This window comes from Roseateles sp. (assembly GCF_036486225.1).
Lineage (GTDB): Bacteria > Pseudomonadota > Gammaproteobacteria > Burkholderiales > Burkholderiaceae_C > Roseateles.
Genome location: NZ_DASVNZ010000007.1, coordinates 1 through 55398, shown reverse-complemented (window position 1 = coordinate 55398; position 55398 = coordinate 1). Strand labels below are relative to the sequence as shown.

The window sequence follows — 55398 nt, the reverse complement described above, 5'->3', positions numbered from 1 at the left end:
CCTGCTCGCGGGGAGCCAGTTGTCCACAGGAAGCCCCGATTGTAGGCGACGCACTCTAGAAATCGCCCGGATGTAAGCGGCTTTCCCGTCGGTCTTTTGACGCTTAGCGACTGGAAGACCCAGAAGGCGTGATCGATCGGACGCCAATTTCCGTTCGCATCAAAAACAATCCGATTCTCCCGCCTTGCCGACGGTGACCCACCTCAAGGTCTGCCCGGGTTCATTTCTTCCGTTCCCAGACTGCCGCGAAGAAGCCGTCGCTCTGGTGCCGGTGCGGCCACAGGCGCAGGTAGCCGTTCTCGGACAGCTGCGCCGCCTGGGTCTCGTCGACCTGCGCGTGCGCCAGCACGTCCTGCGCAGGCATCAGGACGAAGTCCGGATGCGCCTCGGCGAAGGCCTGGGCGACGGACTCGTTCTCGGCGTCCAGCAGCGAACAGGTCGCGTACACCAGACGACCACCCGGCTTGAGCAGACGTGACGCGCTGTTGAGGATCGCCAGCTGCTTGTCGTGCAATTCCTCGATGCCTTTCGGTGATTGACGCCACTTCAGGTCCGGATTGCGGCGGAGGGTGCCCAGGCCCGAGCACGGCGCGTCGACCAGCACGCGATCGATCTTGCCGGCCAGGCGCTTGACGCGCTCGTCGCGTTCGTTGCTGATCTGCACCGGATAGACGTTGGACAGCCCGCTGCGCGCCAGGCGCGGCTTGAGCTTGTCGAGCCGGTGCCCCGACACGTCGAAGGCGTACAGCCGTCCGGTGTTGCGCATCGCGGCGCCCAGCGCCAGCGTCTTGCCGCCGGCACCGGCGCAGAAGTCGACGACCATCTCGCCGCGCTTGGCTTCGGTGAGCAGGGACAGCAGCTGGCTGCCCTCATCCTGGACTTCGACCTGGCCGCTGGTGAAGACGTCGAGCTTCTGCAGCGCCGGCTTGCCTTCGAGCCGCAGCCCCCAGGGCGAGAACGGCGTCGGCGTGGAGGCGAAGCCCTTTTCCTGCAGCGCGGCCTGAACGTCCTCGCGCTTGGCCTTCAGCAGGTTGACGCGCAGGTCCAGCGGCGCCGGCACATTGACGGCCTCCGCCAGTTGCCAGAACTGCTCGTCGCCCAGACGTTGCTTCAGCGGGTCGACGATCCAGTCGGGCAGGTTGTGGCGCAGCTTTTCCGGCAGCTTGCTGCGGTCGACCTTCGCCACCTGCTTGAGCCAGTGCTGCTCCTGGTCATCGGTCGCGGCGCGAAGGAAGGCCTCGTTGCCGGCCCAGGCGAGGATCGCCAGCCGCCGCGACATCGGACCGCGGCCCGACTGGGCCAGATGCTGCAGCACCGGGCGCAGGCGCAGCACGGCGTAGGCGGTCTCGGCGATGGTGTGGCGTTCGCGCTGACCGAGCGCCTTGTGCGCGCGGAAGAAGTCGGAAACGAGGGCGTCGGCAGGCTTGTCGAACAGCAGCAGGCTGTCCACCAGTTCGGCGCAGAGTTCAAGAAGGGCATTAGGATGCATCGCCCGATTATCCCCGGCTCCGGGCCCGGGCTCGCGCCCTGCCCTGTTTGCGCCGTCACGCCCTTTCCGCCATGAGCGAATCCCACTCGATGCCAAACCCCGCCGCGCACGGCGCCGGCGACCCGCTGCAGCCCTTGCCCGAAGCGCCCGCAGGCCGCTACCGCCATTACAAGGGCGGCGAGTACGAGGTCCGTGGCGTCGTCCGCCACAGCGAGACCCTGGAGCCTCTGGTGCTCTACGCGCCGCTCTACAACGACAGCGGCCTGTGGGTGCGTCCCTACGACATGTTCTTCGGCAGCGTCGAGATCGACGGCGTGACCCGGGCCCGCTTCGCCCGGATTCCGGATTGAGTCCGACCCCCTCCCCGGCTGCACACCCCATGCCCTTGCTGCACCAGATCAAGCGCCGCCCCCGCCTGCTGATCGGCGCGGCGACCGGCGCCCTGCTGGCGGCGGCCTGGCCGGTCGAGCTGGCCTGGCACACCCGCACGCTGCTCGGCTGGAGCGCCGGCGTCTGGACCTACCTCGTGCTGATCGGCTGGATGATGTTCCGCACCGACGCGGACGACGTCGAGGAGCAGGCCCGCGCCGTCGCGGACAGCGCGCCCACGGTGCTGATCCTGGCGATCCTCGGCGGCGCCGCGAGCATGTCGGCGATCGCGCTGGAGCTGGCCCAGGTGAAGGAGTCCGGCCTGCTGCAGGCCTGGCCGCATCTGCTGGTGGCGTCGGCGACGCTGACCGGCTCCTGGCTGCTGCTGCCGGTGGAGTTCGGGCTGGCTTACGCCTCGCTGTTCCACAGCGGGCCGAAGGCGCCTCACGGGCTGGAGTTCCCCGGCGACGAGGAAGCCCCCGACTACCTGGATTTCTTCTATTTCGCGGCGACCGTCGCCGCGACCTCGCAGACCTCGGACGTCGTCGTCAGCGCGAGACCGATCCGGCGGCTGGTGCTGGTGCAGGCGATCCAGGCGTTCGTGTTCAACACGGTCGTGCTGGCGCTGACGATCAACTTCCTGGCCGGCATGCTGGGCTGAACGCCCCAACCTCGGAGCCGAGGCCCCGCCGCGCCAGGACGGTCAGCTGAACATCTGCGGCTCGCCGCCGCGATGGAGCACACGAGCGCCCTGGGTGACGAGCTGCCCTTCCACGAACCAGCGCACCGCGGTCGGATACATGCGGTGCTCCAGCTTGAGGATCCGCGCCGCGAGCGACGCTTCATCATCGGCGTCCAGCACCGGCACGACGGCCTGCGCGACGATCGGACCGTGGTCCAGTTCCGCCGTCACGAAATGCACCGTCGCGCCGGCCACGCGGCAGCCGGCCTCAATGGCGCGCTGATGGGTGTGCAGGCCCGTGAAGGCCGGCAGCAGCGACGGATGGATGTTGAGCATGCGGCCCGCGTAATGGCCGGTGAACCCCGGCGTGAGGATGCGCATGAAGCCGGCCAGCACCACCAGGTCGGGCGCGAAACCATCGATGACGCGCTGCAGCTCCGCGTCGAACGCGACACGCGCCGCGTCGCCCTTGCCGAAGGCCTTGTGGTCGACCACCGCAGTGGCGACGCCATGCGCCCGCGCGAATTCAAGCCCTGCGGCGTCCGGCCGGTTGCTGATCACCGCGGCGATGCGGGCCGGCCATCCGCCGGCGGCGCAGGCCTGGACGATGGCTTCCATGTTGGAGCCCCGCCCGGAGATCAGGATCACGATGTTCTTCATGGGCCGGCAGTGTAGCCAAGGGCATGGGCATGACCGACGCCGACCGGGCCGCGGCTCCCTACAATCGCCCTCCCGCCGTTGCCGTTCCGTCGTCGTCCGACCGGCCTCTTTCCGAGACCGCCCGCGCCGGCATGGCCGCCGCCCCAGCCCTCCGCCAATGACCGACCACCCCACCTTCACCCCACGCCAGCGCGTGCTGTCCGGCATGCGCCCGACCGGCGCGCTGCACCTCGGCCACTACCACGGCGCGCTGAAGAACTGGGTGCGGCTGCAGGACGCCTACGACTGCTTCTTCTTCGTCGCCGACTGGCATGCGTTGACGACGCATTACCAGCATCGCGAGGGCCTCGAGCAGAGCGTCTACGACATGGTCGTCGACTGGCTGGCGGCCGGCGTCGATCCCGAACAGGCAACGCTGTTCATCCAGAGCCGCATGCCGGAGCACGCCGAGCTGTTCACGCTGCTGGCGATGAGCACGCCGTCCAGCTGGCTGGAGCGGATGCCGAGCTACAAGGCCCTCGTGGCCGAGAACCGCGAGCTGGCGACCTACGGCTTCCTCGGCTACCCCCTGCTGCAGGCGGCCGACATCCTGATCTACAAGGCGGCCTTCGTGCCAGTGGGCGAGGACCAGGCGCCGCACGTCGAGGTGACGCGCGAGGTCGCGCGCCGCTTCAACCACCTCTACCGGCAGCCGTCGACGCCGCTGTTCCCGGAGCCGCAGGCGCTGATGACCGAGACCTCGCGCCTGCCCGGACTGGACGGCCGCAAGATGAGCAAGACCTACGGCAACGCGATCGCGATGCGCGACGCGCCGGAGGTCGTCGCCGACAAGGTGCGCAAGATGCAGACGGACCCGCAGCGGGTGCGCCGCGGCGATCCGGGGGAGCCCGAACGCTGCCCGGTCTGGGCGCTGCACAAGGTCTACGCCGACAGCGACACCCGCGCGTGGGTCGAGTCCGGCTGCCGCAGCGCGGGCATCGGCTGCCTGGACTGCAAGGAGCCGCTGATCGAAGCGATCCACGACGAACAGGCGCCATGGCGCGCCCGCGCGGACGAACTGCTCGCCGATCCGAAGAAGGTCCACTGGATCGTCGAGGTCGGCACCGAACGTGCCCGTGCGGTGGCCCGCAAGACGCTGCGCGAGGTGCGCGGCGCGATGGGCATCGATTATTGAGACGACAGAGATGGCCGGCATCCACATCACCGACATCGAATCCGCCATCAACTGGTGGCGCCAGCGCTCGCCGGGGGACGGCGTGACGCTGGGGCCCGAGCTGCGCGCGCTGGCGGAGGTCTATGCGCTGATGGTTTTCCATCACGAGACCGAGTGCGACGAGGACTCGATGCCGCAGCGCGCGCTCGCGGCCTGGATGCGCTGGTACGACACGACGCCAGATGCGCCTTGCATCGCGATCTGTTCGACCAGCCAGGGCGACGAGCTCTGCAAGGGCTGCGGTCGGACCTTCGACGAAGTCCAGAACTGGCCTGTGCTCACGCCCGGCGAGAAGCGCGCGAGCTGGCGGCGGATCACGATCGAAGGCACGGCGTGGCGCTTCAACCGGTATGCGGAGCGCGCCATCGAGCTGCGCGGCGCCAGCGGTTCGGCCGACGCCGGTAATGCCGACGTCTCCGGCAAGGATGCCGCTTGAGCGCAGCGCTCCACGGCCGGCTCGCCAGCCTGCGACAGATCCTGCCGCTCGCGTGGCCCGTGTTCATCGGACAACTGGCGGTCCTGGCCTATTCGACGATCGACACGCTGCTCGTCGCGCGCCACTCCGCGATCGACCTGGCGGCATTGGCGGTGGGCTCGGCCGTCTACACGTCGGTGTTCGTCGGGCTGATGGGCGTGGTGCTGGCGATCTCGCCCGTGGCGGGACAGCTCTTCGGCGCCAGACGCATGACCGAGGCTGGCGACAGCCTGCATCAGGCCGCGTGGCTGGCACTGGCGCTCACGGTCGTCGGCGAATTGATCCTGTGGTTCCCGCAACCTTTCCTGGCGATCTCGCAGGTCGGCCCCGAGATCGCCGCCAAGATCCGCGACTATCTGCGGATGCTGGGCATCGCGCTGCCAGCGGCCCTGCTGTTCACGGCCTACCGCGGCTTCAACACGGCCGTGTCGCGACCCAAGGCCGTGATGGCGCTGCAGATCGGCGGGCTGCTGCTGAAATTCCCGGCCAGCGCGCTGCTGATCGGCGGATTCACGCTCGGCCCGCTGCACGTGCCGCCACTGGGCGCGGTCGGCTGCGCGATCGCCACGGCGATCGTGATGTGGAGTCAACTGCTCATCGCGTTGACCGTGCTGCGCCGCGATCCGTTCTATGCCGATTTCGGCTTTGCCCGCAGCGGGCTGCATCGTCCGCGCAAGGACACGCTGATGCGGCTGCTGAAGCTGGGCGTGCCGATGGGCGCGTCGGTGCTGATCGAGGTCACCGGCTTCACCTTCATGGCGATCTTCATCGCCCGGCTGGGCACGACGCCGGTGGCGGGGCACCAGCTCTGCGCCAACCTCGTCGCGATGATGTTCATGCTGCCGCTGTCGCAGGCGAACGCCTGCAGCACGCTGGTGGCGCAAGCGATGGGTGCGCGCGACTACGCCTCGGCGCGCCGGCTCGGCTGGCACGGACTGGAGATCGCGCTGGCGATCGCGTTCGTGCTCGGTGGTGTGGTCTTCTCGCTGCGCGAGCAGGTGCTGGGCCTGTACACGAACAACGCCGCCGTGATCGCGGCCGCCCTGCCCCTGCTGGGCTGGTTGTGGCTCTTCCACGTGTCCGACGCCGGCCAGACCGTGGCCGCCTTCGTGCTGCGCGCGCATCACATCGCCACCGCGCCGATGCTGATCTACGCGTTCGCGATCTGGGGGCTGGGACTGGGCGGCGGGTACTGGCTGGTCTTCGGCGATCACGCCGTCGCGCTGCCCGCGATCATGCAAGGCGCCATGGGTTTCTGGAGCGCCGCCTCGGTCGGACTGGCGGCGGCCGCGCTCGGGCTCAGCGTCCTGCTGGCCCTCGTGCATCGCCGCGAGATCGGACCCTGAGCGTCCTTGCGGCCGCTCCGGAACGCTCCGGAAACGCGTCAGGCCGTGTTGAGCGGCAGCGTGATGACGAAGCAGCTTCCGCCGCCTTCGCGGGCATCGCAACGCACGGTGCCCTGATGCGCCGTCGCGATCTGCTTCACGAGGCTCAGGCCCAGGCCGACGCCGCCGGACACCTCCGCATGGCCGGGCAGCCGGAAGAAGGCCTCGAAGATCCGCTCGCGCATCGGCTCGGGCACGCCCGGGCCGCGGTCGCAGACCTGCAGCTCGACGCGATCCTGACCGGCCCGGCGCACCTTGAGCTCGACGACCGGTCCGCCGTAGCGGCGGGCATTCTCCAGCAGGTTGCGCAGCGCGCGGCGCAGCAGGCGATCGTCGCCGTTCAGCGGCAGGCGCTCGATGCCGTCCTCGATTTCCAGCTCGGCGTCACCCAGCGCGGCGGACTCGGCGGCGATGGCCAGCAGATCGACCGGCTCCAGCCTCAGTGACTGCGCGCCGCCTTCGAGGCGGCTGGCCAGCAGCACTTCCTCAACCAGCGCGTCGAGCTCGACGATGTTGGTGTTGATCTCCTGCCCCAACCGCGCGCGCTGCGCGGGGGACGCATCGTCCAGCATCGAGAAGGCCATCTTCAGCCGTGCCAGCGGCGAGCGCAGTTCATGGCTCGCGTTGGCGAGCAGGCTCTTCTGCGATCTCAGCAAGGCCTCGATCCGTTCGGCGGCGAGGTTGAAGCTGGTCGCGAGCGCGGCGACCTCGTCCTTGCCGTTGTCCTGCACGCGGAAACTCAGGTCGCCGGCGCCGAACTGCTCGACCCCGGACTTCAGCGATTCGAGGCGGCGCGTCAGCCGGCGCACGACCGGATAGGCGCCGACGGCCACTGCCACGAACAGCATGGCCAGCAGCACCGCCAGGGCCTCGCCGCTCGGGCGCGGGATCCAGCCCGGCAGCCAGGAACCGTTGGCGGCGTCCTCGCGCCGCTGCTGCTCCAGACGGTCCAGCATGCGCTGGCGCATCTGCTCGACTTCCGGCCGCGGTTCACGCCGGATCGGCGTGCGGGCGTCGTTCGGCGGCGGGCCGTCGACGAAAGGATCGCGGCGTTCGCGCTGCATCCGGTGCGGTCCGCTCGCGGCGCGCGCATCGGCTTCCAGCTTGTCCTGACCGGTCGGTCCCGATGCGCCCGGCGGTCGCGCCAGACGCAGGAACAGCAGATGCCGGCCGTCGTCCAACGGCACGCGCTGCACGCGCGAACCGGGCAGATCCTCGCGGCGCTCGAACAGCGGCGAGGCGCCGATCCGGCGCCCGCGCGAATCTTCCAAGGCCAGCGCCATGCGCAGGCGTTGGCCCCAGTCCTCGACGGCGTCGGCCTGCTCGTCCGACGACGCCGTCACCGGCGGCAAGGCGCGCTGCACCAGCACCGCGAGCGCCACCAGGCGCTCCGAGGCGGCCTGCTCGAAGGTGCCGCGCTCCTGCTCGATGCGGCCCTGGAAGAGCCACGCCGAACCGAGCGCAAACGCCAGCAACACCACCACGACGGTGATGTAGATGCGCAGGTACAGCGCCTTCACCGCGTCGCAGCTTTCATTCCAGGCCTTCGGCGTCCTGCTTGCGAGCGAACACGTAGCCGGCGCCGCGCACCGTCAGCACGCGGCGCGGGTTCTTGGCGTCGTCCTCGATGACCGAACGGATGCGCGAGATGTGCACGTCGATCGAGCGGTCGAAGGCTTCCAGCGGATGGCCCTTGAGCGCGTCCATGATCTGGTCGCGCGAGAGCACGCGGCCGGGGCTCTGCGCCAGCACGACCAGCAGGTCGAACTGGTGGCTCGTCAGGTCGCAGGCGTTGCCGTCCAGGCGCACCTGGCGTGCCGCCAGGTCGATCTCCAGGCGGCCGAAGCGCAGCACCTCGTCGCCCATCGCCTGCGGCTCGGTGCGGCGCAGCAGCGCCTTCACGCGGGCCTGCAGCTCCCGGGGTTCGAAGGGCTTGGGCAGGTAGTCGTCCGCGCCCAGCTCCAGACCGAGGATGCGGTCCATCGGCTCACCGCGCGCCGACAGCATCAGCACCGGCAGGCGGCGCCAGCGCTTGTCGCCGCGCAGTTGCCGGCAGAACTCGAGGCCGTCGCCGTCGGGCAGCATCAAGTCCAGGACCAGCAGTTCGAACTGGCCGGACTCGAGCTCGGTGCGACCCTGCGCCAGCGAACCGGCGAAGCTGACATCGAAGCCGGCGCTGCTGAGGTAGTCGCCCAGCATCGCGGTGAGCCGGGCGTCGTCGTCGATCAGAAGCAGTCGTGGGTTCATCGGGCGTTGCGGTGCAGCCACCGACCGGGCCGGATCGGCCAGGCCGCGCGCCGCGGACTCATCGAAAGACTGAAGCATAGCCGGCCTCGTGCGTTCAGCGGTCAGTGAAAGGCTTCGGGACCGGGTTGGCCTCGTTGGCCCCGCGGCGTTCCTTGGCACGCTCGGCGCGGTCCTTCATGCGCTCCTTCATCTTCTCGCGCTGCTGGTTCTTCAGCTGGGCGATCTTGGCACGCTGCTCGGGGGACAGGACACGCGACGCATCGATCATCGCCAGCGTGATGCGCTTGGACTCGACGTCATGCGCGGCGTGCATCTGCTGGCGCACCTGCTCGACGGCATTGGCGTCGACGGTGGGCGCGGTGAACAGCGCCTGCATGCGTTCGTGCAGTTGGCGCTCGGTATCGCGCTGCGACTTCAGGTCCTTGTGCGCGGCTTCGAAGATCTGCTTGATCTGCGCCTGCTGCGCGTCGGTGACGCCGGCGTCCTTCAGCAGCTTGCCGTGCATGGCGCCCATGGGGCCGAAGCCGGGGCCGCCGAAGTCCGGACCGCCGCGGTGCATGCCGTGCGGCGGGGGCGGCGGCGCGTCGCCGGGGGCCGGCTGAGCTTGCGCGGCCAGTGCGGCCACGCTCATCGTCGCGGCCAGGGCCAGCATCTTCAGGGGGCGGGAGAAGCTCTTGACCATCTCGGAATCTCCAAATCGTTCTGGGGTGAGGAAATGGTCGACGGCGCGCGTCAATTGGCCGTGGGCGCCCCGTAAAGATTCGTGAAATGAATCGACCCCAATGAAAAACGCCCGCGGCGCCTCTTGAAATCGAGACATCGCGGGCGCCTGGCAAGGCCTGCCCCAGAGGGGCGGCCTGATGGCTGGGAGCCTGGGAACTCAGGTGATGGGCTTGAAACGCACGCGCTTCGGACGTGCGCCTTCTTCGCCCAAGCGCTTTTTCTTGTCGGCTTCGTATTCGTGGAAGTTGCCGTCGAAGAAGAACCACTGCGAATCGCCTTCGCAGGCCAGGATGTGCGTGCAGATGCGGTCCAGGAACCAGCGATCGTGGGAGATCACCATCGCCGAGCCGGCGAACTCCAGCAGCGCTTCTTCCAGCGCGCGCAGGGTTTCGACGTCCAGGTCGTTCGACGGTTCGTCGAGCATCAGCACGTTGCCGCCCTGGGCCAGGGTCTTGGCCAGGTGCAGACGGCCGCGTTCACCGCCGGAGAGCTGACCGACCATCTTCTGCTGGTCGTTGCCCTTGAAGTTGAAGCGGCCGATGTAGGCGCGCGACGGCATCACGAACTTGCCGACGATGATGTTGTCCAGGCCGCCCGAGACGTCTTCCCACACGGTCTTGTTGGCGTCCAGGCTCTGGCGGCTCTGGTCGACGAAGGCCAGCTTGGCCGTCTTGCCGATCTTCACCGTGCCGCTGTCCGGCGTCTCGACGCCCTGGATCATGCGGAACAGCGTCGACTTGCCGGCGCCGTTCGGGCCGATGATGCCGACGATAGCGCCAGCCGGGACCTTGAACGACAGGTTGTCGATCAGGACGCGGTCGCCGAAGGACTTGGTCACGCCCTCGAACTCGATGACCTCATTGCCCAGGCGCTCGGCCACCGGGATGAAGATCTCGTTGGTCTCGTTGCGCTTCTGGTAGTCGACGTCGCTCAGTTCCTCGAAGCGGGCCAGACGCGCCTTGCTCTTGGCCTGGCGGCCCTTCGCGTTCGAACGCACCCACTTCAGTTCTTCCTTCATCGCCTTGGCGCGGGCGTCCTCGGTCTTCTGTTCCTGCTCCAGGCGGCGTTCCTTCTGGTCCAGCCAGTCGGAGTAGTTGCCCTTCCAGGGGATGCCGTGGCCGCGGTCCAGTTCCAGGATCCACTCGGCGGCGTTGTCCAGGAAGTAGCGATCGTGGGTGATGGCCACCACGGTGCCGGGGAAGCGCTGCAGGAACTGCTCCAGCCACTCGACCGATTCGGCGTCCAAGTGGTTGGTCGGTTCGTCCAGCAGCAGCATGTCGGGCTTGGACAGCAGCAGGCGGCACAGCGCGACGCGGCGCTTCTCGCCGCCGGACAGCACGCCGATGTTGGCGTCCCACGGCGGCAGGTTCAGCGCGTCGGCGGCCAGTTCCAGCTGCAGGTCGGTGTTCTCGGAACCGGCGGCGGCGATGATGGCCTCCAGCTCACCCTGCTCGGCGGCCAGCGCGTCGAAGTCGGCGCCGTCCTCGGCGTAGGCTGCGTAGACCTCGTCCAGGCGCTTCTTGGCGGCCAGCACGCCGCCGATGCCTTCCTCGACCGCTTCACGCACGGTCTGGTCCGGGTTCAGCTGCGGCTCCTGCTCCAGGTAGCCGATCTTGATGCCGGGCATCGGGATCGCCTCGCCCTCGATCTCCTTGTCGACGCCGGCCATGATCTTCAGCAGCGTGGACTTGCCCGAGCCGTTCAGGCCCAGCACGCCGATCTTGGCGCCGGGGAAGAAGGACAGCGAGACGTTCTTGAGGATGTGGCGCTTCGGAGGAACCGTCTTGTTGACGCGGTTCATCGAAAAGACGTATTGAGCCATGGCGATGGTTCTTCAGCGTTTCGTGGGTTGACCTGGGGGCCGTTCGGCGTGCGCCGGGCCCTGCGTGGGCGGCGGGGCGCCCGGGCAATAGTCGTGCATTGTCGCAGCTTCCGCCGGTGCCCATAAACTCGACGGCCCTTCCCCGCCCCTTCCGGTTTCTTCAGAGATGACCACCATGCTGTTCCGTTCCATCTCGCGCACCGTCTCCGTTCGTTCGCGCACCGTCGGCCTCCTGGCCGCGCTCCCGCTCACGATGGCGCTCATCGGGGGCAGCGCGCATGCACAGACACTGCGCTGGGCCAGCCAGGGCGACATGCAGACGGCCGATCCGCATTCGCAGAACGAGATCGTCACCAACGCGATGAACGGCCAGGTCTACGAGCGCCTGGTCTCACGCGACCGCAACCTGAACCTGGTGCCGGGTCTTGCTACCGAGTGGACGCAGCTCAAGCCGACGCTGTGGCGGCTGAAGCTGCGCCAGGGGGTGAAATTCCAGGACGGCACGCCGTTCACGGCGGACGACGTGGTGTTCTCGATTAACCGGGCCAAGGACCCGTACTCGCAGATCAGCGTGTACGCGCAGGCCGTCGGCACGCCGAAGAAGATCGACGACTTCACGGTCGAGTTCCAGCTCGACAAGGTCAATCCGATCTTCCTGCAGCATCTGGACACGCTGTTCATCATGAGCCGCAAGTGGTGCGAGCAGCACAACGTCGCCAAGCCGCAGAACTTCAAGGACAAGCAGGAGACCTACGCCGCGACGCATTCGAACGGCACCGGGCCGTACGCGATGGTGGCGCGCGAGCCCGGCATCCGCACCACCTTCAAGCGCAACCCGACCTGGTGGGGCAAGTTCGACGGCAACGTGCAGGACGCCGTCTACACGCCGATCGCCAACGACGCGACGCGCCTGGCGGCGCTGGTGTCGGGCGAGATCGACTTCGTGCTCGACCCCTCGCCGCGCGACATCCCGAAGCTGAAGCAGACGCCGCAGGTCAAGGTCCAGGAAGGCCCGGAGAACCGCATCGTCTTCATCGGCATGGACCAGTCGCGCGACAAGCTGCTGTACGGCAAGGTGCCCGGCGACAAGAACCCGTTCAAGGACCTGCGCGTGCGCCAGGCGCTGTACCAGGCGATCGACATCAACACGATGCGCACCAAGCTGATGAACGGCCTGAGCCTGCCCACCGGCGGACTGACGCCCTCGACGCTGGGCGCCTTCAACGATCCGCAACTGGAGACGCGCCTGCCCTTCGACCTGGCCGCCGCGCGCAAGCTGATGGCCGACGCCGGCTACGCCAACGGCTTCGAGGTCACGCTGGACTGCACCAACAACCGCTACATCAACGACGAGCGCATCTGCCTGGCGCTGGCATCGATGTGGGCGCAGCTCAAGGTGAAGGTCAGCGTCAACGCGCAGCCGCGCGTGCTGATGTTCCCCAAGCTGGAGAAGCTGGACACCAGCCTCTACCTGTACGGCTGGGGCGGCAGCATCACCGATGCGGAAGTTGCGATGACACCGCTGATGCGCAACCGCGGCGAGAAGTCGGTCGGCCAGTACAACTTCGGCAACTGGCGCGACGACAAGTTCGATCAGCTCGCCGCCGCGTCCAGCGAGGAAGCCGATCCGAAGAAGCGCGAGGAACTGATCAAGGCCGCGCTGCGCGAGTTCCGCGCACAGACGCACCTGATCCCGCTGCACCGCCAGATGATCCCGTGGGCGACCCGCGCCAACGTGACGGTGGTCCACCGTCCCGACAACTGGTTCGAACTGCGCTGGGCTTCAGTCACGTCGAAGTAGCCGCGCTGAACCCCGGAGGGCACCCCTCTCTTTCTCCCTCTCCCGCTTGCGGGAGAGGGAGGGGTGAGGGCCAGCAGCCGTTTCAGTCCCTCAACGCAACGGCGGATCGAACAGATACCCGATCCCGCGCACCGTGCGGATCAACGGCGAGCTGGGATCGTCGTGCAGCTTCTGCCGCAGTCGCGACACCATCAGGTCCACCGACCGCTCCAACGCCGTGACGCCGTCGCCTCGCGCCAGATGCAGCAACTCCTGCCGCTGCAGCACGCTGTGCGGTCGCTCCAGGAACGCCCGCAGCAGCTTGTATTCGCTCTGCGACAGCACCACGCAGAACCCGCCCGGGCCCGACAGCCGGCGCGTCATCGGTTCCAGCTTGAACCGCCCGAACATCAGCACCTCGGCCGCATCGCCCTCACGGGGGCGCAACAGCGCCTTGATGCGCGCCTGCAGCTCCCGCGGCTCCCCGTCCTTCGCCAGCACCGCATCCGCCCCGCGCTCCAGCGCCAGGACCCGCTCCAGCGTGCTGTCGTGCTGCAGCAGCACGATCACCGGCATCCGCGATCGCTGTCTGAGCCGCGTCAACGCGCTCCAGCCGGCCTCGCGGGCATCGCTCGGATCGATCAAGGCGAGGTCCACCGGCAGCAGCGGCACGCGGTCCAGCAGGGCCGCCTCGCTGCTGTCGGTGACGCGGAAGCCCCAGGCCCGCATCAGGCCGGCGAATCGCAGGCGCGCATGCGGGTCGGGGTCCAGCAGCAGCAGATGGGTGCCGGCGGCAGGATCGGGAAACAGGGCGCTCATGACGATGGGACAAGTGGACACATTGGCGCAAGACTATGCCGCTGCAATCCCGTTTGAACCCCGATCAGGACGGGCCTCACCGCCCTTTTTACCCGCGGTTTACCGCACTGAAACACGGCTGCGGGCGCCGACACGCTTGCCTGAGTGAGGGCTGTCACCCAGCTTGCTGAAAGCTGTCCGGATCGCTGCTTTTCCGCACTGGCGGCGCAGTCGATCGCTCGAGCCGAAGTCCGGTCCCACCTCACGGTCGGACAGGCGTTCCGAACCAATCGCTCACAAGGGTCACAGACCCCGTCAGCTACAATGGCCCCATCGCCGCGGCTCAGTCTTGCCGCGGCTTTATCTTTTGAGCTCACGCTCTCCCACGGCAGCCGAAGACTGGCGCCAGCCCCCACGGGGCCGGCGTGCTGCACACAAAGCCCGTTCGGGCACCAACAAAGCAGCTTATGAGTTTTGACGCATTGGGGCTCTCCCAGCCCCTGCTCCGCGCGATCGCCGATGCCGGCTACTCGACCCCCACCCCCATCCAGAGCCAGGCGATCCCCGCCGTGCTCACCGGCGGCGACCTGCTGGCCGGCGCCCAGACCGGCACCGGCAAGACCGCCGGCTTCACCCTCCCCCTGCTGGAACGCCTCTCCACCGGCAAGCCCGTGCGTGACGCCAAGGGCCGCGTCGCGATCCGCGCGCTCGTGCTGACGCCGACCCGCGAACTCGCGGCCCAGGTCGAGGAAAGCGTGCGCACCTACGGCAAGTACCTGCCGCTGACCAGCATGGTCATGTTCGGCGGCGTCGGCATGAATCCGCAGATCAGCCAGCTGCGCAAGGGCGTGGACATCCTGGTGGCGACACCGGGCCGTCTGCTGGACCACGCGCAGCAAGGCACGCTGGACCTGTCCAAGGTCGAGATCCTGGTGCTGGACGAAGCCGACCGCATGCTCGACATGGGCTTCATCCACGACATCAAGAAGGTGCTCGCGCTGCTGCCGGCGAAGAAGCAGAGCCTGCTGTTCTCCGCGACCTTCAGCGACGAGATCAAGGCGCTGGCCGACCGCCTGCTGGACAAGCCGGGCCTGATCGAGGTGGCGCGCCGCAATGCGACGGCCGACACGATCGCGCAGCGCATCCATCCGGTCGACCGCGACAAGAAGAAGGAACTGCTGGCCCATCTGATCACGAAGAACGACTGGCACCAGGTGCTGGTGTTCACGCGGATGAAGCACGGCGCGAACCGCCTGGCCGAGTACCTGGACAAGTCGGGCATCACCGCCATGGCGATCCACGGCAACAAGAGCCAGGGCGCCCGCACGAAGGCGCTGGCCGAGTTCAAGAGCGGCGACCTGAAGGTGCTGGTCGCGACCGACATCGCCGCGCGCGGCATCGACATCGACCAACTGCCTCACGTCATCAACTACGAGCTGCCCAACGTCGCCGAAGACTACGTGCACCGCATCGGCCGCACCGGCCGCGCAGGCGCGCAGGGTGAAGCGCTGTCGCTGGTGTGCGTCGACGAGGAAGGTTTCCTGCGTGAGATCCAGAAGCTGATCAAGCGCGAGATCCCGCGCGAGGTCGTGCCGGGCTTCGAGCCGGACCCGAACGCCAAGGCCGAGCCGATCGTGCTGGGCCGCATGGTGCTGAACGGCGGCCTGGGCAAGTCCTCGGGCTCGCCGCGTCCGGCGGGCGGTGGTGGCGGTGGCGGCCGTCGCGGTGGCGGCGGCGGCGGCGGTGGCCGTTCGCAAGGCCAAGGTGGTCGTCCGCAGGGCGGCGGCCAGGGTCAAGGCCAAGGTCGTCCCGCGCAAGGCGCCCAAGGCGGCGGCCAGAGATCTGGCGGTCCATCGCAAGGCCAAGGCGGTCAGCGCCAAGGTCAGGGCCAGGGCGGACAAGGCCAGGGTCAAGGCCAACGCCAGGCGCAGGGTCAAGGCGGTCAGCGCCAAGGCCAGGGTCAAGGTCAAGGCCAGGGCAGTCGTCACGGCAGCCAGGGCAACCGTCCGGCCGGCGCGGCGCTGACGCGTCCGAAGTCGAATTCCTGATCCCGAACTCCTGATCGCGGTCTTTCCGTGATGCAACGGCGCCTTCCCAGGCGCCGTTGTCGTTTCCGTCCTCCGATGCTGCGGGCGCCCCGCGAGATCACGTTGGGCATACTCCCGGCCATTCCTCCGACCCATGAAGACCGCGCCCATCCTCCCGGCTCGCGTCGATTTCTCCGGCGCCATCCCGAGCGCGCCGGATTTCGGCGACTCGTACCACGCTCCGTCCGGGGCGTTCGCACAGGCGCGGCAGGTGTTCCTCGGCGGCAATGGTCTGCCGGACCGGTGGGCGGGCCGGCGGCGCTTCGTCGTGCTCGAGACGGGCTTCGGACTGGGCAACAACTTCCTCGCCACCTGGGCTGCGTGGCGCGACGACCCGGCACGCTGCGAACGGCTGGTCTTCCTCAGCATCGAGAAGCACCCGCTGATGCGGGCTGACCTCGAACGCGCACACGCGGCGTCGCCGGAGCCCGCACTGGCGCGGCAACTGCTCGACGCCTGGCCGGCGCTCACGCCCAACCTGCACACGCTGGATTTCGAGGACGGCCACGTCCGGCTGATGCTGGCCTTCGGCGACGCACATGAGTGGATGCCTGAACTGGTGGCCACCGTGGATGCGTTCTTCCTCGACGGCTTCGCGCCGGCGAAGAACCCCGAGCTGTGGGACGAGGCCGTGCTCAAGCAGGTGGGCCGCCTGGCCGCGCCGGGCGCCACGGCCGCGACCTGGAGCGTCGCCCGCGGCGTGCGCGACGGCTTGACGTCGGCCGGCTTCGAGGTCGAGAAGCGGCCCGGCATCGGCGGCAAATGGCAGAACACGGTGGCGCGCTTCGCGCCTCGCCATCGGCCGCCGGTGCCGCCGGGCCGGACCGCCATCGCGCCGGATGCCGAGGACGTGCTGATCATCGGCGCCGGCCTGGCGGGCGCGGCCTGTGCGCGCGTGCTGGCACGCGAAGGCCTGCGGGTGACGGTCCTCGAAGGGGGGGCGACGACCGCACCCCAAGCTTCCGGAAATCCGGGCGGACTCTTCCACGGCACGCTGCACGCGGAAGACGGTCCGCATGCCCGCTTCAGCCGCGCGGCAGCGCAGGCGACCGAGCGCGAATTGCGCCGCCTCTCGCCTGCCCTGCCCTGGCTGCAATGGGGATTGCTGCGCGTCGAGCGGGATCCCGAAGCGTTGACGCAGATGCAGACGCTGCTGGCCCGGAGCGGCCTCCCCGACGACTATGTCCAGGCCCTGGACGCCGAGGCGGCGAGCGCGAAGGCGGGTTTCGCCTTGAGCCAGCCCGCGTGGTTCTTCCCGGGCGGTGGCGCGGTCTCGCCGCCGGCACTCGTGAGAGCGTGGCTCGCCGACGCGGCCGAAGCGGCTAATGCGGCTAAAGCGAATGAAGCGGCTGGATCTGATGGCTTCCAACTGCACCTGAACACCCCCGTCGCGCGCCTGCATCGTGACGATGAGAAGTGCCGCTGGTCGGCACTGAATGGCGCCGGCGACATCATTGCCACCGCGGACGCCGTCGTGCTGTGCGGGGGCATCGGAAGCGGCTCTCTGGCGTCCGACTGGACGGCGGGGCCGCCTTGGCCGACGGTGGCGCAACGCGGGCAGCTGAGCGTCATGCCGCAAGACCTGGCCCCACCGCCATTGGCGATGCCCGTGGCGGGGCTGGGCTACGCGCTCAGCCTCCCCGACGGCGCGATGTGTTTCGGCGCAAGTACCGACGGCGGCGACATGGATCCCACGCTTCGTTCATCGGACCAGGCCCAGAACATCGATCGGTTGCGGGCACTGCTGTCGTCGGCGGCGATCCCCGAAGACCTGCCGCTGGCGGGCCGCGTTGGCTGGCGCAGCCTCTCGCCGGACCGGCTTCCGATCGTCGGCGCCCTGCCTGCCGGAAAGCCCGAGCGGCGCGCGGAGCAGGCGCGCTTCTGGCCGCGTCAGCCCGGACTGATGGTGGTGGGTGCCCTCGCCTCGCGCGGGATCACGTGGGCGACGCTGTGCGCGGAGCTCGTCGCCGCGCAGTTGACGGGCGCGCCTTGGCCGATGGAAGCGAGCCTCGCGGAGGCCCTCGATCCGGCGCGCTTCGCCGCCAAAGCGCACCGGGCCACGACCTAGAGCGTCTACTCGCGCTGCGCGTCTGGCGCCTTGTCGGTCACCGCCGCCAATGCCAGGACGTCCCGACCGCGCGGGGAGAGCTGAAGCATCGGCGCCATCGCCGTCACGACGGTCGCCGCCGCCATGATCGACGTGAGCGCGACGCCGATGCCCCACTTCAGCAAGTGGGTGAACGCCTGATGCATTTCCGACCGCAGACTGCCGATCTCGGCGCGCACCGTGCCGATCTCCCGGCGGAGCGCGCCCACTTCCTGCTGCAACTGCTCTCGCGTCGCCAGGGTCGGCAACACCACATCCAGGCGCGTCTTCAGCATCTGCACCTGCAGCGCCAGCTCGGCGTTCCCGCTCATCGCGTTGCCGCTCATCGCGCTGGCGCGCCGCCCGTCTTCGTTGAACTGCATGAACTTCTCCATCGCAATGACAGGCGCCCTCGCCCGTCCAAGGCAATCACTCTGCCACCGCGTGAGAGATCAGCAATTCAACTTCCGGGGGAGACGACGGGGGATTCGATCCCCCTTTGCGCGACGTCAACTCCCCTCGTTTTTTCGGGGGTCAGGCCTTGACGGCGTCCACCGCTTTTCCGTCAACACCGGTGCGCACCACATAGCTGGTCACCTCGCGCGACACCAGCATCGGGATGATGGAGCCGAAGCCCAGGCGCTGGAAGTGCTCGGACGCGCGATGGTCGTCCAGGCCGCTCGCATCGGTGTACTGCTCGAGGATCACATAGCGGTCCGGATCCTGCGGCGAGCGGTAGAACGCATACGCCAGGTTCTTGGCTTCGCGGCGCGTGGCCTCGGTCAGCTCGACCAGCAGCGCGCCGACCTGGTCGCCCAGGCCCGGCTTGACGTGGTAATGCGCGATCACCTGCAGGAAACTGCCGCTCACCGCGGTCGTCGAGGTGTTCGCCGAGGAGGTCGAAGAGGTCGTGTCGGACATGGCGGATGCCGGCGTCGGGCCGGGTGTCGTGACGGATGGCGCATTGTCCGGCGCCCCTGCTCCGAACCATTTAAGTTTCAACACGTACGCGTCGATATGGAGCGAAGGTGCCATCAAGGGCGCTGCGCGTCCGCATGGGCGCAGGCAGACGAATCCAAACGGATCCAAGCGGATTCAATATTCCGGGAGACACATTCATGATTCATCTCGTGGCGGGCCGATCGATCGGCCAGCGGCTCGGCGTGGTGCTGGGCCTGGTGCTGCTGATCGCCTTCGTCGGCTCGGGCCTGAGCTACCTGGCCCTGGGCCGCGTGGCCGCCGAGACCGACGTGATGCTCAACCAGGACTTGGCGGCCGAGCGCGTCGCCTCCGACTGGTACCGCAACATCACCAACGGCGTGAACCGCACCAGCGCGATCGCCGTCAGCGCGGATCCCAGCCTGGCGCAATTCTTCGCGACGACCTCCGCCGAGTCGACCAAGCAATCGGGCGAGCTGCAGAAGCAGCTCGACGGCTACATGGTCACGCCGGAGGAACGCAAGATGTTCGAGACGCTCAGCGAAGCCCGCAAGGGGTACCTGAGCACGCGCGACGCGGTGGCCGCGGCCAAGAAGGCCGGCGACGCCGACAAGTCGCGCGAGGTCTTCGACCGCGAGTTCCAGCCCGCCGCGGCCAAGTTCCAGGAAGCGATCCAGGCGATCGTGCAGCACAAGCGGTCGCTGCTCGACGACGCGGCCAAGCAGCTCGACGCGACCAACGGCCGGGCGCGGACGGCGCTGCTGGTGTTCTCTCTGGTTGCACTGGGTCTGGGCGTGTGGTTCGCAGTCTCGCTGACGCGGTCGATCACCGGCCCGCTGCGCGGCGCCGCCGAAGTGGCCGACGCCATCGCCCATTTCGACCTGACGCAACGCGTGCCGCAAGGCGGTCGCGACGAGACGGGACAACTGCTGGGATCGCTGGGCGGCATGCAATCGCAGCTGTTGAAGCTGATCGGCGACGTGCGAGGCTCGGCCGAGAACATCGGCACCGCCAGCGCGGAGATCGCCACGGGCAACCACGACTTGAGCGCGCGGACCGAGCAGACGGCGTCCAACCTGCAGGAAGTCGCCGCGTCGATGACGCAGCTGACGGGCACGGTGCGCCAGACGGCGGACTCGGCGATGACGGCCAACCAGCTGTCGAGCTCGGCCGCGGAAACGGCGCAACGGGGCGGCGCGGTGATGGGTCAGGTGGTGAGCACCATGGGCGACATCAGCAACAGCTCGCGCCGCATCGCCGACATCATCGGCACCATCGATGGCATCGCGTTCCAGACGAACATCCTCGCTTTGAACGCCGCGGTGGAAGCCGCGCGGGCCGGCGAACAGGGCCGCGGCTTCGCGGTGGTCGCGAGCGAGGTGCGCTCGCTGGCGCAACGCAGCGCCGAGGCGGCCAAGGAGATCAAGACGCTGATCGGCGCCAGCGTCGAGCGCGTCGAATCGGGATCGCGCCTGGTGGAAGACGCCGGCGGCGCGATGACCGAGATCGTGGCCAGCGTGCAGCGCGTGGCGGACATCATCGGCGAGATCAGCGCCGCGTCGCGCGAGCAGAGCGACGGCATCAACCAGGTCAACGCGGCCATCGGCCAGCTGGACCAGATGACGCAGCAGAACGCGGCCCTGGTCGAGGAATCGGCCGCCGCGGCCGAGAGCCTCAAGGAACAATCGCAACGACTGGCCACGGCGATCTCGGTGTTCCGGCTTCGCTGAGCGTTCCTGGAGCAGGATGAAAAACGAGGCCCCGCGGGGCCTCGTTGCCGTTCTGGAAGAGAAGGTTCAGAACGTCATCGTCCTCACGCCCTGCGCGGTGCCCAGCAGGCACACGCCGGCCTTGTTGCGGGCAAAGACGCCGACCGTGACCACGCCGGGCCACTGGGTGACCTCGGCTTCGAACGCGGCCGGGTCGGTGATCTTCAGGCCCTTGACGTCCAGGATCTGGCAGCTGTTGTCGGTCACGCAATCCTTGCGCAGCACCGGCTCCGCACCCATCGCCCGGAAGCGGCGCGCGATCTGCGCGGCAGCCATCGGGATCACCTCGACCGGCAGCGGGAACCCGCCCAGCACGTCGACCAGCTTGCTCTCGTCGGCGATGCAGACGAAGGTCTGCGCCAGGTCGGCGACGATCTTCTCGCGCGTCAGCGCGGCGCCGCCGCCCTTGATCATGTGGCCCTGACGGTCGATCTCGTCGGCGCCGTCGATGTAGACCTGCAGCGACTCGACCTCCGAGGCGTCCAGCACCGGGATGCCCAGCGCCTTCATCCGCTCCGTGCTGCGCACCGAGCTCGACACCGCGCCCGAGATGCGGATCGCGCTCGCCGCCAGCGCGTCGATGAACTTGTCCACCGTCGATCCGGTGCCCACGCCCACCACCGTGTCCGGCGTCACGTACTGCAATGCGGCCTGGCCGACCAGGGTCTTCAATTCGTCTTGGGTCATGGGAGGAGCGAGCGACGGCTCGTCGTAGATGGCGAGGGAGGAAAGGCGGGATTATCTCTGCCGCTCAAGGACGTTCAGGCCGGCGACGACCGCAGCCCGTACACCTTCCCGCCGACGAACAGGTACTCGGCCCGCAGCACCGCCGCGCCCTGCTCGCCCGGCGCGGCGACGCCGATCACCGATACCTCGGTGCCAGGCCTGATCTCCTCGATCTTCCAGGCCTCCAGCCGCGTCAGCGGCGCGAGTTCGACCTCCCAGCGCCGGTCGCGCCGCGTGGGCAGCTGCGTCTTCGCGAGCAGGGCCTCGCCGTCGACGGCGGTGGTCTGCTTCGGCAGCGCCCGCTGCTTCAGGTCGGCCGGCAGCACGAGCCGCTCCGGCACGTCCAGATCCAGTTCCGCATGCGGATTGCGCCAGGTGACCTTGGCCGCGCGGCCCTCGAGGTACAGCGGGCGGTCCTGGTCGAAGCCGCTCCACCCATGATGGGCGCGGACGGTGGCGGGCATCAGGGGCCCGGCCGCGAGCGCGGCCAGCAACAGACGACGTTCCTTCGGAGCCTCCTGGAAGGAAGAGAAGGAAGTGAAGGACGCGCCGGCGGGCGGGATGTCAGACGAGCGCGTCAGACAAACGCGATCCAGCGCCCGCAGATGATGACAGCGACCCAAATACCCAACGACAGCAGGCATTGCCAGCGCCCGAGGCGGTCCTGCGCGCGGACGCCGCCGCGCCAGTGGAACCACGCCGCGTTCAGGCCTGCCAGCGCGATCAGCGCGACCTTGATCCGCAGCGCCGGATTGACCCACAGCTCCTGCGGCTGGATCGCGAACATCGCCGCGCCCGACGCCGCGCACAGCGCGAAGCCCGCCAATGCCGTGGGAATTGCCAGCCGCGCCAGCGACGACGGATCGAGCTCGCGGCGCACGCCCAAGGTCCTCAGTTCAAAGACCAGCAGTCCACCGAACAACGCGCCCAGCCCGATCAGGTGCACGACCGAGAACGCCGGGTAAGCCCACGGATGGGCCACCAGCGTCGTCATCGTGCCCCACATGCGCTCAGGCCACGCGTCGCTCGCGACGTTGGCGCACCGCCGCCGCCAGCGAGCGCATCAGCGGCTCGGTCTGGCTCCAGCCCAGGCAGGCGTCGGTGATCGACACGCCGGGCAGCAGGTCGGACTTGGTCTGGCCGGCCAGCAGGTCCTGGCGGCCCGGCTGCAGGTGCGACTCGACCATCACGCCGGTGATGCGCTCGTCGCCGCCGGCGATCTGCGCGCCGACGTCGTGTCCGACGTCGATCTGGCGCTCGTACTTCTTCGACGAGTTCGCGTGCGAGAAGTCGATCATCAGTTGCTCGCGCAGCCCCGCCGCCTTCAGCACCTCGGCCGCCGCCTGCACCGAGGCCGCGTCGTAGTTCGGCGCCTTGCCGCCGCGCAGGATCAGGTGGCAGTCATCGTTGCCGCGGGTCTCGAAGATCGCGGCCAGGCCCATCTTGGTCATGCCCATGAAGGCGTGGCTCGCGCGCGCCGCCAGCACCGCGTCGGCGGCGATCTTCACCGAGCCGTCCGTGCCGTTCTTGAAGCCCACCGGGCAGGACAGGCCCGACGCCAGCTGGCGGTGGCTCTGGCTTTCCGTGGTGCGCGCGCCGATGGCGCCCCAGGCGATCAGGTCGGAGATGTACTGCGGCGACAGCAGGTCCAGGAACTCGGTGCCCGCGGGCAGGCCCAGCGCCGTGACGTCCAGCAGCAGCTGGCGCGCCAGTCGCAGGCCTTCGTTCATGTGGAAGCTGCCGTCCAGGTGCGGGTCGTTGATGTAGCCCTTCCAGCCCACCGTCGTGCGCGGTTTCTCGAAGTACACGCGCATCACGATCAGCAGGTCCTGCTGCAGTTCGCCGCGCAGGTCCTTGAGCAGCCGGGCGTAGTCCATCGCCTGGCCGTGGTCGTGGATGGAGCACGGGCCGACGATGCACAGCAGCCGGTCGTCGCGGCCGTGCAGCACGTCGCTGATCTCGCGGCGCGCGGTCTCGACGACCTTCAGCGAGGCTTCCGGCAGCGGCAGCTCGTCGAGCAGCAGCGCCGGCGAGATCAGCGGGCGGACCGCGTCGATGCGGGTGTCGTCGGTGCGGGTGTCGTCGCGGGTGGAGTCGGCGGAACCGATCTCGCGATCGTGCTGCGGGTGGTCGAGGTGCTTCATGGCGGCGGCGGTGCGCCCTCTCGGGCGCCGAATCGCGAAATGGAACCGCCGATTATCCGCCCGACCGGGACATCGAGGCGAGTCCCACCGAGGTAGCCGACACGACGAAGCCCGCCAGCGCCAGCGCGCCGAAGTGCTCGCCGAGCAATCCCATGCCCATCAGCGCCGACACGCCGGGGATCAGGTAGAAGAGCTTGGCCACCGCGCCGGCCTGGCCGCGCCGGATCATCACGAACATCAGGCTGAACGCGCCGATCGAGTTCACCAGGCCCAGCCACAGCGTCGAGCCGAGGAGCTCCAGGCTCCAGTCCGGCGCGCCGGGCTCGCGCCAGAGCGCCAGCGCCAGCACGGCGAGCGCGGAGACCGTCATCTGGATGCCGCTGCCGGTGCGCAGGTCCATGCCGGCGCAGAAGCGCTTCTGGTACAGCGTGCCGGCGACCAGGCCGGTCAGGCCGAGCAGGCCCGCGCCGTAGGCCATCCAGGCGCCGCCGCCCAGGGGTCGGTCGACGATCACCAGCGCCACGCCCGCCGCGCCGCCGAGCATGCCCAGCCACTGCGCGGCGCTCATGCGCTCGGCCAGCCACAGGTGGGCGCCCATGGCGGTGGCCAGCGGCATCATCCCGATCAGCAGCGCCGCCACGCCGGTCGGCAGGCCCCAGGCGATCGCGCAGTAGACGCCGGAGAAGTGCAGCACCTGCATCAGCAGCCCGACGACGCCGAGGTGGATCCAGGCCCGCGCGGTCTTCGGCCACGGCGCGCGTGTCGCTACCGACACGGCGAGCAGCACCACCGCCGCGAGCCCGAAACGCAGCGCCAGCAGCGTGAACGGCCCCGCATGCGGCAGCGCCAGCTTGCCGGCGACGTAGCCGGTGCTCCACAGCAGGATGAACAGCACCGGCAGGCTCAGCGCGACGAGGGCGCCGAGACGGTCTGGCCGCGCGGGGCCAGGGGTGGCAGTGAGCAGGATCGAGGTCGTCATCGCGGACTCCCAGGTGAACAGCGATGGGATGAACTCTAGAAATGAAGCCTATCGGACACAATCCGCTGTCGATTCGTTTTAGAGTTTCCAGATCGAGAACAATCGGAGGATCGCCATGGGACGCCTGGAAGACCTGCAAGCCTTCGCCCGCGTCGTGGACGCGCGCAGCTTCTCGGGCGCGGCCAAGCTGCTGGGTGCGACGAAATCCGCCGTCAGCAAGCAGGTGGCGCGGCTGGAGCAGCAACTCGGCACCCGGCTGCTGCACCGGACCACGCGCAGCATCAGCCCCACCGCGGAGGGCCGCAGCGTGTACGAGCGCGCCCAGCGCCTGATCGAGGAGGCGCAGGCGCTCGATGCGGAACTCGCCGGCCAGCGCGAACAGCCTCGCGGCGTCCTGCGGCTGAGCACCTCCACCGCCTTCGGCAACCTGCAGTTCACCGCGCTGATGGCGGCGTTCTGCGCGAGGCATCCGCAGCTGCAGGTCGTGCTCGGGCTCAACGACCGCTACGTCGACCTCGCCGAGGAAGGTTTCGACGTCGTGATGCGGCTGACCGGCCGCCCGAGTCCCGGGCTCGTCGCGCGCAAGCTGGCCGACATCCGCTTCGTGCTGTGCGCCTCGCCGGACTACCTCGCCCGACACGGCACGCCGACGGCGGTCGCGGACCTGGCCGGGCACCGCTGCCTGCGCTTCGGCTACCTGCATGCGCCGGAGCGCTGGCGCTTCCGGCATCCGGTCGACGGCGAGGCCGAGGTCGAGATCTCCGGCGCGCTGCGCTTCGAGAGCGGCCTCACCGCCAACAGCAGCGAGTCGCTGCGCGTGGCGGCGCTCGCCGGCATGGGGCTGGCGGTGCTGCCGACCTACGCGATCGGCCGCGACCTGCGCGAGGGCCGGCTCACCGCCCTGCTTCCGGACTGGACGCCGCTGGGCGGACCGGCCGAGGCGAACGTGCTCTACGCGGTGTATCTGCCGAGCCGCTTCCCCAGCCCCAAGGTCCGGGCGCTGATCGATTTCTGTGTCGAACGGTTCGGCGACGTCCCGCCGTGGGATCGCCCGGAACCCGCCTGACACCCGTATCGGCCGGCATTCCGGTGGATCCGCCGCGGCACTCGTCCGGGCCCCGGCCCGTTCGGGCCAGGGAGAGTCCCCCATCACCGTTCGCACGCCAGGAGTAGGCACGGCGCGGGCGGTTCCGGGCGCGATGAGACAATCCGCCCCCATCATGGCTCTCATCCCCTACGGCTTCGCCCGTCCCTTCCTGTTCGGTCTGGATCCCGAACACGCGCACGAACTGACCCTGGGCAGCATCGCCCGTCTGCAGAACACCCCCGCCCAATGCGCCTGGGCGCAGACCCGGGTCTCGGATCCGGTGACCGTCGCCGGACTGCGCTTCCCCAACCGCATCGGCCTGGCCGCGGGCCTCGACAAGAACGGCCGCTGCATCGACGGCCTCGGCGCGATGGGCTTCGGCTTCATCGAGGTCGGCACCGTCACGCCCAAGGCGCAGCCCGGCAACGACAAGCCGCGCATGTTCCGCCTGCCCGCGAAACAGGCGCTGATCAACCGCCTGGGCTTCAACAACGAGGGGCTGGACGCGTTCATCGCCAACGTGAAGCGCTCGCACAGCTTCCGCCACCACGGGGGGCTGCTCGGCCTGAACATTGGCAAGAACGCCGCGACGCCGATCGAGCGCGCGGTCGACGACTACCTGATCGGTCTGGAAGGCGTGTTCCCGCACGCCGACTACATCACCGTCAACATCTCCAGCCCCAACACCAAGAACCTGCGCCAGCTGCAGAGCGACGAGGCGCTGGATGCGCTGCTCGGTCCGCTGCAGGTGCGCCGCCTCGCGCTGCAGGACGAGAGCGGCCGCCAGGTCCCGCTGTTCGTGAAGATCGCGCCCGACCTCGAGGAGGATCAGGTCGCCGTCATCGCTGCCAGCCTGAAGCGCCACGGCATCGACGGCGTCATCGCGACCAACACGACGATCTCGCGCGAGGCCGTGCAGGGCCTGCCGCATGCGGCCGAAGCCGGCGGCCTGTCGGGCGCCCCGGTGTTCGAAGCCAGCAATCGCGTGATCCGCCTGCTGCGTTCGGCGCTGGGCAGTGGCTACCCGATCATCGGCGTGGGCGGCGTGCTCAGCGGCGAGGACGCCCGTGCCAAGCTGCAGGCCGGCGCGGACCTGGTCCAGCTCTACACCGGCCTGATCTACAAGGGTCCGGCGCTGGTGCCCGACTGCGCGAAGGCGATGGCGCGGCTCTGAACTGCATCGGTCTTCTACCCTTCCCTTCCAACCTCACAAGGCGCTCCTTCCGGAGCGCTTTTTCGTTGGCGCGTTCAGCAAAGACCTGCTGCCAGACCTGGAACTTCATCCGGTGTGGGCCGTTGCGAAGACGATAATGCCTCGCATTACCATTTGACCAACGCCAGCCCGCCCATGATTGACACCGCGACCAGTCCCGCCCGTGGGGGGAGCCGACCGCTGCCGCTCCAGCTCCTGTCGCGCATCGCCGCAGCCATCCTCGGCGGCTACGCGTTCTGCTGGGGCTTCATCGCGATCGCGCACAGCGGGCTGTATGCGCTGGGCATGTCCTTCCACGACGCCGAGCACCTGAGCGCCATCCTGGGCGTGCTGCTCTTCCTGGTGGTGTTCCTGTGGAGCTTCGCGGCGCGTCGCATCGGCGTGACCTGGGCGGTGCTGCTGACCGGCGCCGGCGTCATGACCGGAGCGGCCGCGCTGATCCAGCGCGCGCTGCTCGCCTGACGCGAAAGGAGCGGACCATGTTCCAGAACTTCCGGCTCTCGATGGCCTGGCTGCACACCTGGTTCGGCCTGGTGCTGGGTTTCGTGCTGATGGTGGTGTTCTTCTTCGGCGCGCTGTCGGTCTTCGACCGCGAGATCGACCGCTGGGCGATCCCGTCCTCGCGCTTCGAGCCGCAGCCGATGCCGTCGTTCGACCAGATCCTCAAGCCCGCCTTCGAGAAGATGCAGCCGGCCAAGGAGGCCGTCGCGCTGCTCGAGGGTCGCGTCAACGGCCCGCTGCCGGAACGCTTCGACGACGTCAGCAGCTGGGGCGCGTACACGACGCACCGCGATCCGGTGGTGTCGGTGTTCGCGGGCTTCAAGGTCCCGAACGCGAAGGATCCGGACGAGACCGTCTTCGCGGTCCACGCGCTCGATCCGCGCAGCGGCGCGGTGCTGCCGCAGGGCCAGTTGCGCATCGGCAGCGAGTTCTTCTATCCACTGCACTACAGCCTGCACTTCAGCTGGAAGGACCTGGGCTACTGGATCGTCGGTTTCTCGGCGCTGATGATGCTGGCCGCGCTGGTCAGCGGCGTGGTCATGCACCGCAAGATCTTCCGCGAGTTCTTCACCTTCCGCCGCAACAAGACCGTGCAGCGCAGCGCGCTGGACCTGCACAACCTGACCGGCGTGGTGGCCCTGCCCTTCCACTTCTTCTTCGCGTTCACGGGGCTGGTGATCTTCGCGGGCATCTATTTCCCGGTGGCGCACACGCAGCTGCACGACCTGCACGACCTGTCCGAACGCCTCGAGGCGAAGGAGACCGGCCTGCCGCACGAACGCGCCGGCGTCGCCGCGCCGCTGGCGTCGGTCGACGCGATGGTGGCCGAGGCGCAGCGCCGCTGGGCCGCCAAGGGCATGGCCGGCGACGTGGGCTTCGTCAACCTGCAGCACGTCGGGGACGCCAACGCCTACGTGAGCGTGTATCGCGCCGGCACCGACCGCGTCGCGCTCACCGGCGAAGGCGTCCACTTCAAGGCGAGCACCGGCGAGCTGCTGCGCGAGGATCCGCCGCGCACCGCCGTCGACAGCGTCAACGAGTTCCTCACCGGGCTGCACCTGCAGCACTTCCGCCACTGGCTGCTGCGCTGGCTCTACGTGCTGGGCGGGCTGCTGGGCTGCGTGTGCATCGCGACGGGCTTCCTGTTCTTCGTCGAGAAGCGCAAGCAGCAGCACGCCAAGGCGGGCGGACAAGGCAGCCGCGTCGTCGACGCGCTGGCGGTGACGACGGTCACCGGCATGCTGGTCGCGACGATGGCCATGCTGATCGCCAACCGGCTGCTGCCGGAGTCGCTCGCCGACAAGGGCGAGTGGGAGCGCAATGTCTTCTGGGGCACCTGGGCGCTGACGATGGTGCATGCCTTCGTGCGCGGCGGCGCGGTTGCAAGGGCGAAGATGAATCCGGCCTGGCGCGAGCAATGCTGGGTCATCGCCGTGGGCGCGGCGTCGGCGGTGGTCGCGAACGCGCTCACGACGGGCGACCACCTCGGCAAGACGCTGTCGGCCGGCTACTGGCCGGTCGCCGGTATGGATCTGAGCTTGATCGCGACGGCCGCCGTCGCCCTCTTCGCCGCGGGGAAGCTCGCGCAGAGGGTCAGGCGTTCAGCGTCGGCAGAGTCGGCGTCGCCGTCCGCCCTGAAGACCGCGGGAGCCCGTCATGGCTGAGCCCGTTGTGCTGCTGAGCGCCGCCGCCGCGAACGCCGTGCTGGGCTTCGGCTGGCTGGCATTGGCGATGGACACCCACTGGGAGCAGGTCCACGGCGAAGAGGCGCCGAAGGCGGCCACCGCCCGGAATCTCCGCGCTGCCGGCGTGCTGGCGCTGGCGCTGTCGCTGGGCCTGTGCCTGAGGGCGGATCACCCGTCGATGGCCGCGCTGGTCTGGCTGATGCTGCTCGCGGGCGCCGCGTCGGCCGTCGCGGCCACGCTGTCGTGGCGCCCGCGATGGCTGAAGGTGCTGTGGCCGCGTTGAGCGGCTGAAAGAGAAACGGCCGCGTGAGCGGCCGTCAAGGCAGCGGCCGCACCCTGCGGCCGCGACTATCAGTCCTGGCGGCGGCGACGCGCCGCGACACCGATGCCGGCCAGGCCGGCCAGCATCAGCGCATAGGTCGCGGGCTCCGGCACGGCGGCCGCGACGACGTCGACCGTCGTCGACAGCACCGCGATGCCGCCGAAGCCGGCACCGCTCAGCGAGCCGCTGGCGATCAACTGATACGTGCCGGCGGCCAGGTTGGCGTAACGGAAGCCCGTCGCGCTCAGGTCCAGATCGGTCAGGCCGTTCAGGCCCGCGAAGCTGAAGCTCACCGACTGCAGCGGCACGTTGAAGCCGTTGTCGAAGTTGATGTTGGTCGCCGCGAACACCGAGCCGGTGACATCGGAGGCCTGCGTCAGGGTGAAGGACCCGAGGACGACCTGCGAGAAGCTGCCGTTCGGGGTCACGTCCGGCGTGACGAACACGGGATCCAGCGTTGCAGCGCCCGCGGCACCGGCGATCAGCGTGGCGGCGAGCGCCAGCGCGAGAGACTTCAATTTCATGGCTGCCGATCCGTCAGTCGAGTTGATTCGTGACGGAGTTTGCACCGCGCCACCTGTTCGTGTCCTGCACGAAACGGCGACTTTTGTTGCGGTGCGTCACAGCCGCCAGGGACAGGGGACACGCCGTGTCCCCTGCGCTCTTTCCAGGACAGGTACCGACCCGGCATGGCCCGGCCGCAAGCGTCGGGAACGTCTGACATCGTTGCCGCCACCAATGCGCCTCGCTTCAGCCCACTGCCTGCATGTTCTCCTTCGATTGCCTTCGTCCCTTCTCCAACCTGGCCCAGCTCCTGTCGACCCACCCCTCCGACACCGTCCGACGATTGCCCCCGACACCGGCCACCACGATCGTCGCCTTGCCCGGCAAGGCACAACTCGTGTTCGTGCGCGATGCCGACTTGATGCGGACATTGGCGCGCGATCGAGCGCTCGACCGCGGCCCGGGCGTCAATCTGCTGAAATCGGTCTTCGGCCCGGACACGCTGTTCCTGATGCCGCACGGCAAGCTGCATGAGCGCCGGGCCGGCGAGTTCAACCGTCACTTCGGCCAGCGCCACATCGAGGCGCTGACGCCGGAGATCGCCGCCCACGCGAACCGGGCGGCGGCCACGACCCGAGCCGCCCTCTCAGCGGCGCCAGACGCGCCAGTGGACATGCGGGACATCATCCTGCGCTACCTCTTCGACGTGGGCGCGCGTGCCATCGCCGGTGTCGACGTCGATCTCTGCGATCAGGTCGACGTGTTCAGGCGCGGGGTGGAGGCGCTGCACCGGGAGGCCACATCGATGCTCAAGACCGCCCTCGCCGCCAACCTGCCCGGCACGGCGCCCTACATGGCCAAGGAGGCGCGCCGCGCCGCCGACGAGTTCCATGAGGCCGGCCGCAGGATGCTCGTCGCGGGCGCGGACCGGCACGACATCGGGGACTCCCTGGCCTTGAGCATCCTCAAGCGCCACAAGATCGATCCAGCGCAGGTGAACGAAGCGACGCGGCTGCCGAAGCCCGTGCTGGTCGACGCCGCGATGAGTCTCGCGGCGTCGCTGTTCACCACCGGCAACCAGATTGAAAGGACGCTCCACCACTTCTACGAGCACCCCAAGGAACTCCAGCAGCTGCGGCGCCTCATCCGCGAGGACTTTCCGGACGGCGTGGGCGAGGTGACGCAACTGCGCAACTGCCCCACACTGCGCCAGCTCCTGCCGGCCACCCTGACCGAAAGTCCGGTGGGCATCGTGTCCCGGGATGTCCTGGACGCAACATCCTTCACCGACGGCAACGGCACGTCGCACCCGCTCCGGAAAGGAGACGCGGTGATCTTCGACATCGAAGACATGCAGGCCCGGCACGTCCCGGACATCGACCTGGCGCTGGCCGAAGACGGTCGGCCGACACTGGAACTGTTCAACCAGCGGCATGACGACATCGTGCAGACCTTTTTTTCCGGTCCGAACCGATGCCCCGGTCGCTATCTGGCGGTCGCGGATTCCCAGCTGTTCCTCATCGAGATGCTGTCGAAGTTCGACGGCCAGTCCATCGATCGGAACCGTCCGCTGGAACGCGGCATCGTGAACCGGCTCGGCGGCAGTCCCCTGATGAGACTGACACCGGTCCGGACCGAACGGGCGATCAGCCCGCCGTGACGCGCATCGGCTTGGTCATGACGTCACAGGCCTTGCCCTTCTTGGCGCGCTTGCCGGCATAGGCCGCGAGGGCCGCGTTGCGCAGCGGCTCCTCCTTGGCCTTGCCGCCGCGGACCGTGCCGCTGACCATCAGCAGGTTCGTGAACGCGGCGACGCTGACCAGCGCGTCCTTCGGCTCCAGGTCGATCAGCGTGAGGCCGCGCCCGCCCTTGGGCTGGTGCTTGAGCTCGTCGATCGCGAAGGTCAGCAGGCGGCCGGCCATCGACAGGCAGGCGACCTGCACACCCGCGGGCTCTCCCTTCGCGGCGGCGACCGGCACCACCGACGGCGGCAGCGGACGCTCCTCGCCTTCCAGGCTCAGGAAACTCTTGCCCGCCTTCTGGCGGCCGACCAGGTCGCCGACCTCGGCCACCAGGCCGAAGCCGCCGGTGCCCGCGAGCAGCAGCTTCTGCGTCGACGCGCCGGCGAAGTAATGCGCGATCTGCGTGCCCGACTCGAGCTCGATGAGCGTCGTGATCGGCTGGCCGTCGCCGCGGCCGCCCGGCAGCGCCGAGACCGGCACCGAGTACGCCCGGCCGTTGGTGCCCAGCACCACCAGCGGATCGACGCTGCGGCACGGGAACACGCCATACAGCGAGTCGCCCGACTTGAACGCCAGCGTCGCCGCATCCACCTCGTGGCCCTTGAGCGCACGCACCCAGCCCTTCAGGCTGACGACGACCGTGACCGGCTCGTCGACGATGCGCACCTCGGCCACCGCGCGCTTGTCTTCCTTGATCTCGGTGCGGCGGTCGTCGCCGTACTGCTTGGCGTCGGCCTCGATCTCCTTGACCACCGTGCGGCGCAGCACCGACGGGTTGGAGAGGATTTCCTCGAGCTTGCCGGCCTCCTCGCGCAGGGTCTTCAGCTCCTGCTCGATCTTGATGAACTCCAGCCGCGCGAGCTGGCGCAGTCGGATTTCCAGGATGTCCTCGGCCTGGCGCTCGCTCAGCTTGAAGCGCTCGATCAGCGCAGGCTTCGGTTCATCCGAATGGCGGATGAGCGCGATGACCTCGTCGATGTGCAGCAGGATCTCGTGGCGGCCTTCCAGGATATGGATGCGGTCGCGGACCTTGTCCAGGCGATGCTGCGTGCGCCGGGTCACCGTGTTCAGCCGGAAACCGATCCACTCCGTCAGGATCTTGCGCAGCGTCTTCTGCGTCGGGCGGCCGTCGTCGCCGACCATCGTCAGGTTCAGCGGCGCCGTCGTCTCCAGGCTGGTCTGCGCGAGCAGCGTGTTGATGAAGTCCTGCTGGTCGACCGTGCGGCTCTTGGGCTCGAAGACCAGGCGCACCGGCGCGTCCTTGTTGGACTCGTCGCGGGCCTTGTCCAGCACAGCCAGCACCGACGCCTTGAGCTGCAGCTGCTCCGCCGTCAGCGTCTTCTTGCCGGTCTTGACCTTGGGGTTGGTCAGTTCCTCGATCTCCTCGAGCACCTTGGCCGTGCTGACGCCTTGCGGCAGCTCGGTCACGACCAGTTGCCACTGGCCGCGGGCGAGGTCCTCGATCTTCCAGCGCGCGCGCACCTTCAAGCTGCCGCGGCCGGTGCTGTAGGCCGCGCGGATCTCGTCCGCCGAGCTGATCAGCTGGCCGCCGCCCGGATAGTCCGGACCCTTGATGATTCCGAACAGCTCGTCGTCGCTCGAGTCCGGGCGCTTGAGCAGCAGCACCGCCGCCTCGGCGACTTCGCGCAGGTTGTGGCTGGGGATCTCCGTGGCCATGCCGACCGCGATGCCGGAGGCGCCGTTCAGCAGCACGAACGGCAGCCGGGCCGGCAGCTCGCGGGGCTCGCTCTCGGAGCCGTCGTAGTTGGGCTGGAAGTCGACCGTGCCCTGGTCGAGTTCATCGAGCAGCAGGCGCGAGTAGGCCGACAGCCGCGCTTCCGTGTAGCGCATCGCGGCGGCGTTGTCGCCGTCGCGGCTGCCGAAGTTGCCCTGGCCGTCGACCAGCGGGTAACGCTGGCTGAAGTCCTGCGCCATGCGCACCATCGCGTCGTACGCGGCCTGGTCGCCGTGCGGGTGGTACTTGCCCAGCACCTCGCCGACCACGCGCGCGCTCTTGACCGCCTTCGCGCCGGTCGTGCCGGTGAAGCCCAGTCCAAGGCGCTCCATCGTGAACAGGATGCGCCGCTGCACCGGCTTCTGGCCGTCGCTGTAGGACGGCAGCGCCCGGCCCTTCACCACCGACAGCGCGTACTCCAGGTAGGCCTGCTGCGCGTACTGCGCCAGCGTCAGCGCGTCGCCCGACGGGGACTGCCCGCCCGGGCCGCCGGGTCCGTTCGGGTTCTCGAAATCAAAGGTCTCTTGGGTCATCTCTCTCATGCCGGCCTGCGCCGGTCGTTCGAATCTGCTTGCGAATGTCTTGGGGGAATGTTCTTGCGACCGCGCATGGCGCTCATTCGAGCGGCGCCGCGATCATCGTCAATTGCCTGGCCCGGCTGCCGAGGCTGCGCTGCAGCAGCGCCCAGTAGAGCTCCAGCACCAAGTGCACATGGGCCTGCGTCTCGTCGATGTCGGGCATGTGCCCCCCGGCACGCCGCACCGCGCCCTCGCCGGCGTTCCAGGCGGCCAGCGCCGCATCGAGGCGTCCGAAGCGCCGCGTCAGGTCCGCCAGCATCCGCGCACCGATCAGCACATTGGTGCGCGGATCCTGAAGGTACCCGGCGCGCCGCAGCTCGTCCGGCGTCGCGTAGCGCTGCGCCGTCGCCGCGGTGATCTGCATCAGGCCGGTCGCACCGCGCGGCGACACCGCGTCGGGCTTGAAGCCGGACTCGACCGCGATGATCGCCTTCAGCAACTCCGCGTCGATGCCGGTGGCCGCGGCCGCCTCGCGCAGGTACGGCTGCACCGCCTTCACCTCAGGCGCGATGTCCAGCCAGGTCAGCATGCGCTGGCCGTGGTCGGTCTTGCCCGGCACGCGCCGGATGCCGCTCAGCGGCGACATCACCGGCTGGAATCGGCTGTCCACCTGCACCGGCGCGAAATGCGCGATGCCGTCGGCATCCACGTAGCCCCAGAGCTCCGCGTGCGCCGGCGACAGCTTGGCCGCGAAAGCCACCGCGATGCTCAGCGCCAGCCGTTTGCGCAGCCAGCGTCCGCCGTAGGTGGGACGACCGTGGCTCATGCGGCCTCCAGCCCCTGCGCGGCGCGCGCCTCGTATTCGCGCCTGAGCAGCGACATCACGATCAGGTCGTCGAAGCCCTCGTCCATGACGCCGTCGGCATCGGGCATCGGCTCGACCCGCACGCATTCGCGCAGCCGGCCTTCCTCGACGTAACCCTCGCTGCGATACAGCGATTGCGCCCGCGTGTTGCGGCCCTTCACGTCCAGCCAGAAGCGGTGCGCCCCCAGCTGCGTGAACGCCATCTTCTTGAGCAGCCGCACGCACAGGCGGCCGACGCCCTGCCCCTTCGGGCCGAGCACGATGCGCTTGAGCTCCACCGAGCGGTTGGGATTGCGGCAGCCCTGCAGGATCACGAAACCGGCGCGCTCGGCGTCCAGCTCCACGATGAAGTGCCGCGCGTCCGGGAACCGGACGGCGCCCTCGTGCTGCGTGCGCTCCCACGGCGTGATGAAGGGCCGGTTGCCCGCGTCCTGCTCCACGCCCACGACGAAGTCCAGGTCGAACAGCATCGTGGGTCGGAGCGTGACGCGGTGTTCCAGCATGGCGCGGTCCGGGCTTCAGACGTCCACTTCGATGGAGTCGCCGTGCAACTCCATCAGTTCGCGGCGCGCGGCCGCCTCGCCCTTGCCCATCAGCTTGTTGATGGCGCCCTCGGTGTCGCCGAAGTCGAGCTCGCCGTACTGCACCTGCAGCAGGCGGCGCGTCTCCGGATTCAGCGTCGTGTCCCAGAGCTGCTCGGCGTTCATTTCGCCCAGGCCCTTGAAGCGGCTGATGCTCCAGCTGCCTTCGCGCGCGCCCTCCTTGCGCAACTTGTCGAGGATGGCGGTCTGCTCGCCCTCGTCCAGCGCGTAGAGCTTGGCCGCGGGCTTCTTGCCCCGCGCCGGCGCGTCCACGCGGAACAGCGGCGGCCGCGCCACGTACACGTGGCCGGTGGCGATCAGCTTGGGGAAGTGGCGGAAGAACAGCGTCAGCAGCAGCACCTGGATGTGGGCGCCGTCGACGTCCGCGTCCGAGAGGATGCAGATCTTCCCGTAGCGCAGGCCGGACAGGTCCGGCTCGTCGTTCTTGCCGTGCGGGTCGACGCCGATGGCCACCGAGATGTCGTGGATCTCGTTGTTGGCGAACAGCCGGTCGCGCTCGACCTCCCAGGCATTCAGCACCTTGCCGCGCAGCGGCAGGATGGCCTGGAATTCCTTGTCGCGGCCCATCTTGGCCGAACCGCCCGCCGAGTCGCCCTCGACCAGGAAGAGCTCGTTGTGCAGCAGGTCGGTGCTTTCGCAGTCGGTGAGCTTGCCGGGCAGCACGGCCACGCCGGAGCTCTTGCGCTTCTCGACCTTCTGCGCCGCGCGCTGGCGCGTCTGCGCCTGCTTGATGACGAGTTCGGCCAGCTTCTTGCCGTGTTCGACATGCTGGTTGAGCCACAGCTCCAGCGCCGGCTTCACGAAGGCGGACACCAGCCGCAGCGCGTCGCGCGAGTTCAGCCGCTCCTTGGTCTGGCCCTGGAACTGCGGATCCAGCACCTTGGCCGACAGCACGAAGCTGGCGCGCGAGAACACGTCTTCCGCCATCAACTTCACGCCCTTGGGCGCGAGCGCGTGCATCTCGATGAAGCCCTTGATCGCGCCGAACAGGCCGTCCTTCAGGCCGGACTCGTGCGTCCCGCCGGCCACCGTCGGGATCAGGTTCACGTAGCTCTCGCGCATGACCTGACCCTCCTCGGTGAAGGCCACGCACCAGCTGGCACCCTCGCCCTCGGCGAAGTTCTCGCTCTCGGAGGCGGTCGCGAACTGCTCGCCCTCGAACAGCGGGATCAGCGGATCAGCGGGCAGCGCCTGCATCAGGTAGTCGCGCAGGCCGCCTTTGTAGGTCCAGGTCTGCGTCTCGCCGGTCTTCTCCTGCGTCAGCGTCACCGTGACGCCGGGCATCAGCACGGCCTTGGAACGCAGCAGGTGCACCAGTTCGCCCTTGGGCAGGTCGGCGCTCTCGAAATACTTGCCGTCGGGCCAGACGCGCACCGTCGTGCCCTGCTTGCGGTCGCCGGCCTTGAGCTCGGCCTTGCGCGTGGCCACCGGCTCGATGACGTCGCCGCCCGAGAAGGCCAGCGTCGCGACGTTACCCTCGCGGTAGACCGTCACCTGCAGCCGCTTGGCCAGGGCGTTGGTCACCGACACGCCCACGCCGTGCAGACCGCCCGAGAAGCTGTAGGCGCCGCCCGAGCCCTTATCGAACTTGCCGCCGGCGTGCAGCCGGGTGAAGACGATCTCGACGACCGGCACGCCCTCCTCGGGATGCAGGCCGTAGGGAATGCCGCGGCCGTCGTCCTCGATGGTGATCGAGCCGTCGGTGTGCTGGGTGACGGCGATGCGCTTGCCGTGACCGGCCAGCGCCTCGTCGGCCGCGTTGTCGATCACCTCCTGGATGACGTGCAGGGGGTTGTCGGTGCGGGTGTACATGCCCGGGCGCTGCTTGACGGGCTCCAGTCCCTTGAGGACGCGGATCGAGCCTTCGCCGTAGCTTCCCGGGGCGCTGCTGGTGGGAGTGACTGCTTTGGTTGCCATGGGGCGGGATTCTATGCAGCGTCGGTGACGCTCCCGACCACCTGCCGGCAGGGGTCGTTCCCATGGGGGTTTCCACCCCCTGCGGGGGACCCGCGCGCGCAGGCCGCACGAGGCCGCCGTTCCCGCACTTCCGGTTACCGATCGAGCGCTTGCGGCATGGGAGCGCTGTCGTAGCATCCGCCGCTTGTCCGCACGCCCCCGCCCGACTGGTCCGATGCCGCTCCTGCCCCGTTCCTCGCGCCGCCCTCCGGCTGTCCTGGCTGCCCTTGGTGCCTGGGTCCCCCTCGCCCTCGCCCTCGCCCTCGCCCTGACCTCCCTCTTCGGAGCGGGCACTGCCCGCGCCGACGACTTCAAGGCCAGCCCCGAGATGGCCCTGGAGCTGCGCCACGCTCGCTGGTTCGACGGCGAGAAGCTGCAGAGCGGCACGCTCTACGTCGAGGACGGCCGCTTCGTCGAGAAGCGCCCCCGCAAGGTCAACCGCCTGCTGGAGCTGCGCGGCCAGACGCTGGTGGCGCCGCTCGCGGACGCGCACAACCACAACCTGCAGAGCGCCTGGGGCCTGGACAAGTTCGGTCAGGATTACCTGCGCGACGGCGTGTTCTACGCGGCGATGCTGTGCGCCGATCCGGCCGCGATCGAGCCGATCCGCGCCCGCATCTCGCAGCCGGAGACACCGGACGTGCTGTTCGCCACCGCCTGCATCACCTCGTCCGACGGCCAGCCGCTGGCGATGCTGCAGTCCGGCACGCCGCCGATGGCGCTGGACCAGATCGTCGACAAGGCGGTGCTGGTCATGGACACGCCCGAGCAGGTCGGCCAGAAGTGGCCGCTGATCGCCGGCCGCCACACCGACCTGGTGAAGGTCATCATGAGCTACCACGACCGGCCCGAGCTGCGCCACGTGCCCGAGCAGCGCGGCCGGCTGGGCGTGACGCCCGAGGTCGTGGCCGAGGTGGTCCGCCGCGCGCATGCGGAGCAGCGACGGGTCGTGGTCCACATCGAGAGCGCCGCCGACTTCGCTGCCGCGGTGCGCGCCGGCGCCGACTTCATCGCCGAGCTGCCGGGCTACTTCCCGCAGCACGGCGAGGAACCGGAAACCCATCTGATCCCGCCGGACGTCGCCGCGCTGGCCGCCGAGAAGAAGATCGGCATCGTCACCGCGACGGTCGCGACGCGGCTGTTCCAGCCCGCGCCGGAGCTGCTGGCGCGCATCGAGGCCGTGCAGAAGCAGAACCTGGAGCGGCTCAAGGCCGCCGGCGCGCGGCTGCTGGTCGGCTCCGACCTGTTCACCGGCAACGCGCTGAGCGAGGTCCATCACCTCGACCAGTTGGGCGTGCTCGACAAGACCGCCCTGCTGCGCCTGGCCACGGTCGAGACGCCCAAGGCCCTGTTCCCGCAGCGCAAGCTCGGCTGCTTCCAGCCCGGCTGCGAGGCCAGCTTCCTGGTGCTGATCGGCAATCCGCTGGAGGACCTCGACGCCCTGGACAAGCCGATCCTGCGCATCAAGCAGGGCCGCGTGCTGACGCAGCTGGACGACGTCGCCGCCACCGCCGGCGAGGAGAACAACGCGCTGAACTCCGCCGCCGGCGCCGAGAAGAAAGCCTCCGGCAAGAAGTCCGGCGCCAAGTCCACGGCCAAGTCGTCCGCCAAGAAGAAGTCATCGGGGAAACCCGCATCCAAGACCGGCACGCGCTGAGACGCCCGGCCAGCCGGTACATTGATCGGATGAGCGCGATGCCGATCCCCCCTTCTTCCTCCCGCGGCCTGTCGATGCGACAGGTGCTGATCTGCGGCGCCGCGATCGTCACGCTGTCGATGGGCATCCGCCACGGCTTCGGCCTGTGGCTGACGCCGGTCACGATGGACCGCGGCTGGACCCGCGAGGCCTTCTCCCTGGCGCTGGCCGTCCAGAACATCGCCTGGGGCGCGGCCGGCCCGTTCGCCGGCATGCTGGCCGACCGCTTCGGCGCGCTGCGGGTGCTGATCGCCGGCGCCCTGCTCTACGCGGCGGGGCTGGCGCTGATGGCGGTGTCGACCTCGACCGCCGGTTTCCTCGGCAGCGCCGGGGTGCTGATCGGACTGGCCCAGTCGGGCACCACCTACGCGGTCATCTACGGCGTCATCAGCCGCAACGTCTCCGCGGAGAAACGGTCCTGGGCCATGGGCGTCGCCGCGGCAGCAGGCTCCTTCGGCCAGTTCCTGATGGTGCCGGTCGAGAACTGGCTGATCGGCTACAACGGCTGGCAGAACGCGCTGTTCGTGCTGGCGATCGCGGCCTGCCTGATCGTGCCGCTGGCCTTCGGCCTGCGCGAGCCGGCACGGGATGCCGCCCACGGCGCGCATCACCAGAGCATCGGCCAGGCGCTGCGCGAGGCCTTCGGCTACCGCAGCTTCCAGCTGCTGATGCTGGGCTACTTCGTCTGCGGCTTCCAGGTCGTGTTCATCGGCGTGCACATGCCGAGCTACCTGAAGGACCACGGCCTGACGCCCCAGGTCGCCACCAACGCGCTGGCGCTGATCGGCCTGTTCAACGTCTTCGGCACCTACGCCGCCGGCACGCTGGGCCAGAAATTCCCCAAGCGCTACCTGCTGTCGGGCATCTACCTGCTGCGCTCGATCGCGATCATCATCTTCCTGAACGTGCCGCTGACGCCGGCGAGCGTCTACGTCTTCGCCGCGGTGATGGGCGTGCTGTGGCTGTCCACCGTGCCGCCGACCAACGCCATCGTGGCGCAGATCTTCGGCGTGCAGCACATGTCGATGCTGGGCGGCTTCGTGTTCTTCAGCCACCAGATCGGCAGCTTCCTGGGCGTGTGGCTGGGCGGCAAGCTCTATGACGCCACCGGCTCCTACGACGTCGTCTGGTACCTGGCGATCGCGCTGGGCGTGATGGCGATGCTGGCCAACCTGCCGGTACGCGAAACGGCCATCACGCGTCGCCCGGTGGCGGCCGCGGCCTGACGCGCGACGGCGGAGCAAAACCATGACCCGGCGCGGACTCTGGCGGATCGTGGCGTGGCTGGGCGCGGGCCTGGCCCTGGCGGCGGTCTTCCTGGCCTACACGCAACCCTCGCTGATGCAGCAGATGGGCGACGCGATCTGGGCCTGCTTCTGACAACAATGAGCGCAACGACAACGGAGACAACATGGTCGTGATCATCACCGGCGCCTCCGACGGCATCGGCGCCGAGCTGGCGCGTCAATGGGCGCGGCGCGAGGGCGCCAAGCTCTCGCTCGTGCTGGCGGCGCGCAGCGTCGACAAGCTGGAGAAGGTGGCGGCGGAATGCGAGTCGCTCGGCGCCCACACCCGCGTGCAGCGCTGCGACGTCGAATCGCAGGAGGACTGCCAGGAACTCGTGCGCACGACGCTGGGCGCCTTCGGCGCGATCGACGTGCTGGTCAACAACGCCGGCATGTCGGCGCATGCGCTGTTCGACCAGGTCAAGGACCTGACCTGGTACCAGCGCCTGATGCTGATCAACCTGTGGGGCTCGGCCTGGTGCACCCAGGCCGCGCTGCCGGCGCTCAAGGCCAGCAAGGGCCGCATCGTCGCGGTCTCCAGCCTGGCCGGCCTGCTGGGCATCCCGGGCCGCACCGCCTACAGCGCCAGCAAGTTCGCGATGACCGGTTTCTTCGAGGCGCTGCGCACCGAGGTCGCCGCCAGCGGCGTCAGCGTGACCATCGCCTATCCGGGCGTCGTCGACACGCAGATCCGCTACCGCGGCTTCAATGCGCAGGGCAACGCCTCGGGGCTGAGCAGCCTCGACGAACGCGGCGCGATGCCGGTCCAGGAGTGCGCCAGACTGATCCTCGACGGCACGCTCAATCGCGAGCGCGACATCGTCATGACCGCCAAGGGCAAGCTGGGCCGCTGGCTCAAGCTGCTGGCGCCGGCGATGGTCGATCGCATGGCCCTGAAGGCCCTCAAGAAGGAACAACGCCCCGCATGAGCCTGTCTGCTTTCCCCGGCGCTACTTCCCCCAGCGCCTCCTTCCCCGGCGGCTCTTTCCCCAGCGATTGGGTACTGCGCTGGGCGCAGGCCTGGCGCGACCGTGACGGCGTCACGGCGCTGGACCTCGCCTGCGGCTCGGGCCGCCATCTGCGGCTGCTGGCGGGTGAAGGCGCGGCCGTCACCGGCGTGGACCGCGACGCGGCGGCGCTGGCGACGCTCGCCGGACTCTCCGACCGGGTCGAGCTGATCGAGGCCGACATCGAGCAGGGCCCATGGCCGCTGGCGGACCGCGTCTTCGACGTCGTGATCGTCACCAACTACCTGTGGCGGCCGCTGCTGCCGCGCGTCGTCGAGGCCGTCGCGCCCGGCGGCTGGCTGATTTACGAGACCTTTACCGATGGACAACAGACGGTCGGCCGTCCCGCCAATCCGGACTTCCTGCTGAGGCCCGGCGAGTTGCTGGCCGCCGTCCACGGCCTGCGCGTGCTCGCCTACGAGGACGGCTTCATCCAGGCAGAGCCCCCCAACGCCGGGGGCGGTGTGGTCAACGGCCGGTATGTCCAACGCGTTGCTGCGGTTCGCGAGAACCGGCCCGTCGACGGCGCGACGCCTGGGGTCTACCCCAGATACCGGCTGCGCTGAGCGGGCAGTCCCGCGAGAGCCCCGGATGAGCGCCGAAAGAGCCCCGGCGCTTCAGTAGAATCCGCCGATCCAGAGGAATCCTCAATGAACGCAATTGTTGGCAGCATCGTCGCGCTGGTCACGCCGATGCACGAAGACGGCCGCATCGACTTCGATGGGCTGCGCAGCCTGATCGACTGGCACATCGACCAGGGCACGGACGTCATCGGCGTCGTCGGCACGACGGGCGAGTCCCCGACGGTCACGATGGAAGAGAACCGCGAAGTCATCCGCGCCACCGTCGAGCACGTCAAGGGCCGCAAGCCGGTGCTGGCCGGCACCGGCGCCAACGCCACCGCCGAGGCCATCGAGCTGAGCCGCTTCGCCAAGCAGGTCGGCGCCGACGCCACGCTGTCGGTCGTCCCGTACTACAACCGCCCGTCGCAGGAAGGCATCTACCAGCACTTCAAGGCGATCGCCGAGGCGGTCGACATCCCGATGATGCTGTACAACGTGCCCGGCCGCACGGTCGCGGACATGTCGGTGGAGACCACGCTGCGTTGCGCCTCGCTGCCCGGCGTGTTCGGCATCAAGGACGCGACCGGCAACATCGAGCGCGCCGCCTGGCTGATCAAGCATGCCCCGCAAGGCTTCAGCATCTACTCCGGCGACGACGCCACCGCCATCGCGATGATGTTCATGGGAGGGCGCGGTTCCGTCAGCGTCACCGCCAACATCGCGCCCAAGGCGATGCACGAGATGTGCATGGCCGCGATCGAGGGCCGCGTGCGCGAGGCCACCGCCCTGCACTTCCAGTTGCTGCCGCTGCACAAGCAGCTGTTCTGCGAACCCAGCCCGGCACCGGCCAAGTGGGCCCTGAACAAGCTGGGACGCTGCCCCAACAACCTGCGCCTGCCGCTGACGCCGCTGACGCCCGCCGGCCAGGACCTGGTCGCAGGCGCCCTGCGCGACGCCGGCCTGCTCTAATCACTCCCGGCCGGCACGCCGGCCGCACCTTTTCCTTCAGCGGCCGCGGGCCGCAGCGACCTACCTCGGAGATCTCCAGCGTGACTCGTTCCCTTTCTGAATCCGGCGCGCCCACTCCAGTGCGCGTGGCCTGCCTGATGGCGCTGGCCTCGCTGACGGCGTGCAGCACGTTCGAGAGCATCACCAGCAGCGACAAGGTCGACTACCGCACCCAGGCCAAGCAGACCACCGGCCTGGACGTGCCGCCGGACCTGACGCAGCTGCCCAAGGAAAACCGCCCCACCGGCCCGATCAGCGCCGCGCAGATGGCCGCGCAGCCGAATGCGCAGCGCCAGACCGCCGCCAGCGCCGGCGCGCCTGTCGCGCTGGACAAGGCCGGTTCGATCGAGTTCCACCGCCTGGGCAACGCCCGCTGGCTGCACAGCACCCTGCCGCCCGAGCAGGTCTGGCCGCAGGTCAAGGGCTTCTGGCAGGACCGCGGCTTCACGATCGAGTCCGAGGACCAGAACGTCGGCCTGATGGAAACCAACTGGGCCGAGAACAAGGCCAAGCTGCCGCAGGACTTCATCCGCAAGACGCTGGGCTCGCTGCTGGACTCGCTGTACTCCACCGGCGAGCGCGACAAGTACCGCACCCGCCTGGAACGCAACGAGCAGGGCGGCACCGACATCTACGTCACCCACCGCGGCCTGGTCGAGGTCTACACGAACTCGCAGCGCGACGAGACCGGCTGGCAGCCCCGCCCCTCCGATCCGGAGCTGGAAGCCGAGATGACCTCGCGCCTGATGCTCAAGCTCGGCGGCAAGGAAGAAGACGCCAAGACCATGGTCGCCAACGCGCAGCAGCCGGCGCCTTCGTTCGCCGAAGCGCCGCGCGGCAACGCGCCGCGTTCGCTGGCGGACGTGCCGGACCAGCTGAAGGTCAACGAGGACTTCGATCGCGCCTGGCGCCGGGTCGGTCAGTCGCTGGACCGCCACGGCTTCACGATCGAGGACCGGGACCGCAAGCAGGGCCTGTTCTTCCTGCGCTACGCCGACCCGAACCAGGCCGGCAAGGAAGAACCCAACTTCTTCCAGCGCCTGTTCGGCGCGACCAACACCTCCACGGCGGTGCGCTACCGCGTGTCGGTCAAGACCGAGGGCACGAGCTCGACCGTCATGATCCTGGACGACAAGGGACAGCAGCAGACCAACGAAATGGCCAAGCGCATCCTGCAACTGCTGATGGAAGACGTGCGCTGATCCCTCTCGATGGTGGACCACCGTACACCATCAGTTTGCGCAAAACAAAACGCCACCTCCGGGTGGCGTTTTTCATTGCGGGGGCATTCGACTCGGGCGACCCGCCGTATTCGCGGCGGCAGGGCTCGGTAAACTCCACTCTAATACCAGTGTGGGGCTCGGCTGAGCGAAGCACAGGCAAAGCACAGACAAAGAAAAAGCCGCAAGGGCGAACCCTTGCGGCTTTCTCTGGACGAGTGATCGTCTTAGTTGCTGGCGGCCGAAGCGGGCGCAGCAGCGTCGGAAGCGGCAGCCGAAGCTTCCACAGCCGGGGCCGAGGCTTCAACGGCGGGAGCCGAAGCTTCCGGAGCCGGGGTCGCCACGGGAGCGACGGCTTCTTCCTTCTTGCCGCAAGCGGTCAGGGCAACAACGGCCAGCAGGGAGGCCAACAGGATCGACTTTTTCATACTTGTCCTCAAGTAACTTTTAGACGAACAATCAATTACCGGTAATTAATGAAGTCGTACCAGATGACAAGTACGAACTTCAGCAGACCAAGACGTGAGAAACCTCGAGCGCTTCCCCCGCCTAGCCAGCAATTATAGCCACCAGTTTGTAATCTCCTTACAAGCCTAGGGTGCTGCTGGCGAACGAGTCGGCAGACCGTTGCTCAATTGCGTCAAACCACTCGCGCGCCATGGCCTCTTCCCGGGCGTCATGCAGCGAAAGAGAGGCCCGCGCCGGCGTCCACAGCTTCATCGTCAGCAATCCGGGTGCCAGCAGGAGGCCCATGGGCGCGGGGGTACTGCGCTCGGCCAGGTCGCCCGGATCGTAGGCGCGCGCCTGGACCACATGGTCGTGCGTCTGGCGCCACTGGACGAAACGAGGATGGACGCGCCGCAGGGTCTCGTAGTCGGTGTTCGCCAGGAGGCGCAATCTGCGGTGCGGCAGCGCCCAACGGTGCAGCGCGTCCAGCAGCGCGGACTCGGACAGCGGCCAGTCGGCAAAGTCCGGATCCAGCCAGCACAACTCGCGTCCGCCCTGCTCCGCCGCCAGCTGCAGCGCTTGCCGCAGCATTTGCCGGACCTCCGCCGTCGTTTCGACGAGTCCAGGCACGAGTCCAGGAGTCTGGCCTTCGGGCATCGTGGGTTCCAGCGGCATGTCGAGTTCCTCCTGGTCAGTCCGGCAGCACCCAGCCGTCCTCGGTCCATTGATCCAGCAAGTCGCGTGCGCCGTCGCTCAGCTTCGCGACCTCGGCGGCGGACAGCGTGCGACGGTCCGCCATCCGGCGCATCAGCGTCGCGTCGCGACCACCGGCCCGGAAGGATTGTCCATTGATGAAGACATGCGCCGCGTCGTACATCATGCGGCTGCGCGCGCTCAGCCGCGCGCCCTGCCCCGGCGGCAAGGCCTCGCCCGGCTCGAAGAAGACGCGCGGCTTGGGTTCGGTCAGCGCCTCGCCGAGCGCCCGCTCCAGCGCCAGCGGCTGCGCGACCGCCCTCAGCACCGCCTCGCGCGCGAAGGTCGTGAGCGCCTCGGGGATGCGTCCCGGCTCGCCCGTCGCCGACTGGCGGGGATCGACATACATCCGGTCGCCACGCGGCGCTTCCTCGTCGTCGGTCAGCCGTACCAGCAGTTCGTTGGCCAGTTCGCTGCGCCAGGGCGAACGGAAGCCCACCGACGCGGTCATGCAATCGCCCCCGACCGCCACGCCGTCGTGCGCCCAGCCCGGCGGCAGATAAAGCATGTCGCCGGGTTCGAGCGTGAATTCCTGTTCCGGCTCGAAGTCCGACAGCACCTTGAGCGGAACGTCCTCGCGCAACGCGCCCGTGGTCGACACGCCCAGGCGGCCGATGCGCCAGTGGCGACGGCCGCTCACCTGGATCAGGAAGACGTCGTAGGAATCGAAATGGGGGCCGACGCCGCCGCCTTCGCTGGCATACGACAGCATCAGGTCGTCCAGGCGGGCCTCCGGCACGAAGCGGAAGCGGCTCAGCAACGCCTGCGCGGACTCGGCGTGCAGGTCCAGTCCCTGCACCAGCAGCGTCCAGTGCGGCTTGCTCCAGGCGGGCAGCTTCGCGATCGGCCCTTGGCGCATGGTCCAGCGATCGCCGTCCTGCTGCGACACGAGGCGGGATTCCACCTCGTCGCTGGCCGCCAGACGGGCCAGCCCGGCGCGATCGACCGGCGGCACCACGCCGGGCAGCGCCTGGCGCACGAGCAGCGGCTGCTTCTGCCAGTGGCGCTTCATGAACTGGGCGGGGCTCAGCCCGCCGAGCAGCGGCAGCTTCGCGTCGATCTCGATGCCGGAGGCGGCGATGGCAGCGGCAGCGCCGCCCCGGGCGCGCCTCGACGGCACTGAGGAAGCCACGGAGGTCGCGGGGGCCACGGAGGCTTGGGGTGTCTTGGACTTGGAGGTCATGGGCGCGCATTGTCTGAGAGAATTGCGCGATGCAAATCACTGCCCCCTGCGTCGTCTCCCTGACTTGGAGACTCGAGGACGCCCAAGGCCAATCCGTCGAGGTGCTGGACCCGGCGATGGAGTTCTTCTACGGCGGCCAGGACCTGTTCACCAAGGTCGAGGAAGCGCTGGTCGACAAGGTCGCCGGTGACGAGGTCAGCGTGGCGCTCGAGCCCGAGGACGCGTTCGGCGATTACGACAGCGCCCTGGTCTGTTTCGAACCGCGCGAGGTCTTCCCCGAGAACGTCGATGTCGGCATGCAGTTCGAAGGCCTGCCGGAAGGCGCCTCGACCCCCGACATGCCGGCCGACCGCATCTACACCGTCACCGAGGTCTATCCGGAGCACATCGTGCTGGACGGCAACCATCCGCTGGCCGGTGTCGGCCTGCGCATCCACGTGATGGTGCATGACGTGCGCGATGCCACCGAGGAGGAACTCGAGGTCGGCACACTGGGCGATTCGGGCTTCAGCGTGGCCACCGGCCTCTCCAACGGCCCGGGTCCGGACGAACCGATCCACTGAGCGCCGGACGCGCCCGAAGCCTTCTCGAAGCCCCGCCCTGCGGGGCTTCTCCATTCCGCCCGCTGCTCACCCCTTGCCGGACGGGTCGATCGACGACCATGACGCCGGGCCGGCGGGTTCCCGCGAACACAGGCGCCGATAGAGATCGAAGACCTTGGCCTCCAGCTCGGCCGGACTGCCGCAGACTCGCGCGCCGATCAAGCGGGCGCGGTAGTTGTGGATCTGCTCCCGCACCGCATGCGACCAGCTCTGCGTGCTCGGCGTCAGGTCGAAGGTGCTGCCGCGCAGCACATGCAGCCAGCCGATCAGGACCGGCTCGGGGAGCCCCGCCAGCATCTCGGTCAGGCTCGCCGGCGGCCGCGCCCGGCCGGCATGCAGGCGGTGCAGCATCAGCAGCCGGATCACCAGCGCCGGATCCGAGGCCGCGGTCATGGCCAGCGCTTCCTGGGGCGCGCCGTGGCGCATCAGCCGGAACATGCGTCCGAGCACGTCCAGATCGCAGCTCGGCAGCGCCCTCGGCGATTCCTCCTGAGGCGGCATCAGCAGGTCGCCCTGGAAGTAGCGCACACCCAGCGCCTTCAGGCGCAGGTAGTCGCCGGGATCGGTCATGCGATCGGCGATGAGGGTGGCGCCGGCCTGTCGCGTGAGTTCCTGGACCGTCGCCCAGGCGCTCACCGGCGCGAGCGACGCGTCCAGCTTCACGAACGACACCATCGGCAGCCAGACGATGCGCGGATCCTCCGGCGTCACCACGCCGCCCAGCGCGAACCGGTAGCCGCGCGCATGCAATTGCGCGATGCGCCGCGTCATGGTCTCCTGGACCGGTACGCCCACGGGCAGTTGGATCGCGCCGAGCGACCCGCACAGGACATCCGCGATCGGACTGAGCAGGGTCGCCGCGTCCATCTCGACGAACAGGCAACCGGGACGGCGATGCGCCACGCCGCCGTCCAGCAGGGCCTGGCTGAGCAGAAGGCTGGTCGCATAAGCGCTGGGCGGCGGCGCGCGGCGCATGCCGGCGCTCCAGCGGAAGCACAGCTCCTGGCCCATCGGCTCGACGGAGCCGTCGATGATGGCTTGACGTGCGAAACGGGAGCAGACGGGTTCGGGTTGGATCAGCAGCCGGGCTACCGTGACGCCGCTGCGGGAGGGTCGGGAAGATTGCATGGCCATGGAAATCGTCGACAGACCCGGATGCCCGGGCGGGACGTCAGTATTTCGAGGAACGGCGGAACGTTCGATGGCTCAGCTCAGTGGCAATGCAGCGGTTTCCGACTGGGAACAGTCGCTGACCGACTCGTTTGCTGGGTCCGGAGCCTGCCAGGTCATCAACGGCAGGCTCAGCGCGGTCCGCGCCCCCTGCGGCGTGCGTTCGAAAAGGAAGGCCGCGCCGATGCGTTCGGCGCGCCGGCGCAGGCCGTCCAGACCGGTGCCACCGGTCAGCGGCGACCCGTCCCCGCACCCGTGCGCCTCCGCGGCGTCCGCGTCCGCGACCGCGTCACGCTGCGCCGCGCCCGACAGGCCGTTGTCCTCGATGAGCACCTCCAGGCGCTCGCCCGGCAGCACCGTCATGCGGATCGAGAGCCGGCTCGCATTGGCGTACTTGATGGTGTTGGCGACGGATTCCTCGACGATGCGCATCACCTGCTTGGAGAGGTCGGCCAGCAGCACGATCTCGGGGCCTTCGGGAATGTCGTACTCGATCTGGAAATCGGCCCGGGTGAGCGACTCGTCGAGGTTGCTGCAGTAGGTGAACAGGATGTCGTGGACCGTGCGCTGCTCGTGGACCTCCGTCACCGAGATGATCTCGCGCAGGTCCTTCAACGCATCCATCAGGCCGCGCTCGAGGCGGTCATGGTCGATGTCGCGGTCGCGCACGCTGAACAGCGTCGTGACCAGCTTGGAGCCGATGCCGTCGTGCAGGTCGCGGTAGATCCGGTCGCGCTCGGCCTGCGCGGCGGATTCGGACTCCATCTCGCGCTGCCGGTTGTAGCTGACCAGCAGCTCGCGCTCGCGTTGCAGCAGCGTCTCGGTGAGGATGCGGTTGTTGTCGCGCACGCGCTTCACGTTCGCCTGGAACTTCGTCAGCAGGATCTGCGCCACCACGAACAGCAGCAGCGGCACGCTCAGATGGCTCAGGTAGATCGGCGTCACCAGCAGGTGCGAGAACGACCAGCCCGCGTCGGGCATCGGGAAGGACACGAGCTGCCGCACCGCGTTGTGGTCGCGCAGCGCGAAGACCTGCGCCAGCACGGACTGGAACAGCAGCGACATGGCCGTGCGCGAGCGGGTCCGGGCGACGTGCAGCGCCAGTCGCGAGCAGGCGTAGAGATGGAACACCAGCAGCACCGGCAGCCAGTAGGCGTCCAGCCAGTCGCGCCCGCGCGGGCCCAGCAGCGGATAGGCGATCGCGGCGAAGGCGGCCGCGCCGAACAGGGCCAGGGTGCCGCCGCGCCCCAACGGTTCATCGACGAAGGCGAAGATGAACAGCGTCAGCACCACCACGACACCGCCGATGCAGGCGTATTGCGCCCAGAGCCACAGCGGCACCATCGCGGCTGGCAGGTAGGGCAGCAGCACCAGCGAGAACAGCACCGACCACAGCACCGTCGTCGCGCCGGCATGCAGGAACACGGCCCCCTCCCGCCGGTTCGCCAGCCAGGCGCCCAGCATGAACATGCCCGCCAGCAGGCAGAAGACGTTGGACGCGTTCGCGAGCGAGGTTCCGACGAACAAGGTCAGCTCGCTGATGTAGGAGATGGTGTCCAGGTCGCCGATGTAGATCGGTGCGATGTGGATCTGCCGATCCCAGGTCGTGAGTTCGATGGTCAGCACGTTGCCGTCGGGCCGCACGAGGCTGCGCGCCAGCGGCACCTGCAACGGGCGGTACCACTTGTAGCGGGCATCGGCGGTCGATTTCGGCAGGCCGGCGACCCAGACGCCGTTCAGGTAGACGTCCATGCCGTCCAGGGCCTGGCTGATCAGCAGGCTGGTGCCGGGGATGCGTGAATCCCCGTGGAACGGCGCGCCTGTCCGGTCATCGCAGCAGGGTGCGGGACGCGCCAGGTAACGGTCCAGATCGATGCGGAATCTTGCCCGCTTCAGCCCGTCCGACTGGCTCACATCGTGGAAATAGGGCAAGGCGAACGCGCCCTCGTGGGCGAGGACCGGGCCCGTCAGCCGGGGGGCTTCCGGACCGGCATCGCGCGGGTCGGAGGAGGCGTCGACGATTTCCAGTGCCTGGGCCCCCTCGACCCGGTAGACCCGCGTCGCCAGGCTGCTGGTCGTCACGACCAGCAGGGCCAGGATGAAGAAGGTCAGCCAGAAGAACACCGTCTTCAGCGAACTCCGCCTCGGACTACTCATCGATGAGCCCGTGCAGGCGCGCGGCGTTGGCCGCCATCGCCCGCGACTTCACGCCGAGCTTGCGATAGACGCTGCGCAGATGCTGGTTGACGGTGTGATGGGAGATGCTCAACCGGCGCCCGATCTCGACGATGGGCAGGCCGTCGACGAGGTGTCGCAGCACTTCCCATTCGCGCTCGCCCAGCCCGAGGTCGCGCAGCACCTTCTGCCGGTCGACATGCGGCCGCACGTTGTTCTCGAGCATCGTGATCCGCTCGACGACGAGTTGCGCCACCGCGGGGCTCAGCGGCGACTGTCCGTTGTGCGCGCTGACCAGCTTGTCCACCATCCCCGGCTGGATCTCGTCCTTGAGCAGGTAGCCGCTGGCCCCGGCCCGCAGGCTGCGCATCACGTGCTTGCTGTCGCCGAAGGTGCTGACGACGACGCTGCGCGACTCCGGGCATTTGTCCTCGATCAACCGGATCAGCTCGACGCCGTCGACATCCGGCAGTCCCAGATCGACCACATACAGGTCCGCGCGGTTGGCGAGGATGGCCGCCACCGCCTCGCCGCGATTCCTGGCGATGCCCACCACCTCGCAAAAGCTACTGTTCGAAATCACGTCCACCAACCTTTTCATGACGGTGGGGTCGTCTTCGATGATCACGACGGCAATACTCATTCGCTGGCTCCTTCTCGCTCGTTATCCCATTGCCCAGAGGCGGGCACAGTTTCGCGAGCGAGCGGAAACGAGCAATCACCGAAGCAAGTAAACCCGAAAACGCCAGACTACTGAATTCAGTGGTGGTCCAGGATTCGCGGCGCAGGCGCCTCCCATTCCCCGTCGGCGGGTCCGGAGGCCCGACGCCATCGGCCTTTGATCCAGTCCTCGGCGCTGGCGGCCAGACAGGCGATCAGCAGCATCAGTCCGCCGATCGCCAGCAGATAACCAATCACAGTAAGTTCAAATAAGGGATGTCCAGCAGTGAGTGGCTCGGTCCTCTCGGCCAGCAGGCAGCCTGCGCCGGCCAGCGTCAAGCCGATCGAGATCGCGTACATATTTCTCATGACACAAATCCATTTGCAAACTATTGGCGGCAGTGTCACCGACTGCGATCAGTTTGCCACTCACTTATGAATGCATTTATCGACTCAAACCTGCTAGGTTTCGGCGATTCGAATGGCGAATTTGGTGATCGACCATCGAATTCGTACCATTCCCTGGCGCCGGCGAATATACGGGGTCGCGTCGACCCATTCAGGGAGGGCCATCGACGATATCGAGGCAAGGATAGCCAGGCATCGACTCAGTCGCGATGGGGCGCGCAGCGGCGGCCCATTTGGCCGGATGCCGCATCAGGAAAAACAGACGGGCGCCCGAAGGCGCCCGTCGCGAGAGCAGGGTTCAGGTCGGAGTCAGCGCAGGAAGCGCCCCCGTGGGTCGATGATCGCGATGTCCGCGTAGTTGGTGCCCGTGTGGTCGGTGGGCGAATAACCCACCTCCATCCCGCCCAGGTCGAAGCGGGTCATGCTGTTGAGCACTTTCTGGATGGTGGCGCGGCTGGGGTCCTTGCCGGCGCGCTTGAGCGCCTCGACCAGCACCTTGGCGGAGGCGAAACCCTCCATCATGGCCGGCGTGACCTGGCCGTTGGATTCGGCGGGATGCGCCTTCACCAGGTCGCCCAGCTCGCGGACCATCGGCACGTTGGTCGAGCGTTCGCTCGGGAAGACCTGCGAGACGATGATGCCGGCGGCGTTCTGGCCCAGCAGCTGGACGAAGCCGTTGGAGGCGTTGTTGGACAAGGTCGCGCCCAGGATGCGCGAGCCGGCCGCGCGCAGCGCGTTGACCGTGTCCGCGGTGATCTGCTGCGAGGCAACCATCAGCACGACCTGCGGGTCTGCGGCGATGAGCTGCTTGACCACGCCGGCGATGTCCGGCTTTTCGCGCTCGTAGGTGAAGTGGGCCACCGGCTTCATCTTGCGGTCGTTGAAGCCCGCCATCGCCCCGGCGATGCCGTCCGCGCCGAAGGTGTCGTTCACCTGCACCAGCGCGATGCGGGTGTTGCCCATCTCCAGCAGCAGCTGGACGGCGCGCTCGGCCTCGCGCTGGTAGGTCGAGCGCACGTTGAAGACGAAGGGGTGCACCGGCTTGTGCAGCAGCATGGCGCCGGTGGACGGCGCGATCAGCGGCACCTGGGCCTTCTCGAGCAGCGGCATCACGGCCTGCGTGTGCGGCGTGCCGCGCGTCAGGAACAGGGCGACGGCGCCCTTGTCGATCAGCGTCTGCGCGTTGGCGGCGGCACGTTTGGGATCGAAGCCGTCGTCCAGCGACTGCAGGTCGATCTTCTGACCGTTGACGCCGCCGGTGGCGTTGACCTTGTCGATGTAGAGCTTGGCGCCCAGCGTCAGCTCCTTGACGCTGGCGGCGACCTGGCCGGTGAAACCGGCGGTCTGGCCGATCAGGATGTCCGCCTGCGCGGCGGCACTGAAGCCGAACGCCACCAGGGCGGTGGCGACGGAAGCGGCGAACCGGCGCAGCGGCCGGTTGCGAGTTGACTTGCTCATGGTGGTCTGTCCCGCCGGCTCGCGGTGGCGGCCGGCTGTGTCTCCAGCACGCCGGCGGTCAGATCGCCGCCGGCCCCTCGGCGCCGGCACCCCCATGTTCAGGGGGGATCAGCGCCCCGCGCGCATCTTAGCCACGATGTCCTCTACTCGCCCAAGCAAGGCTTGCGTGTCGAAGGTCAGAACGTTGCGCTTGGACAGCACCTGGCGGCCGCCCACCCAGACATCCGTGACATGTTCACGCCCGGCGACATAAACGAGTTGCGCATCGGCGTGATAGACGGGCTGGCATTCGATCGAATCCAGCGCGACGGCGACCACGTCGGCCAGCTTGCCGGCCTCCAGGGTGCCCAGGTCGTTGGCGCGGCCCATGGCCTTGGCGGCGCGCACGGTGGCCATCTCCAGCGCGGTGCGCGCGGTGACGGTCAGCGGGTCGCCGGTCACGCCCTTGGCGAGCAGCGCCGCGGCGCGGATCTCGCTGAACATGTCCTGGCGGTTGTTGGAGGCCGCGCCGTCGGTCCCGAGGATGGTGTTGACGCCGGCCGCCTCCAGGGCCTTCACCGGCGCGACGCCGGACGCCAGCTTCAGGTTGGAGCTCGGGTTGTGGACCAGGTGCACGCCCTGCTTCGCGACGAGATCGATCTCGTCCGGGGTCAGGTGGACCATGTGCACGGCGATCATCTTCGCGTTCAGCAGGCCCAGCTTGTTCAGGCGGGCCAGCGGGCGCTCGCCGTACTGCTTCACGCTGCCGTCGATCTCGTCCTGCGTCTCGTGGATGTGGCAGTGCATCTGCAGGTCGTACTTCTCGGCCAGCTCGCGCAGCTGGATGAAGGTCTCGTCCGAGACCGTGTACGGCGCGTGCGGCGCGCTGGTCCAGTCCAGCAGCTTCTCGCCCTTGAACTGCTCGTAGGCGGCCAGGCCCTTGTCGATGTAGTCCTGGGCGTTGGCGGCGTAGCCGGTGGGGAAGTCGATGACATTGATCGACACGCCGGCACGGATGCCGCTGTCCACCGCCGCGCGGGCCATCGCGGTGGGGAAGAAGTACATGTCGTTCAGGTAGGTCACGCCACCGCGCAGCGCTTCGGCCGCGGACAGCAGCGAGCCCTGGTAGGTCCAGTCCTCGCTCACCCACTGGCGCTCCAGCGGCCAGATGTGGTTGTTGAGCCAGTCCATCAGCGCCAGGTCGTCCGCGACGCCGCGCAGCAGCGACATCGCCGAGTGCGTGTGGGCATTGATCAGACCGGGGATCAGCACGTGGTTCGGGAGTTCGACGCGCTCGGCATCGGCGTAGCGCTTGAGCGCTTCCTCGCGCGGCAGCACGGCGGCGATGCGCTCGCCTTCGATGGCCAGCGCGTGCTGCTCCAGCACCGGGCTGTCCGGGGTCATGGTGATCAGCCAGCGGGGCAACAGCAGCTTCACGGCTTGGGTCGTCATGGGAGGTTCTCCTTGCTCACGCCGCGTGGCGCGACGTGCATTGTCTTGATTCTTGAAGGCGGCGCCGCATCATCGCCTCGTGGCGAGGATGCGGATTCAGAAGATCTCGTCGAACAGCGCCAGTACCTGCGCCGCGTCCACCTCGACGCAGACCTGCTGCACGGGGTGGCCGCTCCACGGCGTGCCGGTGCCGTGCTCGCTGCGCCAGTCCTGGATGGTCTGGCCGGTGGCGATGCCCTCCAACGCCACGCGCACCGGGCCCGCGCGCAGGGTGAAGGCGTCCGGCACCAGCAGGATCGCCGCGGCGCTGGCGTCGTGCGCGTAGATGCCGCCGATACCGTCGCGCGCATCGTAGAACTGCTGGTAGTGGCGCGTGGCCAGCCAGAGCAGGTCGCCCGCGCCGTCGCCGCGGCCGCGCAGCTTCGCCAGGTCGGCCTCGCGCATGATCGCTTCCTGCGTCACGTCCAGGCCGACGATGGTCACCGGCCAGGCGGCGGTGAAGACCTGGTCCGCGGCTTCGGGGTCGGCCATGATGTTGGCCTCGGCCACCGGCGTCACGTTGCCGCCGTGGCCCTTCAGGCCGAAGGCGCCGCCCATCACGACGACGCGCTTGACCTTGCCGGCGATCGCCGGGTCATGCTTGAGCGCGAGCGCCAGGTTCGTGAAGGGGCCGACGGCCACCAGCGTGATCTCGCCGGGCCGTTCGTTGACGAGGTCGCAGATCAGCTGATGCGCGGGACGCGGATCGAGCGGCCGTGTCGGCGCCGGCAGGCGGTCGGCGACGCCGCCGAGACCGTCGTCGCCGTGCACGTGCGCGGCGTCCTTGCGGCGGCGCTCATCGCGCAGCGGGCCTTCGGCGCCGGCGGCGACGGGCACGTCCTGGCGATAGAGCGCCGTCAGCCCACGCGCGTGGCGCGTGGTCGTGGCCACGGGGCCGTTGCCGAAGGCCGTCGTGACGGCCACCAGCTCGAAACGCGGGTGGCAGGCCAGCAGCGCGAGCGCGAGCGCGTCGTCGATGCCGGGGTCGGTGTCGAAGAGGACCGGGATGCGGTCCGAAGCAGGAATCTTGCTGTCCATGGGGTACTGCGCTCCAGGGTCAGGGGTTGCCGTCGGCGGAGTGTGCCCCGTTCGCGATCAACTCGGCGAGCTCGGGCAATTCCGGCAGCTCGGAGCGGTGCGGCATCGCCTGCTGCACGCCGGTCCGGCTGACCGCCAGCGCCGCCGCCAG

The 55398-nt window shown here is 68.7% G+C and carries 52 protein-coding genes; 23 read left to right on the top strand and 29 right to left on the bottom strand.

Going from position 1 to position 55398, the window contains the following annotated elements; genetic code table 11:
• Positions 1 to 220 precede the first annotated feature (220 nt).
• A complete protein-coding gene (locus tag VF536_RS00800; protein ID WP_331612863.1) occupies positions 221 to 1489 on the bottom strand; it encodes an RsmB/NOP family class I SAM-dependent RNA methyltransferase in 1269 nt (422 codons plus the stop codon).
• Positions 1490 to 1560: 71 nt separating this feature from the next.
• Between VF536_RS00800 and VF536_RS00795 the strand changes: the two genes are divergently transcribed.
• Together VF536_RS00795 and VF536_RS00790 are read left to right on the top strand one after the other, a co-directional pair.
• Positions 1561 to 1839, top strand: a complete 279-nt coding sequence (locus VF536_RS00795) for a DUF1653 domain-containing protein (RefSeq protein ID WP_331612862.1) — start codon at positions 1561 to 1563, stop codon at positions 1837 to 1839.
• A gap of 29 nt (positions 1840 to 1868) precedes the next feature.
• Positions 1869 to 2519 carry a DUF1345 domain-containing protein gene (locus VF536_RS00790; RefSeq protein ID WP_331612861.1) on the top strand — a complete coding sequence of 217 codons (651 nt, stop codon included), beginning with the start codon at positions 1869 to 1871 and terminating at the stop codon, positions 2517 to 2519.
• Between the two features lie 42 nt (positions 2520 to 2561).
• Here the strand turns inward: VF536_RS00790 and purN are convergent, their stop codons facing one another.
• Positions 2562 to 3200, bottom strand: a complete 639-nt coding sequence (gene purN / locus VF536_RS00785; protein ID WP_331612860.1) for a phosphoribosylglycinamide formyltransferase — start codon at positions 3198 to 3200, stop codon at positions 2562 to 2564.
• Positions 3201 to 3357: 157 nt separating this feature from the next.
• Between purN and trpS the strand changes: the two genes are divergently transcribed.
• Genes trpS through VF536_RS00770 form a run of 3 tightly spaced genes read left to right on the top strand, consistent with a single transcriptional unit; the run spans position 3358 to position 6234 of the window.
• On the top strand, positions 3358 to 4374 hold the full coding sequence (gene trpS, locus VF536_RS00780; protein WP_331612859.1) for a tryptophan--tRNA ligase: 1017 nt from the start codon (positions 3358 to 3360) through the stop codon (positions 4372 to 4374).
• A 10-nt stretch (positions 4375 to 4384) separates the two neighbouring features.
• Positions 4385 to 4849, top strand: a complete 465-nt coding sequence (locus VF536_RS00775) for a DUF3717 domain-containing protein (RefSeq protein ID WP_331612858.1) — start codon at positions 4385 to 4387, stop codon at positions 4847 to 4849.
• Positions 4846 to 6234 (top strand): MATE family efflux transporter, encoded by a 1389-nt coding sequence (locus VF536_RS00770; protein WP_331612857.1) that lies wholly within the window; start codon positions 4846 to 4848, stop codon positions 6232 to 6234. Before VF536_RS00775 ends, VF536_RS00770 begins: the two co-directional genes overlap by 4 nt.
• Before the next feature lie 38 nt (positions 6235 to 6272).
• Here VF536_RS00770 and VF536_RS00765 read toward each other — a convergent pair whose 3' ends face one another.
• From VF536_RS00765 to ettA, 4 genes are all read right to left on the bottom strand, one after another.
• Positions 6273 to 7793, bottom strand: a complete 1521-nt coding sequence (locus VF536_RS00765) for a sensor histidine kinase (protein ID WP_331612856.1) — start codon at positions 7791 to 7793, stop codon at positions 6273 to 6275.
• Between the two features lie 13 nt (positions 7794 to 7806).
• Complete coding sequence (locus VF536_RS00760; RefSeq protein ID WP_331612855.1) at positions 7807 to 8520, bottom strand: response regulator; 714 nt, start codon at positions 8518 to 8520, stop codon at positions 7807 to 7809.
• 94 nt (positions 8521 to 8614) lie between these two features.
• Entirely contained in the window at positions 8615 to 9202 is a 588-nt protein-coding gene (locus VF536_RS00755) for a Spy/CpxP family protein refolding chaperone (RefSeq protein ID WP_331612854.1), read from the bottom strand.
• Positions 9203 to 9400: 198 nt separating this feature from the next.
• The gene (gene ettA / locus VF536_RS00750) at positions 9401 to 11065 is read right to left on the bottom strand and encodes an energy-dependent translational throttle protein EttA (RefSeq protein ID WP_088407498.1); all 1665 of its coding nucleotides are present in this window, start codon (positions 11063 to 11065) and stop codon (positions 9401 to 9403) included.
• A gap of 175 nt (positions 11066 to 11240) precedes the next feature.
• Between ettA and VF536_RS00745 the strand changes: the two genes are divergently transcribed.
• Positions 11241 to 12866, top strand: coding sequence for an ABC transporter substrate-binding protein (locus tag VF536_RS00745; protein ID WP_414710244.1), 1626 nt, complete (start codon positions 11241 to 11243; stop codon positions 12864 to 12866).
• 90 nt (positions 12867 to 12956) lie between these two features.
• Here the strand turns inward: VF536_RS00745 and VF536_RS00740 are convergent, their stop codons facing one another.
• The gene (locus VF536_RS00740; protein ID WP_331612853.1) at positions 12957 to 13664 is read right to left on the bottom strand and encodes a response regulator transcription factor; all 708 of its coding nucleotides are present in this window, start codon (positions 13662 to 13664) and stop codon (positions 12957 to 12959) included.
• A gap of 446 nt (positions 13665 to 14110) precedes the next feature.
• On the opposite strand from VF536_RS00740, the gene VF536_RS00735 reads away from it, so the two are divergent.
• Together VF536_RS00735 and mnmC are read left to right on the top strand one after the other, a co-directional pair.
• Positions 14111 to 15691: a DEAD/DEAH box helicase gene (locus VF536_RS00735; RefSeq protein WP_331612852.1), complete on the top strand. Its 1581-nt coding sequence runs from the start codon at positions 14111 to 14113 to the stop codon at positions 15689 to 15691.
• A 133-nt stretch (positions 15692 to 15824) separates the two neighbouring features.
• The gene (gene mnmC / locus VF536_RS00730; RefSeq protein ID WP_331612850.1) at positions 15825 to 17798 is read left to right on the top strand and encodes an FAD-dependent 5-carboxymethylaminomethyl-2-thiouridine(34) oxidoreductase MnmC; all 1974 of its coding nucleotides are present in this window, start codon (positions 15825 to 15827) and stop codon (positions 17796 to 17798) included.
• 5 nt (positions 17799 to 17803) lie between these two features.
• On the opposite strand, the gene VF536_RS00725 is transcribed toward mnmC, so the two are convergent.
• Positions 17804 to 18199 carry a hypothetical protein gene (locus VF536_RS00725; protein ID WP_331612849.1) on the bottom strand — a complete coding sequence of 132 codons (396 nt, stop codon included), beginning with the start codon at positions 18197 to 18199 and terminating at the stop codon, positions 17804 to 17806.
• A gap of 151 nt (positions 18200 to 18350) precedes the next feature.
• A complete protein-coding gene (locus VF536_RS00720; protein ID WP_414710243.1) occupies positions 18351 to 18737 on the bottom strand; it encodes a putative quinol monooxygenase in 387 nt (128 codons plus the stop codon).
• A 197-nt stretch (positions 18738 to 18934) separates the two neighbouring features.
• On the opposite strand from VF536_RS00720, the gene VF536_RS00715 reads away from it, so the two are divergent.
• Positions 18935 to 20485 (top strand): methyl-accepting chemotaxis protein, encoded by a 1551-nt coding sequence (locus VF536_RS00715; protein WP_331612848.1) that lies wholly within the window; start codon positions 18935 to 18937, stop codon positions 20483 to 20485.
• Positions 20486 to 20551: 66 nt separating this feature from the next.
• Here the strand turns inward: VF536_RS00715 and rpiA are convergent, their stop codons facing one another.
• From rpiA to VF536_RS00690, 5 genes are all read right to left on the bottom strand, one after another.
• A complete protein-coding gene (gene rpiA / locus VF536_RS00710; protein ID WP_331612847.1) occupies positions 20552 to 21211 on the bottom strand; it encodes a ribose-5-phosphate isomerase RpiA in 660 nt (219 codons plus the stop codon).
• 74 nt (positions 21212 to 21285) lie between these two features.
• Positions 21286 to 21714, bottom strand: a complete 429-nt coding sequence (locus VF536_RS00705) for a DUF6152 family protein (RefSeq protein WP_331612846.1) — start codon at positions 21712 to 21714, stop codon at positions 21286 to 21288.
• 113 nt (positions 21715 to 21827) lie between these two features.
• Positions 21828 to 22244, bottom strand: a complete 417-nt coding sequence (locus VF536_RS00700; protein WP_331612845.1) for a hypothetical protein — start codon at positions 22242 to 22244, stop codon at positions 21828 to 21830.
• Positions 22245 to 22260: 16 nt separating this feature from the next.
• Entirely contained in the window at positions 22261 to 23394 is a 1134-nt protein-coding gene (locus VF536_RS00695; RefSeq protein WP_331612844.1) for a 3-deoxy-7-phosphoheptulonate synthase, read from the bottom strand.
• 52 nt (positions 23395 to 23446) lie between these two features.
• The gene (locus VF536_RS00690) at positions 23447 to 24373 is read right to left on the bottom strand and encodes a DMT family transporter (RefSeq protein WP_331612843.1); all 927 of its coding nucleotides are present in this window, start codon (positions 24371 to 24373) and stop codon (positions 23447 to 23449) included.
• 115 nt (positions 24374 to 24488) lie between these two features.
• On the opposite strand from VF536_RS00690, the gene VF536_RS00685 reads away from it, so the two are divergent.
• The 5 genes from VF536_RS00685 to VF536_RS00665 all read left to right on the top strand — a co-directional run bounded on the left by VF536_RS00685 (position 24489) and on the right by VF536_RS00665 (position 29142).
• Positions 24489 to 25439: a LysR family transcriptional regulator gene (locus VF536_RS00685; protein WP_331612842.1), complete on the top strand. Its 951-nt coding sequence runs from the start codon at positions 24489 to 24491 to the stop codon at positions 25437 to 25439.
• A gap of 154 nt (positions 25440 to 25593) precedes the next feature.
• The gene (locus VF536_RS00680; protein WP_331612841.1) at positions 25594 to 26634 is read left to right on the top strand and encodes a quinone-dependent dihydroorotate dehydrogenase; all 1041 of its coding nucleotides are present in this window, start codon (positions 25594 to 25596) and stop codon (positions 26632 to 26634) included.
• 174 nt (positions 26635 to 26808) lie between these two features.
• Entirely contained in the window at positions 26809 to 27135 is a 327-nt protein-coding gene (locus VF536_RS00675; protein ID WP_331612840.1) for an iron uptake protein, read from the top strand.
• A gap of 17 nt (positions 27136 to 27152) precedes the next feature.
• Positions 27153 to 28838 (top strand): PepSY-associated TM helix domain-containing protein, encoded by a 1686-nt coding sequence (locus VF536_RS00670; protein ID WP_331612839.1) that lies wholly within the window; start codon positions 27153 to 27155, stop codon positions 28836 to 28838.
• A complete protein-coding gene (locus tag VF536_RS00665; RefSeq protein WP_331612838.1) occupies positions 28831 to 29142 on the top strand; it encodes a DUF3325 domain-containing protein in 312 nt (103 codons plus the stop codon). The genes VF536_RS00670 and VF536_RS00665 overlap by 8 nt, the downstream gene beginning before the upstream one ends.
• 68 nt (positions 29143 to 29210) lie before the next feature.
• Here VF536_RS00665 and VF536_RS00660 read toward each other — a convergent pair whose 3' ends face one another.
• Positions 29211 to 29705, bottom strand: coding sequence for an FxDxF family PEP-CTERM protein (locus tag VF536_RS00660; RefSeq protein ID WP_331612837.1), 495 nt, complete (start codon positions 29703 to 29705; stop codon positions 29211 to 29213).
• 242 nt (positions 29706 to 29947) lie between these two features.
• Between VF536_RS00660 and VF536_RS00655 the strand changes: the two genes are divergently transcribed.
• Positions 29948 to 31345, top strand: coding sequence for a hypothetical protein (locus VF536_RS00655; protein ID WP_331612835.1), 1398 nt, complete (start codon positions 29948 to 29950; stop codon positions 31343 to 31345).
• Here the strand turns inward: VF536_RS00655 and parC are convergent.
• From parC to VF536_RS00635, 4 genes are all read right to left on the bottom strand, one after another.
• Positions 31332 to 33695: a DNA topoisomerase IV subunit A gene (gene parC, locus VF536_RS00650; protein ID WP_414710242.1), complete on the bottom strand. Its 2364-nt coding sequence runs from the start codon at positions 33693 to 33695 to the stop codon at positions 31332 to 31334. The two genes, VF536_RS00655 and parC, sit on opposite strands and share 14 nt — an antisense overlap.
• An 82-nt stretch (positions 33696 to 33777) precedes the next feature.
• The gene (locus VF536_RS00645; protein WP_331612833.1) at positions 33778 to 34506 is read right to left on the bottom strand and encodes a lytic transglycosylase domain-containing protein; all 729 of its coding nucleotides are present in this window, start codon (positions 34504 to 34506) and stop codon (positions 33778 to 33780) included.
• Complete coding sequence (locus VF536_RS00640; protein WP_331612832.1) at positions 34503 to 35048, bottom strand: GNAT family protein; 546 nt, start codon at positions 35046 to 35048, stop codon at positions 34503 to 34505. The genes VF536_RS00645 and VF536_RS00640 overlap by 4 nt, the downstream gene beginning before the upstream one ends.
• 15 nt (positions 35049 to 35063) lie before the next feature.
• A complete protein-coding gene (locus VF536_RS00635; protein ID WP_331612831.1) occupies positions 35064 to 37064 on the bottom strand; it encodes a DNA topoisomerase IV subunit B in 2001 nt (666 codons plus the stop codon).
• A 367-nt stretch (positions 37065 to 37431) separates the two neighbouring features.
• Between VF536_RS00635 and VF536_RS00630 the strand changes: the two genes are divergently transcribed.
• The 7 genes from VF536_RS00630 (at position 37432) to bamC (ending at position 43865) form a co-directional block, all read left to right on the top strand.
• Positions 37432 to 38760: an amidohydrolase family protein gene (locus VF536_RS00630; RefSeq protein ID WP_331612830.1), complete on the top strand. Its 1329-nt coding sequence runs from the start codon at positions 37432 to 37434 to the stop codon at positions 38758 to 38760.
• 38 nt (positions 38761 to 38798) lie between these two features.
• Complete coding sequence (locus VF536_RS00625; RefSeq protein WP_331612829.1) at positions 38799 to 40025, top strand: MFS transporter; 1227 nt, start codon at positions 38799 to 38801, stop codon at positions 40023 to 40025.
• Positions 40026 to 40047: 22 nt separating this feature from the next.
• Positions 40048 to 40179, top strand: coding sequence for a hypothetical protein (locus tag VF536_RS00620; RefSeq protein WP_331612828.1), 132 nt, complete (start codon positions 40048 to 40050; stop codon positions 40177 to 40179).
• Between the two features lie 31 nt (positions 40180 to 40210).
• Positions 40211 to 41014 carry an SDR family oxidoreductase gene (locus VF536_RS00615; RefSeq protein ID WP_331612827.1) on the top strand — a complete coding sequence of 268 codons (804 nt, stop codon included), beginning with the start codon at positions 40211 to 40213 and terminating at the stop codon, positions 41012 to 41014.
• A complete protein-coding gene (locus tag VF536_RS00610) occupies positions 41011 to 41658 on the top strand; it encodes a class I SAM-dependent methyltransferase (RefSeq protein ID WP_331612826.1) in 648 nt (215 codons plus the stop codon). Before VF536_RS00615 ends, VF536_RS00610 begins: the two co-directional genes overlap by 4 nt.
• 84 nt (positions 41659 to 41742) lie before the next feature.
• Positions 41743 to 42624: a 4-hydroxy-tetrahydrodipicolinate synthase gene (gene dapA, locus VF536_RS00605; RefSeq protein ID WP_331612824.1), complete on the top strand. Its 882-nt coding sequence runs from the start codon at positions 41743 to 41745 to the stop codon at positions 42622 to 42624.
• Between the two features lie 80 nt (positions 42625 to 42704).
• A complete protein-coding gene (bamC, locus tag VF536_RS00600) occupies positions 42705 to 43865 on the top strand; it encodes an outer membrane protein assembly factor BamC (protein ID WP_331612823.1) in 1161 nt (386 codons plus the stop codon).
• Between the two features lie 245 nt (positions 43866 to 44110).
• Here bamC and VF536_RS00595 read toward each other — a convergent pair whose 3' ends face one another.
• From VF536_RS00595 to VF536_RS00585, 3 genes are all read right to left on the bottom strand, one after another.
• Positions 44111 to 44311, bottom strand: coding sequence for a hypothetical protein (locus VF536_RS00595; RefSeq protein WP_331612821.1), 201 nt, complete (start codon positions 44309 to 44311; stop codon positions 44111 to 44113).
• 157 nt (positions 44312 to 44468) lie between these two features.
• On the bottom strand, positions 44469 to 45005 hold the full coding sequence (locus tag VF536_RS00590) for a hypothetical protein (RefSeq protein ID WP_331612819.1): 537 nt from the start codon (positions 45003 to 45005) through the stop codon (positions 44469 to 44471).
• Between the two features lie 16 nt (positions 45006 to 45021).
• Positions 45022 to 46149: a JmjC domain-containing protein gene (locus tag VF536_RS00585; RefSeq protein ID WP_331612877.1), complete on the bottom strand. Its 1128-nt coding sequence runs from the start codon at positions 46147 to 46149 to the stop codon at positions 45022 to 45024.
• Between the two features lie 146 nt (positions 46150 to 46295).
• Here VF536_RS00585 and VF536_RS00580 point away from each other — a divergent pair, with 146 nt between their 5' ends.
• Positions 46296 to 46829 carry a peptidylprolyl isomerase gene (locus tag VF536_RS00580; protein ID WP_331612818.1) on the top strand — a complete coding sequence of 178 codons (534 nt, stop codon included), beginning with the start codon at positions 46296 to 46298 and terminating at the stop codon, positions 46827 to 46829.
• A 66-nt stretch (positions 46830 to 46895) separates the two neighbouring features.
• Here VF536_RS00580 and VF536_RS00575 read toward each other — a convergent pair whose 3' ends face one another.
• The 7 genes from VF536_RS00575 to VF536_RS00545 form a co-directional block, all read right to left on the bottom strand.
• Positions 46896 to 47996 (bottom strand): hypothetical protein, encoded by a 1101-nt coding sequence (locus VF536_RS00575; RefSeq protein WP_331612817.1) that lies wholly within the window; start codon positions 47994 to 47996, stop codon positions 46896 to 46898.
• A gap of 78 nt (positions 47997 to 48074) precedes the next feature.
• On the bottom strand, positions 48075 to 50195 hold the full coding sequence (locus VF536_RS00570) for a hypothetical protein (protein WP_331612816.1): 2121 nt from the start codon (positions 50193 to 50195) through the stop codon (positions 48075 to 48077).
• On the bottom strand, positions 50188 to 50856 hold the full coding sequence (locus tag VF536_RS00565; RefSeq protein ID WP_331612815.1) for a response regulator transcription factor: 669 nt from the start codon (positions 50854 to 50856) through the stop codon (positions 50188 to 50190). Before VF536_RS00565 ends, VF536_RS00570 begins: the two co-directional genes overlap by 8 nt.
• Positions 50857 to 50972: 116 nt before the next feature.
• Positions 50973 to 51242 (bottom strand): hypothetical protein, encoded by a 270-nt coding sequence (locus tag VF536_RS00560; RefSeq protein ID WP_331612814.1) that lies wholly within the window; start codon positions 51240 to 51242, stop codon positions 50973 to 50975.
• A gap of 348 nt (positions 51243 to 51590) precedes the next feature.
• Positions 51591 to 52739, bottom strand: a complete 1149-nt coding sequence (locus tag VF536_RS00555) for an ABC transporter substrate-binding protein (RefSeq protein ID WP_331612813.1) — start codon at positions 52737 to 52739, stop codon at positions 51591 to 51593.
• Between the two features lie 108 nt (positions 52740 to 52847).
• The gene (locus VF536_RS00550) at positions 52848 to 54170 is read right to left on the bottom strand and encodes a TRZ/ATZ family hydrolase (RefSeq protein WP_331612812.1); all 1323 of its coding nucleotides are present in this window, start codon (positions 54168 to 54170) and stop codon (positions 52848 to 52850) included.
• Between the two features lie 96 nt (positions 54171 to 54266).
• The gene (locus VF536_RS00545; RefSeq protein WP_331612811.1) at positions 54267 to 55247 is read right to left on the bottom strand and encodes a nucleoside hydrolase; all 981 of its coding nucleotides are present in this window, start codon (positions 55245 to 55247) and stop codon (positions 54267 to 54269) included.
• Positions 55248 to 55398 lie beyond the last annotated feature (151 nt).

Bases quoted from the DNA above. Each gene is read 5' to 3' on its own strand.
- VF536_RS00580 (WP_331612818.1), top strand. From the start codon at position 46,296: ATGCAAATCACTGCCCCCTGCGTCGTCTCCCTGACTTGGAGACTCGAG.
- VF536_RS00625 (WP_331612829.1), top strand. From the start codon at position 38,799: ATGCCGATCCCCCCTTCTTCCTCCCGCGGCCTGTCGATGCGACAGGTG.
- VF536_RS00665 (WP_331612838.1), top strand. From the start codon at position 28,831: ATGGCTGAGCCCGTTGTGCTGCTGAGCGCCGCCGCCGCGAACGCCGTG.
- VF536_RS00660 (WP_331612837.1), bottom strand. From the start codon at position 29,705: ATGAAATTGAAGTCTCTCGCGCTGGCGCTCGCCGCCACGCTGATCGCC.
- VF536_RS00670 (WP_331612839.1), top strand. From the start codon at position 27,153: ATGTTCCAGAACTTCCGGCTCTCGATGGCCTGGCTGCACACCTGGTTC.
- VF536_RS00590 (WP_331612819.1), bottom strand. From the start codon at position 45,005: ATGCCGCTGGAACCCACGATGCCCGAAGGCCAGACTCCTGGACTCGTG.
- parC (WP_414710242.1), bottom strand. From the start codon at position 33,695: ATGACCCAAGAGACCTTTGATTTCGAGAACCCGAACGGACCCGGCGGC.
- VF536_RS00560 (WP_331612814.1), bottom strand. From the start codon at position 51,242: ATGAGAAATATGTACGCGATCTCGATCGGCTTGACGCTGGCCGGCGCA.
- VF536_RS00680 (WP_331612841.1), top strand. From the start codon at position 25,594: ATGGCTCTCATCCCCTACGGCTTCGCCCGTCCCTTCCTGTTCGGTCTG.
- VF536_RS00610 (WP_331612826.1), top strand. From the start codon at position 41,011: ATGAGCCTGTCTGCTTTCCCCGGCGCTACTTCCCCCAGCGCCTCCTTC.
- VF536_RS00755 (WP_331612854.1), bottom strand. From the start codon at position 9,202: ATGGTCAAGAGCTTCTCCCGCCCCCTGAAGATGCTGGCCCTGGCCGCG.
- VF536_RS00570 (WP_331612816.1), bottom strand. From the start codon at position 50,195: ATGAGTAGTCCGAGGCGGAGTTCGCTGAAGACGGTGTTCTTCTGGCTG.
- VF536_RS00575 (WP_331612817.1), bottom strand. From the start codon at position 47,996: ATGCAATCTTCCCGACCCTCCCGCAGCGGCGTCACGGTAGCCCGGCTG.
- mnmC (WP_331612850.1), top strand. From the start codon at position 15,825: ATGAAGACCGCGCCCATCCTCCCGGCTCGCGTCGATTTCTCCGGCGCC.
- VF536_RS00685 (WP_331612842.1), top strand. From the start codon at position 24,489: ATGGGACGCCTGGAAGACCTGCAAGCCTTCGCCCGCGTCGTGGACGCG.
- VF536_RS00645 (WP_331612833.1), bottom strand. From the start codon at position 34,506: ATGAGCCACGGTCGTCCCACCTACGGCGGACGCTGGCTGCGCAAACGG.
- rpiA (WP_331612847.1), bottom strand. From the start codon at position 21,211: ATGACCCAAGACGAATTGAAGACCCTGGTCGGCCAGGCCGCATTGCAG.
- VF536_RS00635 (WP_331612831.1), bottom strand. From the start codon at position 37,064: ATGGCAACCAAAGCAGTCACTCCCACCAGCAGCGCCCCGGGAAGCTAC.
- VF536_RS00595 (WP_331612821.1), bottom strand. From the start codon at position 44,311: ATGAAAAAGTCGATCCTGTTGGCCTCCCTGCTGGCCGTTGTTGCCCTG.
- VF536_RS00675 (WP_331612840.1), top strand. From the start codon at position 26,809: ATGATTGACACCGCGACCAGTCCCGCCCGTGGGGGGAGCCGACCGCTG.
- VF536_RS00550 (WP_331612812.1), bottom strand. From the start codon at position 54,170: ATGACGACCCAAGCCGTGAAGCTGCTGTTGCCCCGCTGGCTGATCACC.
- purN (WP_331612860.1), bottom strand. From the start codon at position 3,200: ATGAAGAACATCGTGATCCTGATCTCCGGGCGGGGCTCCAACATGGAA.
- VF536_RS00795 (WP_331612862.1), top strand. From the start codon at position 1,561: ATGAGCGAATCCCACTCGATGCCAAACCCCGCCGCGCACGGCGCCGGC.
- VF536_RS00565 (WP_331612815.1), bottom strand. From the start codon at position 50,856: ATGAGTATTGCCGTCGTGATCATCGAAGACGACCCCACCGTCATGAAA.
- VF536_RS00745 (WP_414710244.1), top strand. From the start codon at position 11,241: ATGCTGTTCCGTTCCATCTCGCGCACCGTCTCCGTTCGTTCGCGCACC.
- VF536_RS00720 (WP_414710243.1), bottom strand. From the start codon at position 18,737: ATGTCCGACACGACCTCTTCGACCTCCTCGGCGAACACCTCGACGACC.
- VF536_RS00630 (WP_331612830.1), top strand. From the start codon at position 37,432: ATGGCCCTGGAGCTGCGCCACGCTCGCTGGTTCGACGGCGAGAAGCTG.
- VF536_RS00615 (WP_331612827.1), top strand. From the start codon at position 40,211: ATGGTCGTGATCATCACCGGCGCCTCCGACGGCATCGGCGCCGAGCTG.
- VF536_RS00740 (WP_331612853.1), bottom strand. From the start codon at position 13,664: ATGAGCGCCCTGTTTCCCGATCCTGCCGCCGGCACCCATCTGCTGCTG.
- VF536_RS00690 (WP_331612843.1), bottom strand. From the start codon at position 24,373: ATGACGACCTCGATCCTGCTCACTGCCACCCCTGGCCCCGCGCGGCCA.
- VF536_RS00725 (WP_331612849.1), bottom strand. From the start codon at position 18,199: ATGCAGTTCAACGAAGACGGGCGGCGCGCCAGCGCGATGAGCGGCAAC.
- dapA (WP_331612824.1), top strand. From the start codon at position 41,743: ATGAACGCAATTGTTGGCAGCATCGTCGCGCTGGTCACGCCGATGCAC.
- ettA (WP_088407498.1), bottom strand. From the start codon at position 11,065: ATGGCTCAATACGTCTTTTCGATGAACCGCGTCAACAAGACGGTTCCT.
- VF536_RS00695 (WP_331612844.1), bottom strand. From the start codon at position 23,394: ATGAAGCACCTCGACCACCCGCAGCACGATCGCGAGATCGGTTCCGCC.
- VF536_RS00705 (WP_331612846.1), bottom strand. From the start codon at position 21,714: ATGCCCGCCACCGTCCGCGCCCATCATGGGTGGAGCGGCTTCGACCAG.
- VF536_RS00790 (WP_331612861.1), top strand. From the start codon at position 1,869: ATGCCCTTGCTGCACCAGATCAAGCGCCGCCCCCGCCTGCTGATCGGC.
- VF536_RS00775 (WP_331612858.1), top strand. From the start codon at position 4,385: ATGGCCGGCATCCACATCACCGACATCGAATCCGCCATCAACTGGTGG.
- VF536_RS00640 (WP_331612832.1), bottom strand. From the start codon at position 35,048: ATGCTGGAACACCGCGTCACGCTCCGACCCACGATGCTGTTCGACCTG.
- trpS (WP_331612859.1), top strand. From the start codon at position 3,358: ATGACCGACCACCCCACCTTCACCCCACGCCAGCGCGTGCTGTCCGGC.
- VF536_RS00655 (WP_331612835.1), top strand. From the start codon at position 29,948: ATGTTCTCCTTCGATTGCCTTCGTCCCTTCTCCAACCTGGCCCAGCTC.
- VF536_RS00620 (WP_331612828.1), top strand. From the start codon at position 40,048: ATGACCCGGCGCGGACTCTGGCGGATCGTGGCGTGGCTGGGCGCGGGC.
- VF536_RS00715 (WP_331612848.1), top strand. From the start codon at position 18,935: ATGATTCATCTCGTGGCGGGCCGATCGATCGGCCAGCGGCTCGGCGTG.
- VF536_RS00545 (WP_331612811.1), bottom strand. From the start codon at position 55,247: ATGGACAGCAAGATTCCTGCTTCGGACCGCATCCCGGTCCTCTTCGAC.
- VF536_RS00800 (WP_331612863.1), bottom strand. From the start codon at position 1,489: ATGCATCCTAATGCCCTTCTTGAACTCTGCGCCGAACTGGTGGACAGC.
- VF536_RS00760 (WP_331612855.1), bottom strand. From the start codon at position 8,520: ATGAACCCACGACTGCTTCTGATCGACGACGACGCCCGGCTCACCGCG.
- VF536_RS00555 (WP_331612813.1), bottom strand. From the start codon at position 52,739: ATGAGCAAGTCAACTCGCAACCGGCCGCTGCGCCGGTTCGCCGCTTCC.
- VF536_RS00735 (WP_331612852.1), top strand. From the start codon at position 14,111: ATGAGTTTTGACGCATTGGGGCTCTCCCAGCCCCTGCTCCGCGCGATC.
- VF536_RS00700 (WP_331612845.1), bottom strand. From the start codon at position 22,244: ATGACGACGCTGGTGGCCCATCCGTGGGCTTACCCGGCGTTCTCGGTC.